This window comes from Nostoc sp. ChiQUE01b (genome assembly GCF_034531255.1).
GTDB lineage: Bacteria > Cyanobacteriota > Cyanobacteriia > Cyanobacteriales > Nostocaceae > Nostoc.
Genome location: NZ_JAVRBM010000077.1, coordinates 1 through 44,070, shown reverse-complemented (window position 1 = coordinate 44,070; position 44,070 = coordinate 1). Strand labels below are relative to the sequence as shown.

Below are 44,070 nucleotides of genomic sequence, written 5' to 3'. Positions count from 1 at the left end.
TTCAATAAACGACCGCCCGAATTCAATAAACGACCGCCCGAATTCAATAAACGACTGCCCGAATTCAATAAACGACTACCCGAATTCAATAAACGACCATCCGAATTCAATTTGAAGTTCTGATGCCTGCGGCGGGCTGCGCCAACGCCGGAAGCCGGCGCTGGTGACTTCTCTCCTTGTCTCCCTTGTCTCTTCTCCATGCCCAATGCCCCATGCCCAATGCCCCATGCCCGATGCCCAATGCCCCAATCCTTAAAATATGCCAAGTAAATATGCCTTAGCTGACTGAGACTGTCAGGATCAGAGAGTAAAGAGTAAAAGGCAATCTATTTTGACTTTTAACTTTCTCCTTTTGTTCAACTTCCACAACGGGAGGTTTAATCTTGACTAAATTGAAAGTTGGTATCAATGGCTTCGGTCGAATTGGGCGACTTGTACTTCGCGCTGGCATCGACAATCCCAACATTGAGTTTGTGGGCATTAACGACCTAGTACCACCAGATAATCTCGCTTACCTATTAAAGTATGACTCAACCCACGGTCAATTAAAGCACAAGGTTGAAGCCAGGGAAGACGGCATCCTGATTGACGGACATTTCATTCCTTGTGTGTCAGTTAGGAATCCAGCAGAGTTACCTTGGGGAAAATTAAATGCAGATTATGTCGTGGAAGCTACCGGACTCTTCACTGACTACGAAGGAGCTGCAAACCACCTGAAGGCAGGTGCAAAGCGAGTAGTAATTTCCGCTCCCACCAAAGATCCAGATAGAGTTACTACTCTGTTAATGGGTGTCAATCATCACCTATTTGACCCTGGCAAGGATATCATTGTCTCCAATGCTAGCTGCACTACAAACTGTCTAGCTCCCATAGCTAAGGTGATTAATGACAACTTTGGGTTGACTGAAGGGTTGATGACCACAGTTCATGCTATGACTGCCACTCAGCCAACTGTAGACGGCCCCAGCAAAAAAGACTGGCGGGGTGGTCGAGGTGCATCCCAAAATATTATTCCCTCCTCCACAGGCGCAGCTAAAGCCGTAGCACTGGTTTTACCAGAATTGAAGGGCAGGTTAACTGGTATGGCATTACGAGTTCCGACTCCCGATGTCTCTGTAGTTGATTTAACTTTCAAAACAGCCAAAGCCACCAGTTATAAGGAAATCTCTGCTGCTATGAAGGAGGCTGCCGCAGGTTCTCTAACGGGTATCTTGGGCTACACAGATGAAGAAGTAGTTTCCACAGATTTTCAAGGTGATACTCATTCCAGCATCTTCGACGCAGGTGCTGGAATTGAGTTGAATTCCAACTTCTTCAAGGTAATTGCCTGGTATGACAACGAGTGGGGCTACTCAAATCGCGTGATTGACCTGATGTTGTCTATGTCACAGAAGGAAAAACTCGCCCCGACAGCGGCTGTGGTTTGATTAGTCATTAGTCATTAGTCAGTAGAGACGCGATTAATCGCGTCTGTACAATAGTCATTAGCTTTTGACTGCTGACTCTTGACTAGGGACTTTTGGGATTTGGGTCAAATGATAAATACTCCGAAAATCAAACGGAATCTAGTATTTTTATTTAGCAAACCAGTGATATGAAGCACGTGTGAATTTGGATGTTTTGGGCGATTGCTCAAAGCATTCAAATTTGCAGGTTACTCCTCAACCCCCAATCCCTATGCGTCGAACCAAAATCATTTGTACTGTTGGGCCGGCTACATCTGCACCCGAAAGGCTGCAAGCTTTAGTAGAAGCTGGAATGAACGTGGCACGGCTGAATTTTTCCCACGGAGCTTATGAATTCCACGCCCAAACGGCTCAGTATCTTAGGCAGATTAGTACTGAGCAGCAAAAGCCGATCGCCATTATGCAAGACTTGTGTGGGCCGAAGATTCGCTTAGGTATTTTACCACCGGAAGGGTTAAATCTGGAAGCTGGTAGTGAAGTTACCTTTGTTTTACAAGATAAAGGTGAAAATATTGACGAACTACCTCTACCATTGCCAACTTTGTTTGCAATGGTGCGACCAGGCGAACCGATTTTAATTAATGATGGTCGCGTTAAGTTGATTGTTACCGATCGCGACGCCGATCGGATTCGGGCACAGGTAAAAATTGGCGGGTTAATTTCTACCCATAAGGGAGTGAACCTACCCCAAACTCCTTTACCTGTCAGTTCAATCACCGAAAAAGATTTGCTGGATTTGCGTTTTGGGATTCAGTTGGGTGTAGACTTGGTAGCAGTGTCCTTCGTGCGATCGCCACAAGACTTAGAACCCGCCCAAAGGATGATTGAAGCCGCTGGCGCTTCCATTCGCTTAATTGCCAAAATTGAAAGAGCAGAGGCAGTAGAGCAGTTTGACTCCATTCTCAAGGTTGCTGACGGCATTATGATTGCCCGTGGCGATTTGGGCGTAGAAATGCCGATTCATGAAGTCCCTCTGATTCAAAAAGACATAACTCGCCGTTGCAATCAGGCTGGTAAGCCCGTAATTACAGCCACACAAATGCTAGAGTCGATGATTAGCGCCCCCGATCCCACGCGCGCCGAGGCCACAGATGTTGCTAATTCCATCTTGGATGGTACAGATGCGGTAATGCTTTCTGGTGAAACAGCTGTCGGACAATATCCCATCGCGGCTGTCCAGATGATGCATAACATTGCTGTACGGACAGAACAGGCTCTAGACGAGGGTAGCAGACATTCTTGGTGTCATGAAGCAGGTAGTCTCAGCGTTACTGAATCTGTAGCAGAAGCAGTGTGTCGCATCGCTTATGAAACAGGCTCACGGGCAATTCTCTGTAACACTTCTTCAGGGAGTACGGCGAGAATGGTGTCTAAATATCGCCCAACTTCTCCCATTATTGCCTTAACACCTGACATCACTGTTTATCACCAGTTAGCGCTTTCCTGGGGAGTGGAACCTTTGCTGATTCCACCAGTTCACAATGCCGAAGAGATGTTTACCAATGTGGTGAACACAGTTGTAGATATGGGTCTAGCGAATAAGGGCGATAAGGTGGTAATTACCTCTGGTGTTCCAATTGGTAAATCAGGAACAACCAGTTTAATCAAAGTGCATTCCATTGGACAGCCAATTTCGGCATAACCCACCTAGAATAGGGCTGTGGCTGTGAATAGTAAGCAGAGTTGGGCAATGATTCCGAAAAATTGCCAGAATCAGAATTGAAGGAACCAGAGACTGGGGACTGGTGATTGGGGACTAGGGCGTGTTTTCAAAGTCTTAGATCCCCCCAACCCCCCTTAAAAAGGGGGGCTAAGAGTCTCTTAAAGTCCCCCAATTTATCGGGGGATTTAGGGGGATCTAAAAAGTTAGGGGGCTAAACCAGTAGTTTGAAAACACGCCCTAAAAACTGGGGAGACAAGGAGGAGAATAACTCTTAACTCACTCCTAACTCAGCACTCTTCACTCTTCACTCAGCACTTACTAAAGAACTGGGGAATTAAGTAAATCCTAAACAAACATCACGGAGTATTTTATGTCCAAGAGTTTACTGGAACAATTGCGGAAAATGACTGTCGTGGTTGCGGATACGGGGGATATCCAGGCAATTGAAAAGTTCAAACCTCAAGATGCCACCACCAATCCTTCTCTAATTACTGCTGCGGCGCAGATGCCAGAATATCAGGAAGTTGTCGATCAAACTTTACTCCAGGCAAAGAAAGATGCTGGAGCCGGAGCTAACCAAGCACAGATAGTTTCTCTAGCTTTTGACCGTTTGGCAGTTGCCTTTGGATTAAAGATTTTACAAATTATTCCCGGTCGCGTGTCTACGGAAGTGGATGCTCGCTTGTCTTACGATACTGAAGCTACCATTACCAAAGCACGGGAATTAATTGCCCAGTATAAAGCTGCCGGGATTGGCCGCGATCGCGTTTTAATTAAAATTGCCAGCACTTGGGAAGGCATTCGCGCTGCGGAAATTCTTGAAAAAGAAGGTATTCACTGTAACCTTACTTTATTGTTTGGTCTTCACCAAGCGATCGCCTGTGCAGAAGCTGGTGTCACCTTAATTTCTCCCTTCGTTGGCCGGATTCTTGACTGGTACAAAAAAGATACCGGACGCGATAGCTACCCAGCAGCCGAAGATCCAGGTGTTTTGTCTGTCACCAAAATCTACAACTACTACAAGAAATTCGGCTATAAAACCGAAGTTATGGGAGCTAGTTTCCGTAACGTTGGTGAAATTACTGAACTTGCAGGTAGTGATTTGCTGACCATTTCACCGTCGCTTTTGGCTGAATTGCAAGCAACCATTGGAGAACTGCCACGTAAACTTGACCCGGCGAAGGTAGCAAACTTGAAAATCGAAAAGATATCCATTGACAAAGCTAGCTATGACAAGATGCACGCTGCTGACCGCATGGCAACTGACAAACTAGACGAAGGTATTAAAGGTTTCACCAAGGCACTAGAAGACCTTGAGAAACTTTTGGCAGACCGACTCGTTCGCCTGGAAGGAGAGGTAGTGGCAAGCCATTAGGGACTTCCAATTAAAAAACATCCAAACTAGTGTGCGTTACGGCTTAAGCCGTAACGCACTTCAAATATCATGTCTGGGTAATTAGTTATGATTGCCATAGTCATTTCACCCCACACGCCAGTTGCTCATGGAGGAAACCCCGACAAGCAACAGCAATGTTCGTCTACGACGGGCTACGCCTACGTAGACATCGCATCAAAAATTTACGCTGCGGACATGATATCACCCTCTTAATCTTCGTGGTCATCAAACGGATCGTTCAATTCCTTGCTAGGAGGGCCAAAGGAGGTATAAATCGAAATTCCAGTGATGGCAACCACCACGGCAGCCACAGAAATGCTAAGAACTATTGCGGGTTCCATAATTGAAAGATAGATGATGAGTGCTATTCTTATAGAATATTACAGAAGATTAAAAAAAGCTTTGGCAAGTAATCTTAGGTGAACTATGGCACAAAGGACTAGGTTGGGAGATATCCTGAAACCACTGAACTCTGAGTATGGGAAAGTGGCTCCAGGTTGGGGTACTACCCCTGTGATGGCTGTTTTTATGGCGCTATTTTTCGTGTTTTTGCTGATTATTCTGCAACTTTACAATAAATCACTGTTGGTTCAGGATGTATTTGTCGATTGGCGGAGTTTAGGACGCTAACGGATACATAGCAATTGAGTTTGGATAACAAGTTAAGTTACACCCGGTTCTTCCGGGTTTTTTTGTGAGTTGTAATTTGCTATTGAACAATAACTCAGCAGGTGTAGGTTGGGGAGCCACTGCGTTGGGCGGGTTTCCCGACTTGAAGCAAGTGGCGTTTGAGGAACGAAACCCAACATTCTCAAAAGTTTGTTGGGTTTAACTTCTCTACGGGACGCTGTTCGCGTTCGTTCAACCCAACCTATATTTATTTTTTTCTCGCCAGAGTGACACAAGCGGGGTAGAAGCGAAACATCTGCCAAAAGAAAAAATGTCGTACTACAATATCACTAAGTATTACTTAGTCAAACAAGATTAAAAGTTAATGTAGTTTTTAAATACGAACTGCAAATATTGATCAAAAAATAAAACTTTTAGAGGTGTAAATGAGCGAAATTCCTCTCTGTAGCATAGTGATTTCATCCCAACTGCCCCTAGATGAAATAGAGTCTTTAGAAACATTGCTGGGGATGAGTTCAATCAATGTGCAAAAGTCACCAAGTCGGATAGTAGGTGCAGATGACATAGTTTTTGTGGCTACAGTAGTTGGAGGGATAGCAGCAACAGCCAATTTGATAGAATACAGTATCAAAGTTGCTAAGGCGATCAATAATTGGCGGCGAAAATTGCGAGAAAAAGGGATAGAACCAAAAGGCACGTTAGAACACCCAGTTCGCCCCTTTCTTGATTTAAGCACCGCTACTGATGAAGAAATAGAAGAATGGCTGTCTCAAAAGTAGCTGAAAAAGTTCCTCTTAGTCCAAGAATAGAAAAAGTTACTAAACAAGATAATTCCTTCAGTAATCAAATTCTGATCTTGTTTTCAGCCCCTCTCCTGACTGAAGACTTATCACCAGTAGAGAATTTATCGCTCCAGGAAGAAATTGATGCTATTGCTTCGGTGTTAGAGGATATATCTCACCCTATAGCAGTGGAAATAGTGGTTAAAGTAGCCACCTCACAGACTCTACAAGATGTGTTGTCTCATCGTCTCAAACCACTGATTATTCATTTTATTGGTCATGGAATGAGAGATAAAGATAGTACAGCTTTGATGTTAGAAGATGAAGTGGGAATTACTCGTTCTTTTAGTGAAGAAGAACTGGCGATCGCCTTATCAAATCAAAACCAGCCACCCTGTCAATTAGCATTATTGAATGCCTGTCATTCAAAAGTTTTAGCTCAAGCTTTTATAAGAGCAGGAGTGTCTCATGTAATTGCGGTTAACGCTGAAGATAAAATTCTAGATGTTGCAGCCCGATGTTTTTCTCGACGACTTTATCAGGGATTATTCAATCAGGATTCAGTTGCGAATAGTTTTTTATCGAGTCGTAATGCAGTTAAACTTGATGATAAATTAATAAAACTGTTTAACTCTCAGACTTTTCAGCAAGGAGTTAATTTCGATGAAGCCTTCAAATTTCGATTGCTACCCCAAACTGACCATAATCAATCGCTGATTATCGAACCAGCCGATTCTCACCAAGTTATCTATCCCCAGTGGTCAAATACTAATATTCCCCGTAAAGATCCAAACTTTGTCGGACGCAGGCAAGAAATACATCAGGTAATTAAAGAACTGGTAGAGTCGGATAAACGTTGTATTGCCCTTCATGGTATGGGAGGAATAGGTAAAACTGCCTTAGCTTATGCCATTGCTCAGTGGTTACATGAGCGCGATCGCTATAAAGATGGAGTTTGGTTTATTAGTTTGCGTGATACTGATTCTGTAGGAACGCTAATTACCAAAGTTACACAGAGTCTTGAATTAAAGAGTTTTGCTTTAGAGAAGGAGTTAAGAAATAGTCGATTGTTTTTGATTCTTGATGATTTGGATAAGTTGATTGAGAAAGAATCCAATGAACTAATTGAACTTTTGAACTCGCTTTTAGAACAGTGTCATAATTTAGGACTGTTGTTAACTTGTCGTGATTCTTTAGTAAGGGATATTGATTGCCGTCAACAAGAAGTTTACAGCATGGGAGCTTCCGAAACGAGACAGATATTTAAAAAATATGCACCATTAGAAGCACAATGGGGAGACAATGATGATTTAACGTCAGATTTTAATCTTTTAGTAAAGTTTCTTGATGGCTATCCCTTACCCATTAAACTAGCAGCATCTTATATGGCAGAAACTCAATGTACTCTCAAGATGCTGTGTGAAGATTTGGACATTGAACCATTAGAAATTCTTGATGATTATTCTCCTGAACAAAGAAAAGAAAGAAGTTTGCGGATAACTTTAGAGCGCTCCTTTGAAATGTTATCGGTAGAAGGGCAAGATATATTTCCTTTGTTAGCTTTCTTTCCTAGTGGGTTGAGTCGGAATTTAGCTATGGCTATTCGGGGCAGAAGTGGAAATAAGGCTTTAATGGAATTGCTCAAGTTTTCTATGGCAGAAAAGTCTCCTAGTACATCTGATTGGAAAGTAACTTTACCCGAACCTGCCCGTACTTATGCACAAAGTAAATTGCAGAAAGGTAGAGGAATTGACTATCTTGCTCCTCAAGTTTTAGATTTTTATTATAGTAATTTGTGTGACACAGTTCTCAAGCATTTTGGCAATAGAGATGAGAAGAAAGGGCAGGAGTTGCTTCTGCAAGAAAACTCAAACTTAATCTTGTTTCTTGAATGGGGTTATGAGCATGAAATGAGTTCAGATAAAATCTGTCGCAGTGCGAGGATGACAGCTTCATTAAGTCCTTATTGGCGTTGGATTGAAGCGAATCAAGACCCTTTGGTTAGATTGGATTTGGCAATAGAGGCAGCCCAAAGAAATCAGGATCGAGTGGCAGAAGATTTAGTGAGAAATGCGATCGCTGCTTTTTCTTCTAGAGAAGTATTTAAAGATGTTCAATCTTTGGGACGAGAAAGTGACAAGCTAGAGTCCTTTGAGTTTGAAAGCATCACCGTCAACCATTGCGGCGAAATCATCGAACGAGAAACAAAAGTTGCCCAATACTTCACCGAAACTCTACAAAGCCCCTCTCCCAGTGGCATACAGGGCATCACCCTCGATATGGTTGCCATCCCTGATGGTACATTCATGATGGGTTCACCCAAAGGGGAAGGATATCGCTCTGAAAAACCTCAACATGAAGTAAAGGTTCAACCCTTTTTTATGGGCAAGTACCCAGTCACCCAAGCACAATGGCAAGCAGTCACATCTCTCCCCCAAGTAAACCGCAAATTGCAACCTGACTTGTCCTATTTTAAAGAAGAAAATCGACCAGTTGAGGGAGTATCTTGGTTTGAAGCGGTGGAATTTTGCGATCGCCTCTCCCACCACACAGGTAAAAGCTACTGTCTTCCTAGTGAAGCGGAATGGGAATATGCCTGTAGAGCTGGAACAATAACACCATTCCATTTTGGCGAAACAATTACATCAGAGTTAGCTAACTACGATGCTAACTATACTTACGGTGCTGGTGTGAAAGGAATATATCAAAAAGAAACTACAGTTGTAGGCAGTTTTGAAATAGCTAACGCCTTTGGATTATACGATATGCACGGAAACGTATGGGAATGGTGTCTTGATGATTCGTACAATAACTATCAAGGAGCGCCAACAGATGGCAGTGCATGGTTTGACAATAATAATAACCTTTCTCAAAAACAAGGAAATGCGATGCTGCGGGGCGGTTCCTGGGTCAGCAATCCTAAAGACTGCCGTTCCGCGTCCCGCGGCAACAACGATAGGGCGGAGCGCGATAGCATCAACTACGTTATTGGTTTTCGTGTTGTCTGCGCGGTTGGGAGGATTCTTCAGTAGCCCTTTATACTTTTCCTCTTTTGCCCTTTGCTCTTGTTCTTTTTTCCTTTTTTGTCGCCTCATGGCGACTCGAATTTTTTAGCACAAATATTAAGATTTTTTAATTTCAATGAAAGAATTATCGGTCATCCAAAAGACTTATGATTGTATTAAGTGGTACGTTTTAATTGTTGAGAAATTGCCGAAAATTCATAAGTTTACTTTAGGGGACAGGATAATCGATCAACTGTACGATTTATTAGAGGGATTAATTCAAGCCAAATATGCTAAAGATAAACTTATTCAACTAGAATCTCTAAATACTCAACTAGATATTTTGCACTATCAAGCACGAATGCTGCTCGACTTCAATTTGATGTCATTAAGTACTTAATTTACTCAAACTCAGGTGGCCACAGTTCTTTTATTGTTAATTCCCAACCTGGAAGTAATTCTGGTATTGTCAGTTTGTCGTTATCTTTTAAAACTACTGGTTCAAGGTTAGAGCGATAAACTGTTACTAAAAGTTTATCAGGGTCAATGAGAATACCCACTGTAGATCCAAGTTCTAGGAATAGTTTAATCTTTTCTTGGAGTGGTTTGAGGCGATCGCTTTTCGATTTGACCTCAACCATGAGGTCGGGTACTAACTGCACAAAGTCACGCTGAGTCTTCTTAAGTCGTTCTGCTCGAACAAACGAAACATCTGGAGCGCGGAGATTTCTTTTTTCCGGGTCGCCTCCAGTTTCATCGGTTTCAATGCTGGGCAAGATAAAGCCAGCACTAGAACCAGTAACACGTCCCAGTTTGCGAGGCATGACCCATATATTCAAAAACGTCAGCAGACGAGAACCAATTTCGTCTGACTGATAATCGGATGGCCCCATAACGATGATGTTTCCCTCTACTAGCTCCATCCGCCAATCAGGATTCTGTGACTGTAATTGTTCTAAGTCTTTGATTGTCAGAGACATAAGGCATCACTCGCTCGTGGGGCGTTAGCGTAGCTCGCCGCAGGCATCGCTTTCTATGATAGGCGATTATTGAGTAGACTACATAAATATGTGAGTCTATGTAGTGATTTTAGAGTTTACAGGAGACAAAAATGAATATATTTGGTATCGGTCTGCCCGAAATGGCTGTAATTATGGTAGTAGCGCTGTTAATCTTTGGCCCAAAGAAGCTACCAGAGATCGGTCGGAGTGTGGGCAAAACAATTCGTAGTTTCCAAGAAGCTTCTAAGGAGTTTCAAAACGAGTTTCAAAAAGAAGCAGAACAGCTAGAAGAAGTTGTCAAGACTACTGCTGAATTGGAACCTAAGCAAATCCACCCTGCTAAATCTGAGCAGGATACCGCTAGTTCTTCCCAACCTAGCTAGGATGCTGCATATCAATTGACTGTAGACAAAATGACAGAAGCTGTTACGCAACCAGCTTTGGTGATTCCCCAGCTAATCGTCGGGTTAGGGAATCCAGAAGCTAAATACGAGCAAACACGCCATAATATCGGCTTTGCTGCTTTAGAAACTCTCTCCCGTTCTTGGCGCATTTCCTTAACAGAAAACCGCAAGTTTCAGGGTGAGTATGGCGAGGGTATGGCCCCAGGTGGAGGTAAGATTCGCTTACTAAAGCCGTTAACTTATATGAATCGCTCAGGACAAGCAATACAAGCGGTGACAAGTTGGTATAAATTGCCGCCTGAGTCAGTGTTGGTGATTTATGACGATATGGATTTACCCTTGGGAAAAACTCGTCTGCGCTTGTCTGGTTCAGCTGGGGGACATAACGGCATGAAAAGTGCGATCGCACATCTTAGTAGCCAAAACTTTCCCCGTTTGCGAATCGGTATTGGTAAACCCAAAGATACAGCTAATAACGATGATTCCGGTGCTATCTCTCATGTGCTAGGGCGATTTTCTGCTGCCGAAAATCAGCAGATGTCTCTTGTACTTCAGTTCGTAGTTGAGTGTATTGAACTAAGTCTCAAACAGGGAGTAGAAAAGGCGATGAATGTTTGTAATAGCCGCACCATTAATAATTCTGAGTCTTAGGGCTGGATGAATACTGTCCTATCAGCTGATTAAAGAAAGCTAACCGATGTTTCAAGGCGCTTATTTTGGTTGATGGGCAGCGATTTTAGCTTACTCCATCTAACCAAGATAAAGCCTCTAACGCGCTCTACGTATAGGAAAAGTAACTCATTTACACCCTAATTAGCGGTGCGGCAGACTTTGCTTAATGTTTGTATGAATAAATGGCGCTTTTGCTATTGCCTGTTTTCGGTCATAACCTCAAGCAACGCCGATATCACACCAAATAGGTTTATTTAAAACGTCTTGTGCGTCTAGCTGCCACTGCCTTACGTTTGCGTTTTTCTATTGGTGTTTCAAAATGCCGATGATATTTCACATCAGCTAATATCCCAGCTTTGGAAACCTGGCGTTTAAATCGACGCAAAGCTGAGTCTATTCCTTCGTTCTCTCCTAGAACCACCTGGGTCATTTTTCCCTTTCCCTCATCATTAATAGTTTCCATTCTAATATTACCTTCAACCTTAGTAAAACCCCTCTGAGTTCAAGTCATGATTAAGAGGCTATTCGTCCGGTTGAGGCGGCTTATGTGTGCTTCTGTATCGTGAAACCAGCATTGAAGTAAAAGTAAATCTAAGTGCCCTAATGCACTCTCAGAAGCAATAGAGAAGATGGGGAAATTATAATGCTAAATTTTTCTAGCTGTACTCTGAATTGGAGAATAATGTAATCTTAGTTACTAAGATATATGATGAAAACAGATTTTAAAAGTTGATTTTGCCCTCATTTAGTAATTTATATCCAGTTGCTAATGCTGTAAAAGCAATTATGAAATTCCATAAGCTAGTTGGCTTTAAAATAACTCCACCGCTTAAGAAAACTAGTACTATGCCAATGCCTAGAAAAATCCATCCTAAGTTACCAGTTTCTCTTTGAAAAAAGACTAATGCAAATATACCTATCATCGTTGCTAAAACTGAAGCTGTAGCCGGTAAGCTCCGATAAAAATATGAATAGTAACCGCTAACAAATATGATGTTTTGACCAAAAAAGTATAATCCTGTGAAAAGTAGAATTAAACCTATAAATTTGATTAACAATCTGCCCATAATATTGTGATATTTTTAATGGCTGAAGCCAATTTTTATCCGATTATAGTGGGGTTTTTAAAATCATGCAAAATTTTACCTATAGGTTATTTTATTTACGTAAATATACTTAATATAAATCTAGGCTGTCTGAAAATGTCAGTACAAGTAATGTTGATTACATCAAGTAGTCCTTGCCAGCGTTTTATCAAGGTGCTTTAATAGCGATCGCATTCTGCAAAACAGTTTTACTTACAGAATATGTACAAAACTTGCAGCGACTCGACATCGCTGCTGGTGTTGATAAAATTACAGACTCAAAACATTAAACTCAAAGATATGACAAGCTAGTAGCATATCTTTGACACTAAATTCTCCCCAAAGCTGAATAGGAGCATACATGGAGCCAATTATTGCTATAGTTTTAGCCCTTATAGGTTATGCATTAGGTTCTGCAAAACTGATTAATCAAGGAAATGAAGCCTTAGTTGAACGCTTAGGGCGGTATCATCGGAAACTTAAGCCGGGACTGAACTTTATTGTTCCCTTGGTCGATCAGATTGTGATGGAAGATACTACACGAGAGCAATTTTTAGACATCAAACCTCAGAATGTGATCACCCAAGATAATATTTACGTAGAAGTGGACGCTATTGTATACTGGCGCATTAGAGATATTGAGAGAAGCTTTTACGCGATTGAGGATCTGCAAGGGGCATTGACACAGATAACCACAACCACACTGCGAGAAATCATTGCTCAGAATACCCTAGAGCAGACCAACGTCTCTAGAGCGGAGATGGACTCAGCTATCTTAGACCAGTTGAATAGTATAACGGCAGATTGGGGAGTTGATATTCTCCGGTTAGATATTCAGAGAATTACTTTACCTGAGAGTGTCCGAAAGTCTAGGGAAGAGGAACAAGCTGCTGTAATCAAAAAACGGGCACTGATTACCGAAGCAGAAGGGGAAAAGGAAGCTGCGATTAAGAAAGCAGAAGGAACTATGGCTTCAGTGCAAATCATTTCTCAAGCTCTCCGTTCCAATCCTGACAGTAGGGACATTTTGCGGTATCTTGTGGCTCAAGATTACGTAGATGCCAGCCAAAAACTTGGTGAAAGCAGTAATGCCAAAATTGTCTTTGTAGACCCAGCTAATTCAACTGAAATGTTTCAGGAGTTGATAGCCGAGTCGATAGTTACAGAAGGTAACGGCAAAAAAACCGAAGAACGGTAATACTTAAGAGTTATGTTGTGCAGCTTGTCTCAGTAGCGCATCAGCTACTAATGAAACATCGCGCATTTCTTGAACATCGTGAACTCGGAGGATATCAGCGCCATTAAAAATAGCAGCACAACAAGCTGCTGCCGTTCCCCAAACTCGTGCTTTGGGATCTGGTTGATTTAAGATGCGACCAATGAAACTTTTACGAGATGCTCCTACCAAGATAGGACAGTTGAGTGGTGCGAGCGATCGCAAGCCGCGAAAAATTTCTAAATTTTGCTCATAGTTTTTAGCAAAACCAATACCAGGATCGATAATAATTTTATCCCGGTCAATGCCCGCAGTAGTTGCTGCCTGAATTTGTCGAGCCAAAAAGCTATAAATCTCACCAAGCAAATCTTGATAATCAGTCTGTTGTTGCATTGTCTGTGGTGTTCCCCGGATATGCATTAAAATCATCGGCACACCTAACTCTGCGACTATTGGCAACATTTCTGAGTCAAAAGTGCCGCCAGAAATATCATTAATAATATCCGCTCCAGCTTCTACAGATGCCTTGGCTACAGCAGCACGGGTTGTATCTACAGAAATCGGGACTGAAATCTCTGGTCTTAGCACCTGTAATACCGATAGTACCCGTTCAAGTTCCTCCGCCAGAGTTATTTGCTTTGCCCCTGGTCGAGTTGATTGACCCCCCACATCGATGATGTCAGCACCAGCAGCCACTAGTGCTTGCGCCTGTACTAAAGCGGTAGAGGAAGTGTTAAACTCACCCCCATCACTAAAGCTATCAGGCGTTACATTTAAAATGCCCATCAAATAAGTCCGCTGTCCCCAATCGAAACAGCGGCCTCGAATTATCAAGTTCCTTGGCATAAATCTACATTAGCCATTCCCATGCTCTGCATGGGAACGAGAAAAAAGCACATCACACTGATTTAAAATTCACAATCCGAGCGAAACTCTCAGGTTCTAGACTTGCTCCTCCCACGAGGACACCATCAATTTCTGGTTGAGCCATAATCTCATCAATATTATTCGGCTTGACCGAACCGCCATATTGAATTGATACATTCGGATTAGTCAATTGGCTGCGAATTAAGCCAATTATTCGATTAGCTTCCTCTACTTCACAAGTGTCACCAGTGCCAATGGCCCAAATCGGTTCGTAGGCAATCACCAAATTATCCTGATCGATATCTACCAAGCCTTTGTCGAGTTGGAGAGTAATCAGAGATTCAGCTTCTCCTGCATCTCGTTGTTGTTTAGTTTCGCCAACACAGAGAATTGGGGTCAAACCAAACCTTTGAGCAGTTCGGAGGCGCAGATTAACGGTGGCGTCCGTTTCCGCAAAGTATTGCCGTCGTTCGCTGTGACCGACAATCACAAAGCGCACACCACTTTCTGTCAGCATTGGGGCAGAAATCTCACCTGTATAGGCTCCAAATTCTTCCCAGTGGACATTTTGCGCCCCCAGTTGGATGAGGCTACCGTGCAAAGTCTTAGACAAAACACTTAAATCAGTGAAAGGAGGACACAATACCACTTCTCGCCCTTGGGGGGTTTCCTCTAAGTGGGGCAGAAATCCTTGTAAAAACTCCTGGGTCTCTGCCTGGGTTTTGAACATTTTCCAGTTGCCGGCAATAACGATTTTCCGCACAGGTAATTTAGTCAAGATCCTAACGCGTTATATTAGATGCATTTTTCAGTTTATGACTTTTTGTTAGCCATTAGTCATTAGTCATTGGTCATTAGTCATTGGTCAAGGGTCAAGAGTTGTTCTCCTCTGTTTCACAAACCCCTGTTAAAAATAACTAGGATAAGAGACGGGGCTAATTTAAAAATCTAAAATTTAAAATCTAAAATTAATATGACTTCGACATTGCCCGTGCCTGAACCCGATCAAAGCGATTCTGCTAACACTGACGCAAATTCTCTCAGCTGGGAGGAAGAACTGGATAGTGCCATTTTCAGCTTTGAAGACATTCAGACGGAACTGAACTATAAACAAGCACAAACGGCGCTGCGAAACTTGGTAGCCAATCTCGACCTTACTGCGCAGGAAAAAACTGGGTTAGAGACAGAAATTGCTGATTTGGAAACTATGCTGGGGAAGTTAGACAGCATGGTGGTGCAGATTGCGGCTTTTGGCATGGTGGGACGTGGTAAGTCTTCTCTACTCAATGCTTTGGTTGGGCAAACAGTATTTGAAACTGGGCCGCTGCACGGTGTCACTCGTGCTGCACAAAGAGTTAATTGGAGTATTAGTGAGGAAGCGATTGGGGAAACTGAACGTGCTTTGCGAGTTACTCTCCCTGGTGTAGGTCAATCCCAGGTGGAATTAATTGACACTCCTGGGTTAGACGAGGTAGATGGTGCAACCCGTGCTGCGTTAGCTGAACAGATTGCAAAACTTGCGGATTTGATTCTGTTTGTGATCTCTGGGGATATGACAAAGCTAGAATACGCTGCCCTTTCTCAGTTGCGGGAAGCAGGTAAACCGATCATTCTAGTGTTTAACAAAGTAGATCAGTATCCAGAAGCAGACCGGATGGCAATCTATCACAAAATCCGGGATGAAAGGGTGCGGGAATTACTCACACCTCTAGAAATTGTCATGGCTGCGGCATCGCCATTGGTGAAGACAGCAATTCGTCGCCCTGATGGTACGAGGGGCATACAGTTGCGTACAGGGAATGCCCAAGTCGAGGAACTGAAGCTGAAAATCTTGGAGATTCTGCATCGTGAGGGTAAAGCCTTGGTTGCGCTAAATACTATGCTTTATGCCGACATTGTAAATGAGCAGTTGATAGAACGAAAACTGATGATTCGGGAACAGAATGCCAATCAGTTGATTTGGAAGGCTGTGATGACTAAGGCATTAGCGATCGCACTTAATCCCGTAACCGTGGTAGATATTCTGAGTAGTGTGGTAATTGATATTGCTCTGATTTTGGGTTTATCTAAACTCTATGGCTTCTCCATGACGGAAGCTGGGGCTGTACAATTGCTACAAAAAATCGCCCTGAGTATGGGCGGCATCGGTGCTAGTGAATTGTTAGCAAATTTAGGCTTGAGTGGATTAAAAACTTTACTTGGAATCTCTGCAACAGCTACGGGTGGTATTGCGCTAGGCCCTTATATATCGGTAGCAATTACCCAAGGAGGAGTAGCTGGTGTTTCTTCTTACGGGATTGGACAAGTTACCAAAGTTTATTTAGCCAATGGCGCAACTTGGGGGCCTGATGGGCCAAAAGCAGTGATTAATCGGATTTTGGCAAACTTGGATGAGACTTCAATTCTTAACCGGATTAAAGATGAATTACTCCACAAAGTAAAACTCAAAAAGTGATGCTTGAAGAAGAATTCAGAAGTCAGAATTCAGGAGCGGAGCCGGAGACGCTCCGGCTCCGGTCAGAATCAATTTAGTGGGGGATTTCAGACTCGCCACTTTTTTGTTGACCGCTAAATCGTTCGCGCAGCGTCTCGTAGAGAAGATTTAGCGGGGGTGCAAAAACGACGCTTATTCATTCACCAGTCGGACTCCAATTCAATTCTGAATTCTGACTCCTGACTCCTGAATTCTTTCTAGATAATCCTTACTCAAACGCCGAAATCGATTGCGACATCTAATTTGTGAATGTACAAATGCGCTACCAACTGCACTATAACCCCTTAAAATAAGTCCTATATAATTGCTTAATTATTATACCAATTTGAAAAAAGAATGCGACAGATACATGCTCCCAAACCTTTGTTCTGTCTGGCTTTCTTAATGCGTGAATTTTGAATGCGTGAATTTTGAATTGGTATTACTTTGTCAAGCTTTTTCTGGAAACTAAATTTTAAATATCTCCTCTGGCACTCAGCACTCTCTAGGATACTTGAAACAAATAGGTCATACAATGCCCCATCAAAAAGTAAACTACTAACATGGCAGCAGCAGCAAGAGCAACCAAGGTACCAGCTAACATTAGAGAAAATTCTTTACTCTCGTAAGCTTTTTCCATTAAGTGCAGCGACCACGCTACTAGGGCTACATCAAAAAGTAAAATAGGAAGCAACATATTTCTTAATATTTTTTAATACTTGTAAAATAATATTAACACCCTTTTCAGGAAGTGTGTCTAACCTTAGATGGATGTCATTAAATGGGAAATGGTGGATCAACAGAATGTTCTGACTGGCACGTTGCGATCGCGCAAGTAACTTTTAATTTCAGCTACGCTTAATTGTCCGTAATGTAACAGTGACGCGAGTAATGCAGCTTCAGCTTTGCCTTCAGTTAGGGCAGTGTAGATATGTTCACAATTACCTGCACCACCAGAAGCAATAACTGGAATTTCCACAGCATCGGCGATTGCCCGTGTAATTTCAATGTCATATCCAGCTTGGGTGCCATCAGCATCCATGCTTGTGACTAGCAGTTCTCCGGCCCCCCGTTTTTCAACTTCTAGTGCCCACAATAGGGCATCTAAGCCTGTATTTTCTCTGCCACCCCTCACATACACATCCCAACCTGGATTCTCCGGGTTATTTCTGCGTCTGGCATCAATAGCAACAACTATGCACTGATTACCAAAGCGATCGCTTGCCCGATTAATCAAGTCTGGTTCCCGCACCGCCGCAGAATTAATACTAACCTTATCTGCGCCCGCTCGTAACAAAGCTTTAACATTTTCTAAGGATTGAATGCCACCACCTACAGTCAATGGAATAAAGACCTGTTCAGCAGTGCGGTAGACCACATCTAAAATTGTAGCTCGGTCTTCATGAGTAGCTGTAATATCCAGAAATACTAACTCATCAGCACCGGCTTCGTTGTAAACCTTGGCCAGTTCTACCGGATCGCCTGCATCTTGGAGATTAACAAAGTTAACTCCTTTTACAACCCGTCCCGCCTTCACATCTAAGCACGGTAAGATTCTTTTAGATAACATAATAACTTTTGTACTTCTGGGTAATTGACCGGAATTTAAACCGGAATTTAAATTTTAAATTGGCGCGGGTATTCTCAAACGAAAATTTTCACGGACATGGGGCATTGGGCATTGGGCATTGGGCATTGGGCATGGAGCATAGGGCATGGGGCATTGGGCATTAGACATGGGGAAAGACTTGTTGCAAGTTCTGACTCAAGTCACCTTGTTTCCCTACTCCCCCAGTCCCTATTACCCCTTATCCCCAGAGGGGGCCCCACCATCCCCAGTCCCCAGTCCCCATTCCCCACTCCCCATTCCCCACTCCCCACTCTCCACTTTCTAGTCCCTTAAAAATAGATAGCTGAATTATGGCGATAATCTCCTCGAAAAAACAGCCTCCAGAACCCAACAAAGAACCAAAGCAGCGTCGCGAGTCGGCGAGGACACCTTCGGCAGACAATATTTTGCAGCCTGAAGCTGCTATTGATGAGCAAGAACAACAAGAAGAAGGTATTCGACCACACCGATTTACTGATTACATTGGGCAAAAAGATTTAAAGGATGTGCTAGATATTGCCATTAAAGCAGCTAAGTCTCGTGGTGAGGTATTGGATCACTTACTGCTGTATGGGCCGCCAGGATTGGGCAAAACCACAATGGCAATGATTTTAGCATCAGAAATGGGGGTAAATTATAAAATTACTAGTGCACCAGCCCTAGAACGTCCACGAGATATTGTTGGGCTATTGGTAAACCTCAAGCCAGGGGATATCTTATTTGTGGATGAAATTCATCGCCTCTCGCGGATGACGGAGGAAATTCTCTATCCAGCAATGGAAGATTATCGCTTAGATATTACCATTGGTAAGGGTTCCAGCGCTCGGATCAGAAGTTTGCCACTGTCAAAATTTACTCTAGTAGGGGCTACAACTCGTGTGGGTGCTTTAACTTCACCACTGCGCGATCGCTTTGGTTTGATTCAAAAACTCCGATTTTACGAAGTTGAGGAACTGACTAAAATTGTACTGCGAACTGCTCAATTACTCAAAACCCCGATTACAGAAGATGGAGCCACAGAAATTGCCCGTCGTTCACGCGGCACACCACGTATTGCCAATAGGTTACTAAAACGGGTACGTGATTATGCGGAAGTAAAAATGTCTGGGGATATTAATGAAAACATTGCATCCGAGGCATTGCAACTATTCCAAGTAGATCCTTGCGGTTTAGATTGGACAGATCGGCAGATGTTGAGTGTAATAATTGAACAATTTAACGGCGGGCCAGTGGGGTTAGAAACAATGGCAGCAGCAACGGGTGAAGATACTCAAACAATTGAAGAGGTATACGAACCTTACCTCATGCAGATTGGGTATTTAACTCGGACTCATCGCGGCAGAATGGCAACTAAGGCAGCATATAAGCATTTGGGATTCACGCCCCCTAATGAACAGTTGTCATTATTGTAATTACGGGCATTGAGCATTGGGCATTGGGCATTGATACGTCATTAATGAGCCTTTGAACTTCATTAATGAGCCTTTGAACTTCATTAATGAGCCTTTGAACTTCATTAATGAGTCTTTGAACTCCATTAATGAGCCTTTGAACTTCATTAATGAGTCTTTGAACTCCATTAATGAGCCTTTGAACTCCATTAATGAGCCTTTGAACTCCATTAATGAGTCTTTGAACCCCATTTCTATGCTCAATGACAAATGACAAATGACAATGACAAATTAGGTAAACCTAGATGATTAAGTTGATTGGTATTTTTCTCAGTCTGTTACTTGTGTTTGGCTGGGGTACACCAGTTATGGCACAATCTCAGCCGCCCATTACTGAAGAACAGTTAAAACAAGGTGATGAGTGGGCAAATCAAGCGTTTATTGCGACGAATCAAGGTGATTTTGCTACGGCTGAAACTTACTGGACAAAGATTATTGAGCAATTTCCCACGAATGCGGGGGCGTGGAGTAACCGGGGAAATTCGCGGGTGAGCCAGAATAAGTTGCAAGAGGCGCTGGAAGATTATAACAAAGCCATAGAACTAGCGCCGAATGTTACCGATCCTTACTTGAATCGCGGCGCGGCGTTGGAAGGGATGGGAAAATGGGATTCGGCGATCGCAGATTATAATCATGTCTTAGAACTCGATCCTAATGATGCAATGGCGTATAACAATCGCGGTAATGCCACAGCAGGTTTGGGAAAATGGGATGATGCGATCGCAGATTACAAAAAATCTAATCAGATAGCCCCGAATTTTGCCTTCGCCCGTGCTAACTACGCTCTCGCTCTTTATGAAACTGGTCAAAAAGAGCAAGCAATCCGCGAGATGCGAAATATCGCCCGTAAATACTCCAAATTTGCTGATGTACGTGCTGCCCTTACTGCTGCATATTGGGTAAATGGAGAACAAGGTGAAGCAGAAAGCAACTGGGTAGCAGCTTATGGACTTGATAGCCGCTATAAGGATATCGACTGGGTAAAAAATATCCGGCGTTGGCCTCCCAGCCTAGTTACAGCTTTGGATAAGTTCTTGAAAATCCAATGATTATAGCACAAGTCTTGGTGATTAGGACATCAACAGATGATAAAACTGAGACACAAAAAGACTTTTCACCCAGTCCCCAGTCCCTTGCTATAGCAGGTAAATCAAAGGGGAAGCGAAGCGATCGCTCCCACCTGATTGGGCAACTTTTTACACTGAGTTAGTCTCAAGAACTCGCTGATTTTGCTGACGCTTTCCAGTTACCACCATTGGTACACCACCGCCTGGTGCTAACAAGAAGCTTTTCCGAACTGGTATTACTGGCTTTGTATCAGCTAGTTTCATTTGCCAACTAGATAGTACAGTTGCTAATACCAGTTTCATTTCAAACAGGGCAAATGCCATACCAATACAGCGACGATTCCCACCACCAAAGGGTAAATATTCCGCTGGAGTAAATTGGCTCTCTAGAAACCGATCTGGCTGAAACTGCTTGGAATTGGGGTATAAATCTTCTCGATGATGGCTCAAATAAATACAAGGAACTAATATTGTCCCAGAGTCAAATTTGTAGCCTGCAATTTCTACAGGGGATTTAACCAATCGATTTAATCCCAACATCGCCACTGGATACAGGCGCATTGTTTCCGAACAAACCGCATTCAAATAGGGTAATCGGAAAATAGCGTTTGAGTCTTTGTTGTCACCCAGACTATTCAATTCTTGCATCAGTTTTTCACGGACTTCAGGCTGATGATGAATCCAGTACAGCGCCCATGCCAAAGAACTAGCCGTAGTTTCATGACCTGCAACTAACAAAGTCATCAATTCATCACGTAATTCCAAGTCTGTCATCGGCTCCCCTGCTTCATCACGAGCCGCCATCATTAAAGACAGAATATCACTTCGAGATTGGTCAGCAAGCGATCGCCTTTCTTGAATTTCAGCATAGATCAGATCATCCATTTCCTGCCGCAAACGTAGATAACTGCCCCAAGGACTGCGAGGCCCTAAATCCTGTCGTAATAAGGGGAACAGCAGCAGCATTGCCCGCAAAATCGGTCTTTTTGGATTCAGGATAGCAATCAGGATTTCTTTGAGTTTTTCATAACGAAGTCCGTCCTTTAGACCAAATACAGCCTTCAAAATCACTTGAAAGGAGATTTCTTGCATGGATGGCAAGACTGTAAAGCTTTCCCCAACTGGCCACTCGCTAGTTACCTGCTTGGTGATTTCACCAATTAAATCACCATAAGCCTGCATTCTTTCCCCATGTAGAGGAGGTGTCAGCAGTTTCCGCTGGCGCTGGTGAGGTTTACCTTCTAAGGATAGTAGAGAATTTGGCCCCAATAAAGGCGAGCCTGAACCTGCTGCTGCACCAGAATCTAACTGTTTTGGATCGGTGGTAAAAATCTGCTGAATCGCTTGAGGATTACTAATGAAAACTTGAGGAGTAAAAACTGGGCCGATTCGCAGAGTAAACATATCACCATAGCTTTTAGCACAGTCTTCCATGTATTCCAATGGGTTAGTAAGCCATTGATACGTCTGTACCCAAGGATGAGTTTGAGGGCCGTTAGGCAGTTTAAGTGCAGACATTTTTATTTATCTCCCAATAATTGGAGCAAGATTGTTATCAGCTAGTCATTCATCCACGCATAGCTTGATTCATCTTAGAACACAGATTAACTAGATGAACTCACCAATTCTTGAATCTGCCTTGGGGTCAATTCTTGCACATTACGCAAAACTACAGCTGCTCCTGCTGCTATTAGTGTCTCACCATAAACATCACTACGCAGTGCTGTTTCCTGTACATGGGGCGGTAAAACCCCTACACCAATCCAAGGGCGAGCAGAATCTAAATTTCGTGCTTTCTCGACGGTATACATATCTGCTACCGTATCTCCCACATACACTACAGCTAATTTTTGCTCAATTCCATTTTCTAATTCACGAACTGTAGCAAAAAGTCCAGTGGGGTCAGGTTTACCTGGTGCATCCTCCATCGCAATCAATACTGGAGATTCTAAGCCCAGACGCTTTTCCAAAATGTAGTTAGCTGAACCACGAGTTGCACCGCTAAAAAATCCCCAAGCAATCCCCGCTTCGGTAAGTTGTTCTAAATAGCTAAGTTGTAATAATAAAGGTTCATTACAGATATACCCAGTAAAATTATTTGGGTCTGGGCCGCGGTAGCGGGATTGAAAAAAGGCAACGATCGCACTGTAATCTAGTTGCAGTTGCTCGCGGCTCTGTTTTTGGGTTTCAAAGTAGCGGTAAATTAATTCCTGCGATGCTTCCCAATCGTTATTCCACACGCCTTCAGACTTCAGTTGGTCAATATCCAGTGGAGTTGGGCGATATGCTTGCGTAGTAAAATATTCTACAGTATCTGCGATCGCTCGGCGATAGGAGCCGCTAACATCGCGCACAACGCCATCAATATCGAAAACAACAATCGCTTTTGGTGAAGTTTCTTGAGTCATGGTTAGGGAGGAAAATAGTTTTATTTTTATCTTGCCTATGTATTCACTCTTTCATAAAATAGCAGTTTAATACCAATTCGTAATACTGGCCTTCATGCGAGAAGCAAGCTACGTAATTTGTAATTCGTAATTAAGAAAATCAAACTTTATCTGGGTTTGGGGGTTTGAATCTGTTGCCAGATTTTAGAGAATTGGTTTAACTTGGAAGTAATCATTAATTATTTTTCCTTTGTTGACATCAGGCGAAATGCTATTAATATCACACTGCACGTTATGCCTGACCTCAGACAAAAATTTAAAGTAGCTTGCAGTGCTAACAATAAAAATATGACTGAAGTGCTAGAAATACTTATGGATGAATACGCTACCAAATACGAGCAAACTTTAAAATCTAAAAATGAAGAATAATATTATGACTAATACACCAAATAGATTAGAACTTATCGAAGCAATCTTAGTTAGAGTAGCTGCACAGCAAGAGATAAATACTACTGCCATTGCTGGATTAAGTGAAAAACAGGAAGCTAACACCGAAGTCATAGCACTACTTAGCCCTAAGTTGGAAAACTTGACTAATAACGTTAACGAACTGACCGACTGGTGACAGAGTTTTGCTTTCTGATTTTATGTTCAGTTTTATTCAATAAATTCTTCCTGATTGAAAATTAACTTAGTAACTGATATGGATGCTCAAAAAATAAAAATTTTATTAGTTGATGACAACTTAGAGAATTTACATTTTTTATCAGACATCCTTCAAAACCAAGGTTATCAGGTAGAAAGTCTCATTTCTGGGCAATTGGCAATCAATACAGCACTCGCCTCTCCCCCGGATTTGCTTTTGCTAAATGTTCTCATGATCGAGAGGGATGACTATGAAGTATGTCAATATTTGAAAGCTAACGAGCAAACTCAAGAGATTGGGATAATTCTTTTCGGAATTTTCGATGATTTTTTTGAAAAAATAAACGTCTTAAATTTAGACGATATTGATTATATTACTCAACCATTCCAAACTAAAGAAGTTTTATTACGCGTCCAAAATCAACTCACTCTCCAAAGACTGAAAAAACAGTTAAAAGAAAAAAATTCCCAACTGCAACAGGAGATTAAAGAGCGTCAACGGATTACAGTTGAGTTAAATATTCGTAACAGACAAATAGAAGATATTTTTAAAGAAATTCCCGTTAGCATTAGCAAAGCCTTTTGTAGAAAAGTTTATCAAAGCGAACGCCTTGTAGTCGAAGCCGCCCTCAAGAAGAGTGAAAGTCAGTATCGGCTCCTAGTGGAGACATCCCAGGACATGATATGGTCGGTGGACATTGATGGACTAATTACCTTTGTCAATCCAGCAGTCAAGCAGATTTATGGCTACGAACCCCAAGAAATGATCGGGCGTGCCTTAATTGATTTCATCTCACCTACACAAGTTCTTCAAGATAAAGTAGCCTTTGAGCGTGTTCTTCAGGGAAAGTCTATCTTTCAGCATGAAACTACCTGTGTAGCTAAAGATGGTAGCTTACTTTATCTAATGTTGAATGCGATCGCATTACGCAACGAATCGGGTTTGGTTATAGGCATGACGGGCACTGCTAGTAATATTACACAGCGTCGAGGTGTAGAAAAATTACTCCAAGAAAGTGCAATTAAGCTCCGCAATCATAATCTAGTGCTAACACAATTGGCACAAAATCAGACGCTTTATCAGGGTGATTTGAAAGCAGCCTTGAGTAAAATCACAGAAACAGCAGTTAAGAATATTGGGATGGAACGAGCTAGTGTCTGGCTGTATGACGAAACAGGCATGAAAATCCAGTGTTTTGATCTATTTGAGGGCAGTCGCAATCAACATAGCGAAGGATTTTTCTTATCAGCAGTAGACTATCCAGTTTATTTTGCAGCTTTGCAGCAAGATCAACCAATCGCCGCAGATGATGCTCATGCCGATCCCAGAACTAAAGAATTTTCTGCGTCTTACTCAAGATTAAACATCACCTCTATACTCGATACACCCGTTAGGCTGGAGGGAAAAACCGTAGGAGTTTTATGTCTGGAGGCAGTGGAAGTTACTCATCATTGGACGTTAGAAGACCAAAATTTCGCTCGCTCTCTGGGCAATTTAGTATCTTTGGTATTGGAGGCAAAAGAACGCCAACACGCAGAAGCAGCGCGACGAGCTTCTGAAGAAAAGTTAGCCTCAGCTTTTCGGTCATCTCCTGACCCAATTGCCTTAATTACTGTTTTCAACAAACGCTACATCGAAGTAAACGACAGCTTTTGTAGGTTTTTTGGTTATTCTCGCTCTCAAGTGATCGATCGCACCGATGAAGAATTGCATATTTGGGTGAATCCAGAAGAATATAATTTTCTTACCAACATTCTGCAACAAACAAAAGCCGTCCGCAACTATGAGATTGATGTCTGCACTTCAACAGGAGAAATCAAGACAACACTGTTGAGTGCAGAAATGAGCGAGATTGATGGACAATGGTACGTACTGGGCACTGCAAAAGATATTACTGAACGCAAGCAGGCAGAAAATGAAAGCCGTTTGTTACTGTTGACAACCCAAGCTATCACTCGCGCCAGCGATGTCAACAGCGCCTTAGCAGTGGTCTTGCGTTTAATTTGTCACACCATCGGCTGGGATTTTGGTGAAGCCTGGATACCTAATGAAGATGGGACTGTTTTAGAACACAGTCTGGGCTGGTACGGTGAGGATAGCAGTTTAGAGGAATTCTGCCACGAAAGCCAAACTGTGAAATTCCCTCTGGGAGTGGGATTACCAGGAAGAGTTTGGCAGAACCAAGAACCAGAATGGATAGAAGATGTTTCTAAAGTTACACAACCAATTTTTTGGCGATCGCCACAAGCTGCAAAGGTAGGATTAAAAGCTGGTTTTGGTGTTCCGATAGTGGCTGGAAACCAAGTATTAGCTGTTTTAGTATTTTTTAAACGTAGCTCAGTATTGGTAGATCGGCGTTTGCTCTTGCTAGTCAGTGCTGTTGCTGCTCAGTTGGGTGGGTTGATTGAGCGCAAAACCCTAGAACAAGAACTAGCACTCAGAGAAGCTCGTCTCAATGCCTTTTTTAGCAGTGCTCCCGTCGGTATGAATATTGTAGATAACCAGCTGCGGTTTGTGCAAATCAACCAACTGCTGGCGGAAATTAATGGACTACCCCAGCAAGATCATATTGGCAAGACCATCCATGAAGTTTTACCCCACATCGCCCCTTTAGTAGAACCAATTTATCAACAAGTTCTGATCACCGGTCAACCTATTCTCAATCAAGAATTAAGCGGTGCATCAATTAAACAACCAGATATTATCCGCCACTTCTTAGTTTCTTATTTTCCGATTGTTGGTGAAGACGATCGCCCCTCTGGTGTTGGCACGGTTTTAGTAGAAATTAGCTATCGCAAACGTGTTGAACAAGAACTGCGTTTAGCAAACGAACGCCTACAATATCTGCTCACCTCTAGCCCTGTAGTTATTTATAGCAGCAAAACATCAGACGATTGTAGCACAACCTTTATCAGTGAGAACGTTAAAGAAATGGTGGGCTACGAAGCGCGGGAATTTATCGATAATTCCAGTTTCTGGCTCCATCACGTCCACCCACAAGATATTAAACTCATCTCAGAAAAATTTCAGGAGCTTATTGAGCAGGAGTACATTTCCTACGAATACCGTTGGTTACATGCTGATGGAACTTATCACTGGTTTTACGAAAAGATGAGGTTAATTTATAACGAAGCTGACTACCCTATAGAATGCGTTGGTTATTGGGCAGACATTAACGATCGCAAATTGGCAGAACTAGCTTTGCAGTCAGGTCAGCAACGATATCAACTTCTAGCAGAAGCCTCACCAGCTTGTATCTTTCATACTGATGTAGATGGCAATGTTTTATATTTTAATCAACGCTGGAGTGAAATTACTGGATGTAGTTTAGAAGATTCTCTAGGAACAGGTTGGGCAAATGCCGTACATCCAGACGACCGCGAGCAGCTATTGTTGGCATGGAATCAAGCAACAGCCGCCAAGTCAACCTATAAGTACGAACATCGTTTCTTGCATGATGATGATAATACAGTCGTCTGGGTAATTTGTCATGCTTTGCCAGAATTTAGAGATGATGGAGAAATTAAAGGCTACATCGGTACAATTACAGATATTACCGAGAGAAAATTGGCAGAAGAAGCCTTGCGTGAGAGTGCAGAGCGAGAAAGAGCGATCGCTCAAGTAATTCAAAGAATGCGCCAAACACTGGATTTAGAGACGATATTTGCGGCTACAACCGAAGAATTACGCCAAGTACTCAACTGCGATCGGGTTGTTGTCTATCGTTTCAATCCCGACTGGAATGGAGAATTTGTTTCTGAATCGGTGGGTAACGGTTGGATTTCTCTCATAGAAGAACACAACAATGACCCTCATCTCACAGAAGGTGTTTTACAAGATGGGCGTTGCCTAGCGAAAATTTTGGATGGTGGGGATAACCACGTGGAATATCCTGATCTGCAAGTAACCCCAGGTGCAAGTTTCCTCTGTGTCCCAGACATTTACAACGCTGAGTTTCATCCTGCTTATATCAACCTCTTAGAGCGCTTTCAGGCTAAAGCATATATTATTGTTCCGATTTTACATGGTAGTCAGCTTTGGGGATTACTGGCGAGTTATCAAAATTCCGATCCCCGCCAATGGAAACCAGGAGAAATCAACATCGTAGTTCAAATTGGCAATCAGTTGGGTGTTGCTTTACAGCAGGCACAATTGCTAGCGCAAACTCAAAGGCAGTCCCAAGCATTGCAAGAAGCTGTAATCATTGCTGATGCTGCTAATCGTGCCAAAAGCGAATTCCTCGCCAACATGAGTCACGAACTGCGTACCCCACTTAACGCCATCCTCGGTTTTACCCAAGTCATGAGCCACGATCGTGAATTATCAACTGAACATCAGCAAAATCTAGCAATCATCAATCGTGCTGGCGAACATCTCCTGAATTTAATCAACGATATTTTGGAAATGTCTAAAATCGAAGCTGGCAGAATAACCTTAAATCTCAACAGTTTTGACTTAATTCGCCTCTTGGAAAACCTCGAAGAGATGTTGCGCTTCCGCGCCACCTCCAAAGGATTGGAATTAGTCTTTGAATATACATCTCACCTTCCCCAGTACATCCAAGTTGACGAAAGTAAACTGCGTCAAGTCTTGCTTAATCTCCTGGGAAATGCAATCAAATTTACCGATACTGGAAGGGTGACGCTGCGGGTGGGGATGGGGGATTGGGGGCAGGGGGAGCAGGGGGAGATGAGGGAGCAGGGGGAGCAAAATCTTCCTCATCCCCCTCATCTCTTCTTCGAGGTACAAGACACTGGCCGCGGTATTGCCCTACAAGAAATTGACTTGCTATTTGAAGCTTTTGGGCAAACTGAAACCGGAAGAAAATCGCAACAGGGAACAGGACTAGGTTTAGCAATTAGCCGCAAATACGTGCAACTAATGGGAGGAGATATTAGCGTCACTAGCACTATTGGCGAAGGAAGTAAATTTGCTTTTGATATTCAATTTGGTCTAGCCGCAGCCAGCGAAATCCAGATCCAACAAACTAGACCCCAAGTTGTTAGTTTAGCGCCTGCTCAAAGTGAATACCGTATTTTAGTGGTTGATGACTCCACAGACAGCCGTTTAGTGCTAATGAGAATTCTCACATCCATCGGTTTTGCAGTCCAAGAAGCAATAAATGGCATCGAAGCGATCGCACTTTGGCAGACATGGCAACCACATCTAATCTTAATGGATATGCGGATGCCAATTATGGACGGCTACGAAGCCACAAAATTTATTAAAACTAGAGAAGAAACCTCAATCCAAAATACCGAATCCCAAATATCCAATTGGAAGACCATTATTATTGCCTTAACTGCTAATGCTTTTGAAGAACAACGAGAGGCAATAATCAAAGCGGGTTGTGATGATTATATTAATAAGCCTTTCCGCGAGGAACTATTACTAGAAAAGTTAAGCGAATATTTGGGAGTTCAATATATTTATCAAGAAGAAAGCTATCAGCTAACAAACCTAAAGCAACAAAGATCAAAATCAATATTGACGCTCACAGATTTAGTGAATTTATTATCTGAAATGTCACCTGAATGGGTGAAACAGTTATATACTGCCGCAGCTCAATGTAGTGATGACCTGATTTTAGAATTGATTGAGCAAATCCCTTCCGAAAATGCCGTGCTGCAAAATTTTATCAAGAATTTAGCTCATGATTTTCAGTTTGAGAAAATTATGGAATTGACGAGTATTGCCGGAATATTATCCAGTTAATAACAATTTATGGGTAAATAAGTTCGTAGTAAGGACTTTAATCCTTAATTTTCTAAGCACTAAAGTCCTTACTACAAACTTCAATTTTAAATTTTAGATTTTTCCTTCAATTCAAAGTCCAAAATTAAAAATGGTTTTACCGTAAACGTCCCGATCGCAATGTACTAATAATTAACCACAAACCCAATAAACTAGCGACTGCAAACAGGATGGTGCTTAAAAAAGATAGCTGAGTTGTCTGCGCTCTGGTGGAAATAATTGCCGCACCCATAATCAGCGAACCCACTAATATACTAAAAGATAGTCGGTTAGCCGCATCGTCCATAGTGCGCCGCACGCCATCTAGCCCCCGCAGCGAGAGATTCCACTGTAAGGTTTCTGAGGTAACACGGTCTAATAACAGTTCAATTTGGCGGGGAGATTGGAGAGACAGACTTTTAATATCTAAGGCTGTCCGTAGGAGCGATCGCACTGGATTATCGCCCAGTAATTGCCGACGAAACAAGTCTGTAATTAATGGTTTGACTTCATCAAAAAAGTTAAGCTCTGGGTTGAATGTCCGCGCTACCCCTTCTAAATTCGCTAGGGTTTTGGCATACAAACCCATATTACTAGGCAACCTAATTTTATTGTTCCGGGCAACTTGTAAAACTTCATAAATTATCTGACTGAAGTTTATTTGCGTGAGGCTGACATTGTGATATTTTCGCAACATGCGATCGTAATCATTTTCTAACCGCGACAAAATTACTGGCTGACCAGAATCTGATAGCTGTAAAGTTAACTGAGCGCACCTTTGAGCATCTAAATCAACGATCGCTAACAACATTTCCGTTAATATCTGCTGTGTACGGGGATCGAGTCTTCCCACCATTCCACAATCTAAGAGGGCAACACGACCATCTTTGAGATAAAACAAGTTTCCTGGATGAGGATCGGCGTGAAAAAAGCCATCAATATATAGTTGCTGGAAAAATACCCGAAATAACAAAGTAGTTATTTCTTTACGCTTTTCGGCTGGATCTTTAACGTTGGGGTCACTATCCAAATCCGCCGCCAGAAATGGCACTCCATCCAACCATTCCATCACCAGTAATTTCTCTGTGGTCAATTCCCAGTTAATTTCCGCAACCACTATTTGTGTAGGATCGTACCAGCGACTCTGGGATAAGTTGCGCCGCAGTTGGTCTGTAAAACTTGCTTCCCGTGTAAAATCTAACTCGGCTTCTAAGGCTTTAGTAAATTCTTCGGCGATGGATTTGATTTCGTAAGTTTGCCCAAACTCAGTCCGCGCTACTAAATCGGCAATACCTTGAATTAAAGCAATATCTTGGCCAATAGTCAGATCAATTCCCGGACGTTGCACTTTCAGAGCGACTTCTCGACCGTCTGCTAGTGTAGCTCGATGTGTCTGGGCAATCGATCCGGCTGCCACTGGGGTCGGGTTAACTGTACTGAAGGTTTCTGCTAGTGGAAGTTTTAATTCTTTACGGAGAATTATTTCTATTTCTGACCAAGGAACTGGTGGTACTTCATCTTGTAAAGTTGACAATTCCTCAATGTAGGAGGCGCTCAGTAAGTCAGGGCGGGTAGACATTAACTGACCAAGTTTGACGTAAACTGGGCCCAAATCTACCAGAATATTTTTTAAAACCGCAGGTGTCGGAAGTTGGGGTTCATCAGTTTTGCCACCAGTAAGTAACCTTCGCATATAGTCCCAGCCATTGCGAAGGAAGACTTCAAGAATTTCTCGTTGACGGGGAACAGTTTGGGTGAGGAACATTTTTGTAAAATCACTGCAAAGATACAGAGGAGTTAAAGAGGTAGGCAGCAGGGAATGACAATACAACGAAAATCAGCTCTAGTTTTGATGCTTGTTAAAGTTTTACTGGCTACCGCACATTCTTGAAATCTTTTTAAGGATGATTGTACGGCTTCGTCGAGCTTCTGTTCGTTCAGCATCCGTTTGACGTAGTTTGAGCAGGAATCCCCGCCGTGTAATAAGCGATGGGAACAAGAAAATCCTTTGGACGGAGAAATATATTTTTGATAGGCAGTAATAGAATCGATTGCCATTGTCTTGGCCAGAGGCTCAAAGCTAATAATGTCCATAACTGTCAGATAAAATAACAGACTGTCAAGTTATAATGGGAAAACAGACTTTTTTGCCTCTGCCAAGGGTTCTAACTTTTATAGCAGGTCGGTCAATCGGGAATCGTTTTGGAGAATTTTAAGGATCTGCTTGATTTCTTGGGTACGTTCTTTTTTGACAACGAGGGTGACATTGCGATCGCGCACAATCACTACATCCTCTAAACCAATAGTAACAACTACATCTTCTGGATTTGAGGCGTAAATAATCGCCCCCTGCGTATCTAAACCTACATGAGTGGCGAGTTCCACGTTTGGAGTCTCTTCTTTTTTCAGTAAACGTTCGATCGCATTCCAATCTCCTAAATCATCCCAACCAAAATCAACTGGCAAAACGTATGCTAGAGTGGTCTTTTCCATTAACGCATAGTCTATACTCTTCTTAGGCAACTGAGGATAGATATCAGGGCCATGTCGTTCTAAAGGTTCGATAATTTCTGGAGCATGGGTATGTAGTTCCTTGAGAACAACCCCTGCCTGAAAAACGAACATTCCACTATTCCAGCTAAAACGCCCCGTAGATAAAAAAGTTTCTGCCGTTTCTCGGTCGGGCTTTTCAGTAAAACGGTTGACGTGATAAGCTGGCAACTCATTAAAGCTACCTATTTTTTCACCTTGCTCAATGTAGCCGTAACCGGTTGATGGAAAAGTAGGCTTGATCCCCAGTGTAACAATCGCTGCTGTGCTTGTTGCCAGTTGTGTAGCCGCACTTAATGTGTGTGCAAACGCCTCTTGGTCAGCAATCCAGTGGTCAGCAGGGAAAAAGCCAATCACAGCGTCTTCACCATAGCGCTGTTTGATTTCTAAACTTGTCCAAGCAACGGCTGCGGCAGTGTCTCTGCCTTCCGACTCAATCAGTAAGTTTTCAACTGGTAGATCAGGTAATTGTTGGCGTACCCCGTCAGCTATCTGACTAGAAGTAATCACCCACAAGAAATCCCACCCGCCACCGAGTTTAATCAATCGATCGGCGGTTGCTTGTAATAAACTTCTAGAGCTACCATCAAGACTTAAAAATTGCTTGGGTCGGTCTTTGCGGCTTAGAGGCCAAAAACGTTCACCTTTACCACCAGCTAGGATTACGGGGAACAATAAAGTATTCATGTTGTCATACACGCCTACCGAAGAACATTACAAGTTTACAGTGAGCTTTTCCACTGGCAATATTTGTAGCTTGGATTAACATACTTTTAGGGAGTGGTTGAGTGGGGAGATAATTGTGATAAAACAAGTCGAATGGTCGGAAAATCCGGTTACGTCTCAACAAGTAGTAGAGTTTGAAAGTGACGTGCGATCGTCGCAACTTCAACGGACAGAAAATCAAGTAACGCCAGCACCAGCAGCCGACTCAGAGGAGGAGCAGGTCGAACTAAACCCGCCAGCGAATCCAAACCGTAGCGTCGTCGAATCTGTGGGTGCGATTCCCAATCAGCTTTCTGAGAGACTGGGCTTAACCATGCCTCGATGGCTGTTATGGTTTATGACGGTTGTCATTGGCATCATCTTATCTGGGCTGCTGGTGTCAACGTTAGCGCTGTGGACTCCTTTATGGAGCAATCTAGATCGAACAGATGACGATTTAGGAACTGCTGCTAAAGACGAAGTAAAAATCCCATTACCAGGGGAGTTATGGGGCAAACTCTCCCAGTACAAGCTTTCACGTCCGATGAATATTTTAATCATGGGGATTGAACCAGTCAGCGGTACTGTTGATGGCTCTCCAGAAAGCTTTGCAGGGAAAAGCGACTCCATGCTACTGTTACGACTGAACCCTAGTGAAAAATCTGTACGGGTACTTTCCATTCCCAGAGATACAATGATCGCCATCCCCGAAAAGGGAGAAAAGGGATTAACTAAGGTATCTGATGCCAATGCCAAAGGCGGCCCAGTCTTGGCTGCACGGGTAGTTAGCCGTACCTTAAACAACGCCCCAATCGATCGTTACATCCGTATTTCTACCAGTGGCTTACGTCAGTTAGTCGATCAGTTAGGCGGAGTAGAAGTCTTTGTTCCCCAATCAATGGAATATAAAGACTCCAGCAGTCGGCTGTCGATTAATTTAGTCAGTGGCTGGCAAACCCTCAATGGCGAACAAGCAGAACAGTTTGCCCGATTCCGCGAACCAGGTTTAGGAGATTTGCCGAGAGTACAGCGTCAGCAAGCACTAACAGCAGCCCTGCTGCAACGTTTAAATAGTCCTACCATCTTACCCAGGTTGCCTCAATTAACTCGCTTGATGCGAAAATATTTTGATACCAACCTGAAGATGGAAGAAATGATGGCGTTGGTCAATTTTGGACTCAACCTAGATCGGGATAATTTCCAAATGACTGTGTTGCCTGGTACCTTTAGCCGTTTTAGCAAAGACCCTGATAGCTATTGGCTGAATATGACTGGACAACAGAGCCTGTTGAATGATTATGTTGGGGTAAATGTACCTGGTCTAAAGCCAGATATGCGTCAGGTTCCTAACCTCAAAATTGCTATTCAAAATGCTTCAAATCAACCTCAGCTAACTGAAAAAGTTATTGCTTATCTCAAACAGAAAGGCTTTAATAATATTTACAAAGTGCCTGATTGGCCAGATACCCAACGTCAAACTCAGATTATTGTCCAAAAAGGCAACCGACGAGTTGGAGTTGATTTGCAAAAAGTCTTAGGCTTGGGTCAAATCGAGGTGTCTGCCATTGGTGATTTAGAATCCGATCTGACAATCCGCATTGGTAAAGATTGGAAATAGTCATTCATTAGTCATTAGTCATTGTTAACTAACAAAAGACAAAGGACTAATGACAAAGCGCAAACTCTGAGTGCTGGAAGCCAGCGCTCAGAACTTTGTAACAGAGAACAAATGACAGAGGACAAATGACAAATGACAAAGGACAAATGATAAATAATAAAGTTATGAAAAAGATTTTACTGCGCTTTTTAGGTTTGATAGTGATTTTGCTACTAGCCTTTGGGTGGATAATACTTAATCCAAAACCGGCTTTTGCTCAGATAAACACAATCAATTACAACAATATAAATTTAGAAAATCGTGACTTTTCTCATACTGATTTGGCAGGTGTAACTTTTGTCGCAGCAGAAATGCGGGGGACAAATTTTCAAGGAGCGAATTTAACTAACGCAATTCTGACTAAAGGAGTTTTATTAAAGGCAAATTTGGAAGATGCGAACTTGAGCGGCGCTTTAGTTGATCGCGTCACAATGGATGGTGCTAACCTGAAAAATGCTATCTTTACTGAAGCAACTTTGACCCGTAGCCGCTTTTATGATGCTGATGTGACAGGCGCTGATTTTACCGATGCTTTAATTGACCGCTATCAAATATCGCTGCTGTGTGAAAGAGCCGATGGTGTAAATCCAGTTACGGGTATGTCAACGCGAGATAGTTTGGGTTGTAGCTAAAGAATCTCCGCGTTGAGCATAAAAGCAGAGACGTTTTTGCGAAAAAATGGAAAATACAAATTCTTTATTAAACTATGTATTATTAGCTATTGATTTGATTTTAATTTGGGATTTGGTCAGAGATAAAAATATACAAATTTATGAGCAAACACAAAATAAGCTTAAGTTTATTGTTCAACCCAAATTGATACTTTAAAAGGCTATGCCGCAATTGGCGGAACCCTATTTTTGTTTTTGGTAGGTTTACTCATAATAGCCGCAGGTTCATTTATAAACTGTAATTTTGATAAAGAATCAAATAGTTTAACTCTCAGTCGCTATCGATGGTTTGGAAAATTGGGAAAAGCCATTTTTTTGTACTCGTTAAATGAAATTGTTGATATTAAAGTTGAAAGTTCTGATTCTAGTGAAGGTGGCTTTGTTTATCGAGTTACCTTAACGTTAGCATCTGGCGAAACTGTACCTTTGAGTGGGTGCTATAGTTCTGAGTTTGAAGAGAAACAAGAAACAGTTAAGACGATCAAAAGTTTTATCGCTTCAAATTAATACCTACTTGTACAAATTCTGCGGCTTTGTCAACATCAACTCTGCGATTGCATCCCAAAAAATGATCCTAAACTAGAAAAAAAGTAAATTATTATATTGATTCAGGCGTTGGTGCATTAGTCTGTGATAATGCCTTCGGGGAACGGAGGAAACCTCTACTTATCCTGGCTCCCCTATTTAAGATTGACTGAAGAATTGTCAAAAATCAGTAGCTTCTAATTACCAATAGGAATTTCAATTAAAAACTCTGTTCCTTCTCCTGATTTAGAAGAACATTTCATCTGACCATGATGTTTTTCAACTACTATTTGATGGCTAATAGACAATCCTAACCCCGTACCTTTACCTGGTGCTTTGGTAGTGAAGAAGGGATCAAATATATGCGATCGCACTTCTTCTGGAATCCCAAGACCATTATCAGCTATTCTAATTACAATCTGGTTATGAACGACTTGCGTATTAATCCAGATAGTCAAGGGTATTCTCGGACACGTTTGTAATAATTTTAAATACCTTTGCTGTATAGCGTTAAACTTTTCCTCTAATGCATCAATACTGTTACTCAAAAGATTCATAAACACTTGGTTTAATTGCGCGGGATAGCATTCGAGCAAAGGTAAATTATCATATTGTTTAATAATTTCAATAGCTGGGCGTTCATTATTGTTTTTCAGGCGATGTCCTAAAATTAGCAAAGTACTATCCAAGCCCTCATGAATATCTACTGGCTTCAATTCAGCCTCATCTGTACGAGAGAAGTTTCGTAGTGATAGCACAATATCACAAATCCGCTCTGTTCCTACTTTCATTGACTCAAGGGTTTTGGGTAAATCTTCGATAATAAAGTCCAAATCATTCTTGTCAATTTGTTCTTGCACAGTTGGCAAGAGAGAGGAGTTTTGACGGTAAAATTTCACTACTTTTAGCAGTTCTTGAGTATATTCACTTAAATGGATAAGATTGCCAAAAATAAAACTGATCGGATTGTTGATTTCATGGGCAACTCCAGCAAGTAGTTGTCCTAATCCTGCCATTTTTTCACCCTGAATTAACCTGGTTTGAGTTTGTTTTAATTCTTGCAGAGTTTGAGTAAGTTCTGAGGTTTGACGTTTAGTTTGCTCAAGTAATTCTGCTTGCTGAATCGCAATTCCTAATTGCACCCCAACTTGAGCCAGTAAATTAATTTCTTCCTCTTTCCAATAACGGGATTGTGAATTTTGATAAGCAACTAATAATCCCCATAATTTTTCACCTTCCCGAATTGGAACAAAGGTTTCGTTACGTGGAAGTTCGTTATCGTCGTCTGTGTCTTCAAAAGTTTCGATAATCATTGGTTGGGTTTGTACAACTGGTTTCCAACCATCTTGAAAGGAATCTGCGACAAATTTACCACTCCAATCTGGGTTGAAGCGGTAAATTGCAACTCGCTCAACTTCAAGTAACTCTCGCACAGCATGAGTAGTGGTTCTAAAAATAGTTTTAATATCGAGTGACTGGCGGATTTTATCAATAGTTGCAGCCAGCAGTTCTTGCCGTTCCATTGCTTTTTCGCGTTCATTAGCTTCTGCTAACTGGACAACCTGCATTTGAACTTGTTTTAAATAAGAATCCTGTTTTAATGCCACTCCTAATTGCTCGGCTATTTGACTAGCAAATTCAATTTCAGAGGCTTGCCAGTGACGAGGAGCAGTGCATTGGTGAATACACAGCAATCCCCAAAGTTCACCTTTTTTTAATAGAGGTGCGACCATATTTGCCCGCACTTGAAATTTTTCGAGGATTTGGACGTAGCAACCAGGGAACTTTCCTTGATAAATGTCAGCGATCGCATTTACTCGACCTTGCATGTAAAGGAGTGCAAATTTTTCACCGAAGCAATAATCATAAACTTTTTCTGCGATTACCGAGTTACACTCAGGTACAAAATCCTCAGAAATAAATTCTCCTTCCCAATCTTTTTGAGGGTCAAAACGAAAGACTCCCACTCGGTCTGCTTGCAGCATTTGCCGTACCTCAGTGACAGTAGTTTGGAAGATTGTATCTAAATCTAGGGACTCCCGAATTCGAGTAATCACGCTAGTTAATGTCTTTTGTTGCTCTGCTTGGTACTGAGCGTATGCCAGCAATTTATAGTGTCGCAGGGCCACACCAATTTGTGTACCGATTTTGCTCAGTGATTCGACTTCATAAGATTGCCACTCTCTGGGTGAAGCATTTTGGTAGGCAGCGATGATTCCCCAAAGTTGATCTCCTTGGAGAATAGGGGCCGTTGCAAAGGCTTTTGCCTGGAATTGCTCCAACAGGATAACATGGCAGTTTGTTAATCCGGCTTGGTAAATATCATTAACTGTAAATGTCTGATTGTTAACGTAACGTCCGCCTTGAGTCTGTTGTAAATAAGTATCCGCGATCACAGGCTGAACGCCAATTAAGGGAGTCCAGCCTTCGGCAAATGATTCAGCAACAAAGTTACCACTCCAATCTGGATTGAAGCTAAATATGGCAACTCGATCTGCTTGCAGCAGCTTGCGTATTTCTTGAGTTGTAGTTTTAAAAATTGTTTCAATATCAAGGGGTGAGCGAATTTCATCGACAATCCGAGCAATTACTTGGTCGCGCTGAACTGCTTGAGCCAATTTTGCGGCTTGTAATTGGACTTCATGGAGATGCTTTGCTTGTTGAATCGCCACAGTAAGATGATCGGCAATTTGACGAATAAACTCAATTTCCGATTCTTTCCAGTCACGAGCCTCACTGCACTGATGAATGCAAAGCAATCCCCACAGTTCCTTCTCCCGCAATAGAGGGACAACAAGGTTGGCCTGTACCTGAAATTTACTCAAAATTGCAGCATGACAATCACTCAGTCCCGCCTGGTAAATATCTGCTACTGCTTGCACTCTACCTTGTTGATAACTGGCAGCAAATTGTTCTCCAAAGCAGTGGTCGTAAACTTTTACTGCCATTGCTGAGTCCCAGCCAAGCGCAACATCCTCAGAAACAAATTCTCCCTCCCAGTTTTGTTCGCGGTCGAACTGGAAGACTGCTACTCGGTCAGCATTTAATAACTGACGCACTTGTGTAACAGTCGTTTGAAAAATTGTTTCTAAGTCAAGAGACTCACGAATTCGGACAATAACACTCGCCAGAGCTTTTTGTTGCTCTAGTTGCTCTTGAAGTTGAGCGCTGGACAAAAGAAGTTGATTTTCTGTGAAATTTGAATTGGGTTCCATTGCTCTGGATTATCTCGTTTTTATACAAGGGTTCCTCATACCAAAGTTCATGGGGTTAAGAAGTGTCACAAATATGACAAACTGCAAAGTTTTACAGTCTTCTACTGGCCGCGTCCAGAATTCACCATTTTCAGATGGATGGCAACTTATTGGGGGACGAATGGGCGCTCTGAGACTGAGTACTGGCTACTAGGGAAGAAAATATAAGTAAAATTTGTTTGGGATTCAAATCTCGCCTGATACCCAGTCCCTAGTTCAACTATTCCCAGAAGATGGTTATTGTTATAGTTCCCCTTTCTCGATCTATCCTTGTAATCGATTAAAAAATAATTTTGGCTTGTACACAACAGAACAGATGACTAAGTACACAATTTTGTAAATTCGTCGCCAATTGAGGATTTAATTTTAAACACAGAGGAGCGCAAAGTTTATTTGGGTATATTCACTACGAACTTAGGCAAGGCTGTATTAAGTTAGTGTTGTCGGGGTAAATTAGAAAAGCGGTTTGAATTCCTTCGGAATCACGATCTAACTAACTTGTAATTCGCTGTATTATAGGAATTTAATTTTGAGTGTAGGCGTAGCCAGCCTTCTCTACGAGACGCTTTGCGAATGGCATCGCTTTGCCTTTGCCCTTGGCGTAGGCATTTAAAATTACTAATTTGTCAAAATTTACCTGACAGACTGCGGAATTTCAGGTTAAATGTTTTAAAGTATGCACTCTCTAAGAGTTGTCGGGTATTATTCGTGACACAACAAGACCAAAAACCCTCTCGTTCTTTCGCTGGAATTGCTGGCATTGTTGCCGCAGCCACATTAATTAGTAAAGTCTTCGGTTTAGTGCGGCAGCAAGCGATCGCTGCTGCATTCGGTGTTGGTGCTGCTGCCACCGCCTATAGTTATGCCTATATTATCCCAGGCTTTCTATTGATCTTACTCGGTGGTGTCAATGGGCCATTACACAGTGCGCTCGTCAGCGTTTTAGCCAAGCGGCGGCGAGAAGAAGCGGCTCCCCTAGTGGAAACCGTGACAACGCTGGTAGCTGGATTGCTGTTGCTGGTGACATTTGCTCAAGTTCTATTTGCGGATGCGATCGTTGATTTAGTCGGTCATGGTTTGGAAGAAACAACGAGAGCGATCGCCATTCAACAACTCCGCATTATGGCACCAATGGCTTTATTTGCTGGTTTAATTGGCATTGGCTTTGGTACTCTCAATACAGCCAATCAATATTGGTTACTCTCCATTAGCCCTTTATTATCTAGTATTACCGTTGTTGGCGGTCTTGCTATCTTAGCGATGCAACTGGGCAAGAATATTATTAAACCGGAGTACGCTTTAATCGGGGGAATGGTGTTAGCTTGGGGAACTTTGGCAGGAGCAATTCTCCAGTGGGTGGTGCAGCTAATTGTTCAATGGCGGTTAGGATTGGGCACATTACGCCTGCGGTTTGATTTTAAATCTCCTGGCGTTCAAGAAGTGATCAAAATCATGACTCCGGCAACAGTTTCCTCTGGAATGATGCCAATTAATGTTGCCACTGACCTTTATTTTGCTAGTCCTATCCCTGGTGCGGCGGCAGGATTTAACTATGCCAATCTATTAGTCCAAACTCCCTTGGGGATTATTTCTAATATTATTTTACTGCCTCTATTACCGATATTTGCCAAACTTGCTGGCCCCGAAAATTGGCAGGACTTAAAATTACGGATTCGCCAAGGACTCCTACTCACTGCTTTTACCATGCTACCGCTAGGGGCGTTGATGGTGGCGCTATCTGTCCCCATTGTGCAGGTGGTATATGAGCGCGGTGCTTTCAAGCCAGAAGCCACACAGCTAGTTTCATCTTTGCTAGTAGCTTATGGAATTGGGATGTTTGTCTATTTGGGGCGTGATGTTTTGGTGCGGGTATTCTATGCTTTGGGTGATGGACAGACACCTTTTCGCATCAGTATTTTTAACATCTTGCTCAACATTTTATTAGATTGGTTTTTCGTTAAACCTTTTGGCGCTCCCGGTTTGGTGTTAGCAACAGTGGGTGTAAATTGTAGCTCAATGTTAATGCTGTTATGGTTGCTCGATCGCAAACTCAATGGTTTACCTTGGCGCGAGTGGAGTTTGCCGATTTTGGGTTTGGCTGCTGGTAGCGTAGTTGCTGGTATTGCTAGCTATGGGACATTGATTGGTTCTCAGCATTTGTTAGGTAAAACGGGTTTACTGATTCTGGTGTTGCAATTGTGTATATCTGGCTTCGTGGGAATTGCGGTGTTTGCTGCTATCGCTTCATGGCTGAAAATACCAGAGGTAAATATTTTTATATCTCGTCTACGTCAACGCTTTTTGAAAAAATAACTGTTATTGGGACTTAGACAAAAAGTAGCTAGAAAAACACTCAAATGTATATACAGAAATACTTTTACATCGTTTTGCCTAGTTTATTGATATATAGCAATCCTAAATGAGTTGTGAAAATCGAGAGACTCAGATCCCCGACTTCGTAAAAGTTGTCGGGGATCTTATTTTTCACGAATGATTTAGGACTGCTATATCTAGGTTTCAAGCATTTTTAAGCCTTGGGTGTATTTTCCCTTTTCTGTATGGGTTTGAGGCTTGTTTCTGCCTCAACAATGTTTAAGTCCCGTTAGTTGCATCGACCTGCATCTTAGTTGCCCGGACATGATATGACACTTTTAGTAGGTTGGGTTGAGGAAGGAAACCCAACATTTAGCGCGGTTTGTTGGGTTTAACAAAGCTTCAACCCAACCTACCAATATTCAAAACCTACGCAGTTTTGGGAACAGCTTAGTATTTAAGTAGACATTTTTTTCTTAACCGCCCCTATAGTTGCGCCGCAACCAAGCACCGTAAGTAAACCCAGGATAGTAGTTGGTTCAGGAACTCTCTCTAGCCTAGCGTTGCTAATCTCCAAAGCCGATGTAATTCCATAATCATCGATATCCACCACACCAAAGGCTAGGGTGTATGTTCCAGGAGTACTGAAGGTATAGGAACGAATGCCTGTTTCTTGAAGGAAGGGACTATGTCAATTAGGACAGTAGTATTGCTTAAGAGAGTCCCAAAACTTAAGTAACCTTGGGTGGTTGCAGTCTCATAATTGAGGCTATCTAGGCTAAAGCTCTGCAATAATTTGGTCAAATCAATCTTGTCCGTACCAGCCACAAAATCAGTAATTGTATCTCCAGCATCGCGGATACTGCTATAGACAAAGCGATCGCTGCCAGCACCACCAGTAAGGGTATCTGCCCCTTGTAAGCCAGCGAGCAGGTTATTGCTATCGTTACCAATTAGGGTGTCACGACCAGGTGTGCCGTTAAAAACTTGGTCTTGGGCATACAGGCTAATTGCTACCGCCTGAATGTTATTGTCCTCGTTTGTTTCACCCTCGTAGTTGTCGCCGTAGTATCCCTTATCAGCGACAAATAACAGATAGCGATCGCCTGTTGCTATATAGTCAGGAATATAAATGTCCTGGGTGGCTGTATAACTATCTGTGGCTGCTAGAGGCGTGTCCTCTCCTGCATAGCGGTTGGTGAGTTGGGTATCGCTATAGTCGAAGAACTGGTCATCAGAAATGTAAACTGCGTCAGACCAATCAGCGAAAGCAGAAACCGTACCTTGGTTTTTAACAGTCCAAGACACAGAAATCGTCTCATTTAATGCAGCAGTGGTTGGGGCATTGGCGGCAGTAATCACCAAATCTGGGGCATTTATGGTGATTGCTTGAACGAATACATTGTTGTCCTCGTTGGTTTCAACTTGGCTGTTGCTCCCCCATCCTCTTGCTGCATCAGCCACGAATAACAGGTAGCGATCACCTATTTTGCCATAATCAGGAATAGAAATATCCTGAGTAGCTGTATAACTACCTGCTGCTGCTAGAGACGTATTCTCTCCTGTATAAAGATCGGTGAGATAGGTATCGCTTTCGTCGAAGAATTGGTCATCAGAAATGTAAACTGCGTCATACCAGTTAGCGAAAGCTGAGACTATACCAAGGTTAGTAACTGTCCAAGATACAGAAATCGTCTCACCTAATGCAGCAGTAGTTGGGGCATTGGCAGCAGTAATCACCAAATCTGGGGCATTTATAGCGATGGCTTGGGCGAATACATTGTTGTCCTCGTTGGTTTCAACCTGGTTGTCGCCAGACCATCCTCCTCCTTGATCAGCCACAAATAACAGGTAGCGTTGGCGCAGCCCGTCGTAGACATCGCCGGTTGCAACATAGTTGGGAATAGAAATATCTTCGGTGGCTGTATAACTCTCCCCAGATGCTAGAGGCGTATCCTCTCCTGCATTGCGGCTAATAAGTTGAGTATCGCTGTAGTCGAAGAATTGGTCATCGGAAATGTAAACTGCGTCATTCCAGTCAGCGAAAGCAGAAACTATACTTTGGTTTTTAACTGTCCAAGATACAGAAATCGTCTCACCTAATGCAGCAGTAGTTGGGGCATTGGCGGCAGTAATCACCAAATCTGGGGCATTTATGGTGATGGACTGGGCGAATACATTGTTGTCCTCGTTGGTTTCAGCCTGATTGTCGCCGTACTCTCTTCTATCAGCGACAAATAAGAGGTAGACATCGCCAGATCCTACATAGTCAGGAATAGAAATATTTTGGGTGGCTGTATAACTCCCCCCAGATGCTAAAGGCCTATTCTCTCCTGTATCGTAGCCAGTGAGATAGCGATCGCTGTTGTCTAAGAACTGGTCATCGGAAATGTAAACTGCGTCATACCAGTCAGATGAGGCAGAAACTAGACCTTGGTTTTTAACTGTCCAAGACACAGAAATCGTCTCATTTAATGCAGCCGTGGTTGGTGCATTAGCAGCAGTAATGACTAAATCTGGGGCATTTATGGTAATGGCTTGGGCGAATACATTGTTAGTTTCATTGCTTTCAATCTGGTTGTTGTTTCTATCAGCAACAAATAACAGGTAGCGTTGGCGCAGCCCGTCGTAGACATCGCCTGTTCGCACATAGTAGCCAAGATAAATGTCTTGGGTAGCTGTATAACTCCCCCCAGATGCTAGAGGCGTATTCTCTCCTGTATTGCGGCTGGTGAGATAGGTATCGCTGGAGTCGAAGAACTGGTCATTGGAAATGTAAAATGTGTCCAGGACTTACGCAACTGGCACAGCGCGATCGCATTATTATAGTAGATATGTACTA

39 protein-coding genes and 1 pseudogene are annotated in these 44,070 nt (G+C 42.5%); 23 read left to right on the top strand and 17 right to left on the bottom strand.

All coding sequences use genetic code 11. From position 1 onward, the window contains the following. A partial coding sequence (locus RMY63_RS32850) for a hypothetical protein (protein WP_322732711.1) occupies positions 1-200 on the bottom strand: 200 nt, incomplete at its 3' end. A 183-nt stretch (positions 201-383) separates the two neighbouring features. On the opposite strand from RMY63_RS32850, the gene gap reads away from it, so the two are divergent. The 4 genes from gap (at position 384) to RMY63_RS32830 (ending at position 4,738) form a co-directional block, all read left to right on the top strand. Beyond that, on the top strand, positions 384-1,427 hold the full coding sequence (gene gap, locus RMY63_RS32845) for a type I glyceraldehyde-3-phosphate dehydrogenase (protein ID WP_322732710.1): 1,044 nt from the start codon (positions 384-386) through the stop codon (positions 1,425-1,427). Between the two features lie 250 nt (positions 1,428-1,677). Beyond that, positions 1,678-3,108: a pyruvate kinase gene (gene pyk / locus RMY63_RS32840; RefSeq protein ID WP_322732709.1), complete on the top strand. Its 1,431-nt coding sequence runs from the start codon at positions 1,678-1,680 to the stop codon at positions 3,106-3,108. A 391-nt stretch (positions 3,109-3,499) separates the two neighbouring features. Continuing rightward, positions 3,500-4,504, top strand: coding sequence for a transaldolase (locus RMY63_RS32835; protein ID WP_322732708.1), 1,005 nt, complete (start codon positions 3,500-3,502; stop codon positions 4,502-4,504). Positions 4,505-4,591: 87 nt separating this feature from the next. Continuing rightward, positions 4,592-4,738 carry a hypothetical protein gene (locus RMY63_RS32830; protein WP_322732707.1) on the top strand — a complete coding sequence of 49 codons (147 nt, stop codon included), beginning with the start codon at positions 4,592-4,594 and terminating at the stop codon, positions 4,736-4,738. On the opposite strand, the gene psbN is transcribed toward RMY63_RS32830, so the two are convergent. After that, entirely contained in the window at positions 4,735-4,866 is a 132-nt protein-coding gene (gene psbN, locus RMY63_RS32825) for a photosystem II reaction center protein PsbN (protein ID WP_292750901.1), read from the bottom strand. The two genes, RMY63_RS32830 and psbN, sit on opposite strands and share 4 nt — an antisense overlap. Positions 4,867-4,951: 85 nt before the next feature. Here psbN and psbH point away from each other — a divergent pair, with 85 nt between their 5' ends. The 4 genes and pseudogenes from psbH to avd all read left to right on the top strand — a co-directional run. Continuing rightward, positions 4,952-5,155, top strand: coding sequence for a photosystem II reaction center phosphoprotein PsbH (psbH, locus tag RMY63_RS32820; protein ID WP_094348882.1), 204 nt, complete (start codon positions 4,952-4,954; stop codon positions 5,153-5,155). Between the two features lie 425 nt (positions 5,156-5,580). Beyond that, entirely contained in the window at positions 5,581-5,934 is a 354-nt protein-coding gene (locus tag RMY63_RS32815) for a hypothetical protein (RefSeq protein ID WP_322732706.1), read from the top strand. Then, positions 5,916-8,969 (top strand): SUMF1/EgtB/PvdO family nonheme iron enzyme, encoded by a 3,054-nt coding sequence (locus RMY63_RS32810; RefSeq protein ID WP_322732705.1) that lies wholly within the window; start codon positions 5,916-5,918, stop codon positions 8,967-8,969. Before RMY63_RS32815 ends, RMY63_RS32810 begins: the two co-directional genes overlap by 19 nt. 109 nt (positions 8,970-9,078) lie before the next feature. After that, positions 9,079-9,333 (top strand): annotated as a pseudogene (gene avd / locus RMY63_RS32805) (diversity-generating retroelement protein Avd); the annotation flags it as partial. A gap of 10 nt (positions 9,334-9,343) precedes the next feature. Here the strand turns inward: avd and RMY63_RS32800 are convergent. Then, positions 9,344-9,922: a Uma2 family endonuclease gene (locus RMY63_RS32800; protein WP_322732704.1), complete on the bottom strand. Its 579-nt coding sequence runs from the start codon at positions 9,920-9,922 to the stop codon at positions 9,344-9,346. Positions 9,923-10,053: 131 nt separating this feature from the next. Here RMY63_RS32800 and RMY63_RS32795 point away from each other — a divergent pair, with 131 nt between their 5' ends. Both RMY63_RS32795 and pth read left to right on the top strand, forming a co-directional pair. After that, positions 10,054-10,326: a TatA/E family twin arginine-targeting protein translocase gene (locus RMY63_RS32795; RefSeq protein ID WP_099103129.1), complete on the top strand. Its 273-nt coding sequence runs from the start codon at positions 10,054-10,056 to the stop codon at positions 10,324-10,326. 30 nt (positions 10,327-10,356) lie between these two features. Next, complete coding sequence (gene pth / locus RMY63_RS32790) at positions 10,357-10,998, top strand: aminoacyl-tRNA hydrolase (RefSeq protein ID WP_322732703.1); 642 nt, start codon at positions 10,357-10,359, stop codon at positions 10,996-10,998. Between the two features lie 271 nt (positions 10,999-11,269). Here the strand turns inward: pth and rpsU are convergent, their stop codons facing one another. Together rpsU and RMY63_RS32780 are read right to left on the bottom strand one after the other, a co-directional pair. Next, on the bottom strand, positions 11,270-11,449 hold the full coding sequence (gene rpsU, locus RMY63_RS32785; RefSeq protein WP_069073049.1) for a 30S ribosomal protein S21: 180 nt from the start codon (positions 11,447-11,449) through the stop codon (positions 11,270-11,272). Between the two features lie 292 nt (positions 11,450-11,741). Continuing rightward, entirely contained in the window at positions 11,742-12,086 is a 345-nt protein-coding gene (locus RMY63_RS32780; protein ID WP_322732702.1) for a hypothetical protein, read from the bottom strand. Positions 12,087-12,259: 173 nt separating this feature from the next. Between RMY63_RS32780 and RMY63_RS32775 the strand changes: the two genes are divergently transcribed. Together RMY63_RS32775 and RMY63_RS32770 are read left to right on the top strand one after the other, a co-directional pair. After that, the gene (locus tag RMY63_RS32775) at positions 12,260-12,394 is read left to right on the top strand and encodes a hypothetical protein (RefSeq protein WP_322732701.1); all 135 of its coding nucleotides are present in this window, start codon (positions 12,260-12,262) and stop codon (positions 12,392-12,394) included. A gap of 71 nt (positions 12,395-12,465) precedes the next feature. Continuing rightward, a complete protein-coding gene (locus RMY63_RS32770) occupies positions 12,466-13,302 on the top strand; it encodes an SPFH domain-containing protein (protein ID WP_322732700.1) in 837 nt (278 codons plus the stop codon). 3 nt (positions 13,303-13,305) lie between these two features. Here RMY63_RS32770 and folP read toward each other — a convergent pair whose 3' ends face one another. Together folP and tpiA are read right to left on the bottom strand one after the other, a co-directional pair. Continuing rightward, entirely contained in the window at positions 13,306-14,166 is an 861-nt protein-coding gene (gene folP / locus RMY63_RS32765; protein WP_322732699.1) for a dihydropteroate synthase, read from the bottom strand. 52 nt (positions 14,167-14,218) lie between these two features. Beyond that, positions 14,219-14,950 (bottom strand): triose-phosphate isomerase, encoded by a 732-nt coding sequence (tpiA, locus tag RMY63_RS32760; protein ID WP_322732714.1) that lies wholly within the window; start codon positions 14,948-14,950, stop codon positions 14,219-14,221. Between the two features lie 210 nt (positions 14,951-15,160). Between tpiA and RMY63_RS32755 the strand changes: the two genes are divergently transcribed. Beyond that, a complete protein-coding gene (locus tag RMY63_RS32755) occupies positions 15,161-16,642 on the top strand; it encodes a GTP-binding protein (RefSeq protein WP_322732698.1) in 1,482 nt (493 codons plus the stop codon). Between the two features lie 523 nt (positions 16,643-17,165). Here the strand turns inward: RMY63_RS32755 and RMY63_RS32750 are convergent. Both RMY63_RS32750 and hisF read right to left on the bottom strand, forming a co-directional pair. Further along, positions 17,166-17,357, bottom strand: coding sequence for a hypothetical protein (locus RMY63_RS32750; protein WP_322732697.1), 192 nt, complete (start codon positions 17,355-17,357; stop codon positions 17,166-17,168). Between the two features lie 99 nt (positions 17,358-17,456). Beyond that, a complete protein-coding gene (hisF, locus tag RMY63_RS32745) occupies positions 17,457-18,230 on the bottom strand; it encodes an imidazole glycerol phosphate synthase subunit HisF (RefSeq protein WP_322732696.1) in 774 nt (257 codons plus the stop codon). Positions 18,231-18,580: 350 nt separating this feature from the next. Here hisF and ruvB point away from each other — a divergent pair, with 350 nt between their 5' ends. The 3 genes from ruvB (at position 18,581) to RMY63_RS32730 (ending at position 20,930) form a co-directional block, all read left to right on the top strand. Beyond that, positions 18,581-19,681 carry a Holliday junction branch migration DNA helicase RuvB gene (ruvB, locus tag RMY63_RS32740; protein ID WP_322732695.1) on the top strand — a complete coding sequence of 367 codons (1,101 nt, stop codon included), beginning with the start codon at positions 18,581-18,583 and terminating at the stop codon, positions 19,679-19,681. 284 nt (positions 19,682-19,965) lie between these two features. After that, positions 19,966-20,769, top strand: coding sequence for a tetratricopeptide repeat protein (locus RMY63_RS32735; RefSeq protein ID WP_322732694.1), 804 nt, complete (start codon positions 19,966-19,968; stop codon positions 20,767-20,769). Next, the gene (locus RMY63_RS32730) at positions 20,766-20,930 is read left to right on the top strand and encodes a hypothetical protein (protein ID WP_322732693.1); all 165 of its coding nucleotides are present in this window, start codon (positions 20,766-20,768) and stop codon (positions 20,928-20,930) included. The genes RMY63_RS32735 and RMY63_RS32730 overlap by 4 nt, the downstream gene beginning before the upstream one ends. On the opposite strand, the gene RMY63_RS32725 is transcribed toward RMY63_RS32730, so the two are convergent. Then, the gene (locus RMY63_RS32725) at positions 20,917-22,305 is read right to left on the bottom strand and encodes a cytochrome P450 (protein ID WP_322732692.1); all 1,389 of its coding nucleotides are present in this window, start codon (positions 22,303-22,305) and stop codon (positions 20,917-20,919) included. The genes RMY63_RS32730 and RMY63_RS32725 overlap by 14 nt on opposite strands. 86 nt (positions 22,306-22,391) lie before the next feature. After that, positions 22,392-23,195 carry a TIGR01548 family HAD-type hydrolase gene (locus tag RMY63_RS32720; protein ID WP_322732691.1) on the bottom strand — a complete coding sequence of 268 codons (804 nt, stop codon included), beginning with the start codon at positions 23,193-23,195 and terminating at the stop codon, positions 22,392-22,394. 273 nt (positions 23,196-23,468) lie between these two features. On the opposite strand from RMY63_RS32720, the gene RMY63_RS32715 reads away from it, so the two are divergent. The 3 genes from RMY63_RS32715 to RMY63_RS32705 all read left to right on the top strand — a co-directional run bounded on the left by RMY63_RS32715 (position 23,469) and on the right by RMY63_RS32705 (position 29,535). After that, positions 23,469-23,603, top strand: coding sequence for a hypothetical protein (locus RMY63_RS32715; RefSeq protein WP_322732690.1), 135 nt, complete (start codon positions 23,469-23,471; stop codon positions 23,601-23,603). 4 nt (positions 23,604-23,607) lie between these two features. Beyond that, complete coding sequence (locus tag RMY63_RS32710; protein ID WP_322732689.1) at positions 23,608-23,799, top strand: hypothetical protein; 192 nt, start codon at positions 23,608-23,610, stop codon at positions 23,797-23,799. 78 nt (positions 23,800-23,877) lie between these two features. Beyond that, on the top strand, positions 23,878-29,535 hold the full coding sequence (locus RMY63_RS32705) for a PAS domain S-box protein (protein WP_322732688.1): 5,658 nt from the start codon (positions 23,878-23,880) through the stop codon (positions 29,533-29,535). Positions 29,536-29,671: 136 nt separating this feature from the next. Here the strand turns inward: RMY63_RS32705 and RMY63_RS32700 are convergent, their stop codons facing one another. From RMY63_RS32700 to RMY63_RS32690, 3 genes are all read right to left on the bottom strand, one after another. Next, the gene (locus tag RMY63_RS32700) at positions 29,672-31,318 is read right to left on the bottom strand and encodes an AarF/ABC1/UbiB kinase family protein (protein ID WP_322732687.1); all 1,647 of its coding nucleotides are present in this window, start codon (positions 31,316-31,318) and stop codon (positions 29,672-29,674) included. A gap of 32 nt (positions 31,319-31,350) precedes the next feature. Then, entirely contained in the window at positions 31,351-31,611 is a 261-nt protein-coding gene (yidD, locus tag RMY63_RS32695; protein ID WP_322732686.1) for a membrane protein insertion efficiency factor YidD, read from the bottom strand. A 114-nt stretch (positions 31,612-31,725) separates the two neighbouring features. After that, positions 31,726-32,790, bottom strand: a complete 1,065-nt coding sequence (locus RMY63_RS32690; RefSeq protein ID WP_322732685.1) for a mannose-1-phosphate guanylyltransferase — start codon at positions 32,788-32,790, stop codon at positions 31,726-31,728. A gap of 115 nt (positions 32,791-32,905) precedes the next feature. On the opposite strand from RMY63_RS32690, the gene RMY63_RS32685 reads away from it, so the two are divergent. The 3 genes from RMY63_RS32685 to RMY63_RS32675 all read left to right on the top strand — a co-directional run bounded on the left by RMY63_RS32685 (position 32,906) and on the right by RMY63_RS32675 (position 35,643). Continuing rightward, positions 32,906-34,426 carry an LCP family protein gene (locus RMY63_RS32685; RefSeq protein WP_322732684.1) on the top strand — a complete coding sequence of 507 codons (1,521 nt, stop codon included), beginning with the start codon at positions 32,906-32,908 and terminating at the stop codon, positions 34,424-34,426. A 164-nt stretch (positions 34,427-34,590) separates the two neighbouring features. Then, positions 34,591-35,097 (top strand): pentapeptide repeat-containing protein, encoded by a 507-nt coding sequence (locus RMY63_RS32680; RefSeq protein ID WP_322732713.1) that lies wholly within the window; start codon positions 34,591-34,593, stop codon positions 35,095-35,097. A 234-nt stretch (positions 35,098-35,331) separates the two neighbouring features. After that, positions 35,332-35,643, top strand: coding sequence for a hypothetical protein (locus tag RMY63_RS32675; RefSeq protein ID WP_322732683.1), 312 nt, complete (start codon positions 35,332-35,334; stop codon positions 35,641-35,643). A gap of 215 nt (positions 35,644-35,858) precedes the next feature. On the opposite strand, the gene RMY63_RS32670 is transcribed toward RMY63_RS32675, so the two are convergent. After that, complete coding sequence (locus RMY63_RS32670) at positions 35,859-38,876, bottom strand: GAF domain-containing protein (RefSeq protein ID WP_322732682.1); 3,018 nt, start codon at positions 38,874-38,876, stop codon at positions 35,859-35,861. A gap of 747 nt (positions 38,877-39,623) precedes the next feature. Here RMY63_RS32670 and murJ point away from each other — a divergent pair. Continuing rightward, positions 39,624-41,228, top strand: a complete 1,605-nt coding sequence (gene murJ, locus RMY63_RS32665) for a murein biosynthesis integral membrane protein MurJ (protein ID WP_322732681.1) — start codon at positions 39,624-39,626, stop codon at positions 41,226-41,228. Between the two features lie 457 nt (positions 41,229-41,685). On the opposite strand, the gene RMY63_RS32660 is transcribed toward murJ, so the two are convergent. Together RMY63_RS32660 and RMY63_RS32655 are read right to left on the bottom strand one after the other, a co-directional pair. Continuing rightward, positions 41,686-41,838: a PEP-CTERM sorting domain-containing protein gene (locus RMY63_RS32660; protein WP_322732712.1), complete on the bottom strand. Its 153-nt coding sequence runs from the start codon at positions 41,836-41,838 to the stop codon at positions 41,686-41,688. 11 nt (positions 41,839-41,849) lie between these two features. Further along, on the bottom strand, positions 41,850-43,877 hold the full coding sequence (locus RMY63_RS32655) for a CARDB domain-containing protein (RefSeq protein ID WP_322732680.1): 2,028 nt from the start codon (positions 43,875-43,877) through the stop codon (positions 41,850-41,852). Positions 43,878-44,070: the final 193 nt, after the last annotated feature.

What these genes read in the sequence shown, in the direction of transcription:
- RMY63_RS32800 (WP_322732704.1), bottom strand. Translation starts at nt 9,922, where the DNA reads ATGTCTCTGACAATCAAAGACTTAGAACAATTACAGTCACAGAATCCT.
- RMY63_RS32705 (WP_322732688.1), top strand. Translation starts at nt 23,878, where the DNA reads ATGGATGCTCAAAAAATAAAAATTTTATTAGTTGATGACAACTTAGAG.
- RMY63_RS32680 (WP_322732713.1), top strand. Translation starts at nt 34,591, where the DNA reads ATGAAAAAGATTTTACTGCGCTTTTTAGGTTTGATAGTGATTTTGCTA.
- RMY63_RS32735 (WP_322732694.1), top strand. Translation starts at nt 19,966, where the DNA reads ATGATTAAGTTGATTGGTATTTTTCTCAGTCTGTTACTTGTGTTTGGC.
- yidD (WP_322732686.1), bottom strand. Translation starts at nt 31,611, where the DNA reads ATGGCAATCGATTCTATTACTGCCTATCAAAAATATATTTCTCCGTCC.
- RMY63_RS32815 (WP_322732706.1), top strand. Translation starts at nt 5,581, where the DNA reads ATGAGCGAAATTCCTCTCTGTAGCATAGTGATTTCATCCCAACTGCCC.
- RMY63_RS32770 (WP_322732700.1), top strand. Translation starts at nt 12,466, where the DNA reads ATGGAGCCAATTATTGCTATAGTTTTAGCCCTTATAGGTTATGCATTA.
- psbH (WP_094348882.1), top strand. Translation starts at nt 4,952, where the DNA reads ATGGCACAAAGGACTAGGTTGGGAGATATCCTGAAACCACTGAACTCT.
- RMY63_RS32730 (WP_322732693.1), top strand. Translation starts at nt 20,766, where the DNA reads ATGATTATAGCACAAGTCTTGGTGATTAGGACATCAACAGATGATAAA.
- RMY63_RS32715 (WP_322732690.1), top strand. Translation starts at nt 23,469, where the DNA reads ATGCCTGACCTCAGACAAAAATTTAAAGTAGCTTGCAGTGCTAACAAT.
- folP (WP_322732699.1), bottom strand. Translation starts at nt 14,166, where the DNA reads ATGCCAAGGAACTTGATAATTCGAGGCCGCTGTTTCGATTGGGGACAG.
- psbN (WP_292750901.1), bottom strand. Translation starts at nt 4,866, where the DNA reads ATGGAACCCGCAATAGTTCTTAGCATTTCTGTGGCTGCCGTGGTGGTT.
- pyk (WP_322732709.1), top strand. Translation starts at nt 1,678, where the DNA reads ATGCGTCGAACCAAAATCATTTGTACTGTTGGGCCGGCTACATCTGCA.
- RMY63_RS32670 (WP_322732682.1), bottom strand. Translation starts at nt 38,876, where the DNA reads ATGGAACCCAATTCAAATTTCACAGAAAATCAACTTCTTTTGTCCAGC.
- pth (WP_322732703.1), top strand. Translation starts at nt 10,357, where the DNA reads ATGACAGAAGCTGTTACGCAACCAGCTTTGGTGATTCCCCAGCTAATC.
- RMY63_RS32780 (WP_322732702.1), bottom strand. Translation starts at nt 12,086, where the DNA reads ATGGGCAGATTGTTAATCAAATTTATAGGTTTAATTCTACTTTTCACA.
- RMY63_RS32725 (WP_322732692.1), bottom strand. Translation starts at nt 22,305, where the DNA reads ATGTCTGCACTTAAACTGCCTAACGGCCCTCAAACTCATCCTTGGGTA.
- RMY63_RS32690 (WP_322732685.1), bottom strand. Translation starts at nt 32,790, where the DNA reads ATGAATACTTTATTGTTCCCCGTAATCCTAGCTGGTGGTAAAGGTGAA.
- RMY63_RS32720 (WP_322732691.1), bottom strand. Translation starts at nt 23,195, where the DNA reads ATGACTCAAGAAACTTCACCAAAAGCGATTGTTGTTTTCGATATTGAT.
- RMY63_RS32835 (WP_322732708.1), top strand. Translation starts at nt 3,500, where the DNA reads ATGTCCAAGAGTTTACTGGAACAATTGCGGAAAATGACTGTCGTGGTT.
- ruvB (WP_322732695.1), top strand. Translation starts at nt 18,581, where the DNA reads ATGGCGATAATCTCCTCGAAAAAACAGCCTCCAGAACCCAACAAAGAA.
- RMY63_RS32700 (WP_322732687.1), bottom strand. Translation starts at nt 31,318, where the DNA reads ATGTTCCTCACCCAAACTGTTCCCCGTCAACGAGAAATTCTTGAAGTC.
- RMY63_RS32830 (WP_322732707.1), top strand. Translation starts at nt 4,592, where the DNA reads ATGATTGCCATAGTCATTTCACCCCACACGCCAGTTGCTCATGGAGGA.
- hisF (WP_322732696.1), bottom strand. Translation starts at nt 18,230, where the DNA reads ATGTTATCTAAAAGAATCTTACCGTGCTTAGATGTGAAGGCGGGACGG.
- RMY63_RS32810 (WP_322732705.1), top strand. Translation starts at nt 5,916, where the DNA reads ATGGCTGTCTCAAAAGTAGCTGAAAAAGTTCCTCTTAGTCCAAGAATA.
- RMY63_RS32710 (WP_322732689.1), top strand. Translation starts at nt 23,608, where the DNA reads ATGACTAATACACCAAATAGATTAGAACTTATCGAAGCAATCTTAGTT.
- rpsU (WP_069073049.1), bottom strand. Translation starts at nt 11,449, where the DNA reads ATGACCCAGGTGGTTCTAGGAGAGAACGAAGGAATAGACTCAGCTTTG.
- RMY63_RS32795 (WP_099103129.1), top strand. Translation starts at nt 10,054, where the DNA reads ATGAATATATTTGGTATCGGTCTGCCCGAAATGGCTGTAATTATGGTA.
- RMY63_RS32750 (WP_322732697.1), bottom strand. Translation starts at nt 17,357, where the DNA reads ATGTTGCTTCCTATTTTACTTTTTGATGTAGCCCTAGTAGCGTGGTCG.
- RMY63_RS32755 (WP_322732698.1), top strand. Translation starts at nt 15,161, where the DNA reads ATGACTTCGACATTGCCCGTGCCTGAACCCGATCAAAGCGATTCTGCT.